The sequence below is a fragment of the Amycolatopsis sp. NPDC051061 genome (assembly GCF_040682935.1).
In the GTDB taxonomy this organism is placed as follows: Bacteria; Actinomycetota; Actinomycetes; order Mycobacteriales; family Pseudonocardiaceae; genus Amycolatopsis.
Genome location: NZ_JBFBBZ010000008.1, coordinates 114,396 through 168,619 on the forward strand (window position 1 = coordinate 114,396; position 54,224 = coordinate 168,619).

General features: G+C 69.1%; 58 protein-coding genes, 1 tRNA gene and 7 pseudogenes (2 of these 66 cut by a window edge). 28 read left to right on the plus strand and 38 right to left on the minus strand.

All coding sequences use genetic code 11. The features are described 5' to 3' along the window. Positions 1-81: pseudogene (locus tag AB0N03_RS13140) on the plus strand (IS256 family transposase) (its annotated part extends 689 nt beyond the left edge of the window); the annotation flags it as partial. Positions 82-88: 7 nt separating this feature from the next. Here the strand turns inward: AB0N03_RS13140 and AB0N03_RS13145 are convergent. Further along, positions 89-1,864, minus strand: coding sequence for a non-ribosomal peptide synthetase (locus AB0N03_RS13145; RefSeq protein ID WP_364369918.1), 1,776 nt, complete (start codon positions 1,862-1,864; stop codon positions 89-91). A 256-nt stretch (positions 1,865-2,120) separates the two neighbouring features. Between AB0N03_RS13145 and AB0N03_RS13150 the strand changes: the two genes are divergently transcribed. Further along, entirely contained in the window at positions 2,121-3,722 is a 1,602-nt protein-coding gene (locus AB0N03_RS13150; RefSeq protein WP_364369921.1) for an AMP-binding protein, read from the plus strand. 614 nt (positions 3,723-4,336) lie between these two features. Beyond that, the gene (locus AB0N03_RS13155; protein ID WP_364369924.1) at positions 4,337-4,771 is read left to right on the plus strand and encodes a VOC family protein; all 435 of its coding nucleotides are present in this window, start codon (positions 4,337-4,339) and stop codon (positions 4,769-4,771) included. Positions 4,772-5,103: 332 nt separating this feature from the next. Here the strand turns inward: AB0N03_RS13155 and AB0N03_RS13160 are convergent, their stop codons facing one another. The 3 genes and pseudogenes from AB0N03_RS13160 to AB0N03_RS13170 all read right to left on the minus strand — a co-directional run bounded on the left by AB0N03_RS13160 (position 5,104) and on the right by AB0N03_RS13170 (position 7,644). Continuing rightward, positions 5,104-5,325: a transposase gene (locus tag AB0N03_RS13160; protein ID WP_364369927.1), complete on the minus strand. Its 222-nt coding sequence runs from the start codon at positions 5,323-5,325 to the stop codon at positions 5,104-5,106. Positions 5,326-5,637: 312 nt separating this feature from the next. Next, complete coding sequence (locus AB0N03_RS13165) at positions 5,638-6,393, minus strand: SDR family oxidoreductase (RefSeq protein ID WP_364369930.1); 756 nt, start codon at positions 6,391-6,393, stop codon at positions 5,638-5,640. Between the two features lie 160 nt (positions 6,394-6,553). Further along, a pseudogene (locus tag AB0N03_RS13170) lies at positions 6,554-7,644 on the minus strand (IS256 family transposase). A 136-nt stretch (positions 7,645-7,780) separates the two neighbouring features. Here AB0N03_RS13170 and AB0N03_RS13175 point away from each other — a divergent pair. Together AB0N03_RS13175 and AB0N03_RS13180 are read left to right on the plus strand one after the other, a co-directional pair. Next, positions 7,781-8,310 (plus strand): annotated as a pseudogene (locus tag AB0N03_RS13175) (transposase). Between the two features lie 101 nt (positions 8,311-8,411). Further along, positions 8,412-9,257 carry an alpha/beta hydrolase gene (locus AB0N03_RS13180; protein ID WP_364369933.1) on the plus strand — a complete coding sequence of 282 codons (846 nt, stop codon included), beginning with the start codon at positions 8,412-8,414 and terminating at the stop codon, positions 9,255-9,257. 163 nt (positions 9,258-9,420) lie between these two features. On the opposite strand, the gene AB0N03_RS13185 is transcribed toward AB0N03_RS13180, so the two are convergent. The 6 genes from AB0N03_RS13185 to AB0N03_RS13210 form a co-directional block, all read right to left on the minus strand. Beyond that, on the minus strand, positions 9,421-9,927 hold the full coding sequence (locus AB0N03_RS13185) for a winged helix-turn-helix domain-containing protein (RefSeq protein WP_364369936.1): 507 nt from the start codon (positions 9,925-9,927) through the stop codon (positions 9,421-9,423). Between the two features lie 406 nt (positions 9,928-10,333). Continuing rightward, positions 10,334-10,462 (minus strand): 3-hydroxyacyl-CoA dehydrogenase NAD-binding domain-containing protein, encoded by a 129-nt coding sequence (locus AB0N03_RS13190; RefSeq protein WP_360677026.1) that lies wholly within the window; start codon positions 10,460-10,462, stop codon positions 10,334-10,336. A gap of 341 nt (positions 10,463-10,803) precedes the next feature. After that, complete coding sequence (locus AB0N03_RS13195; RefSeq protein WP_360677024.1) at positions 10,804-11,340, minus strand: NUDIX hydrolase; 537 nt, start codon at positions 11,338-11,340, stop codon at positions 10,804-10,806. Beyond that, positions 11,337-11,600: a hypothetical protein gene (locus tag AB0N03_RS13200; RefSeq protein WP_364369940.1), complete on the minus strand. Its 264-nt coding sequence runs from the start codon at positions 11,598-11,600 to the stop codon at positions 11,337-11,339. The genes AB0N03_RS13195 and AB0N03_RS13200 overlap by 4 nt, the downstream gene beginning before the upstream one ends. A 457-nt stretch (positions 11,601-12,057) precedes the next feature. Continuing rightward, positions 12,058-12,834 carry a helix-turn-helix transcriptional regulator gene (locus tag AB0N03_RS13205; RefSeq protein ID WP_364369943.1) on the minus strand — a complete coding sequence of 259 codons (777 nt, stop codon included), beginning with the start codon at positions 12,832-12,834 and terminating at the stop codon, positions 12,058-12,060. Between the two features lie 393 nt (positions 12,835-13,227). Then, positions 13,228-13,710, minus strand: a complete 483-nt coding sequence (locus tag AB0N03_RS13210) for a hypothetical protein (RefSeq protein ID WP_364369946.1) — start codon at positions 13,708-13,710, stop codon at positions 13,228-13,230. A gap of 579 nt (positions 13,711-14,289) precedes the next feature. Between AB0N03_RS13210 and AB0N03_RS13215 the strand changes: the two genes are divergently transcribed. Together AB0N03_RS13215 and AB0N03_RS13220 are read left to right on the plus strand one after the other, a co-directional pair. Beyond that, complete coding sequence (locus AB0N03_RS13215; RefSeq protein ID WP_364369949.1) at positions 14,290-15,129, plus strand: AfsR/SARP family transcriptional regulator; 840 nt, start codon at positions 14,290-14,292, stop codon at positions 15,127-15,129. Positions 15,130-15,211: 82 nt separating this feature from the next. Then, positions 15,212-15,892, plus strand: a complete 681-nt coding sequence (locus tag AB0N03_RS13220; protein ID WP_364369952.1) for a winged helix-turn-helix transcriptional regulator — start codon at positions 15,212-15,214, stop codon at positions 15,890-15,892. Between the two features lie 12 nt (positions 15,893-15,904). Here AB0N03_RS13220 and AB0N03_RS13225 read toward each other — a convergent pair. After that, positions 15,905-16,211 (minus strand): annotated as a pseudogene (locus tag AB0N03_RS13225) (acyl-CoA dehydrogenase); the annotation flags it as partial. A 44-nt stretch (positions 16,212-16,255) separates the two neighbouring features. Between AB0N03_RS13225 and AB0N03_RS13230 the strand changes: the two are divergent. The 4 genes and pseudogenes from AB0N03_RS13230 to AB0N03_RS13245 form a co-directional block, all read left to right on the plus strand. Then, the gene (locus AB0N03_RS13230) at positions 16,256-16,663 is read left to right on the plus strand and encodes a hypothetical protein (protein WP_364369954.1); all 408 of its coding nucleotides are present in this window, start codon (positions 16,256-16,258) and stop codon (positions 16,661-16,663) included. After that, the gene (locus AB0N03_RS13235; RefSeq protein WP_364369957.1) at positions 16,660-17,178 is read left to right on the plus strand and encodes a hypothetical protein; all 519 of its coding nucleotides are present in this window, start codon (positions 16,660-16,662) and stop codon (positions 17,176-17,178) included. Before AB0N03_RS13230 ends, AB0N03_RS13235 begins: the two co-directional genes overlap by 4 nt. Next, positions 17,145-17,516 (plus strand): ATPase, T2SS/T4P/T4SS family, encoded by a 372-nt coding sequence (locus AB0N03_RS13240; protein WP_364369960.1) that lies wholly within the window; start codon positions 17,145-17,147, stop codon positions 17,514-17,516. The genes AB0N03_RS13235 and AB0N03_RS13240 overlap by 34 nt, the downstream gene beginning before the upstream one ends. 5 nt (positions 17,517-17,521) lie before the next feature. Then, a pseudogene (locus tag AB0N03_RS13245) lies at positions 17,522-17,758 on the plus strand (ATPase, T2SS/T4P/T4SS family); the annotation flags it as partial. 28 nt (positions 17,759-17,786) lie between these two features. Here the strand turns inward: AB0N03_RS13245 and AB0N03_RS13250 are convergent. Together AB0N03_RS13250 and AB0N03_RS13255 are read right to left on the minus strand one after the other, a co-directional pair. Continuing rightward, positions 17,787-18,524 carry an IS3 family transposase gene (locus tag AB0N03_RS13250; protein WP_364369963.1) on the minus strand — a complete coding sequence of 246 codons (738 nt, stop codon included), beginning with the start codon at positions 18,522-18,524 and terminating at the stop codon, positions 17,787-17,789. A 41-nt stretch (positions 18,525-18,565) separates the two neighbouring features. Next, positions 18,566-18,799, minus strand: a complete 234-nt coding sequence (locus AB0N03_RS13255; RefSeq protein ID WP_364369966.1) for a transposase — start codon at positions 18,797-18,799, stop codon at positions 18,566-18,568. Between the two features lie 421 nt (positions 18,800-19,220). Here AB0N03_RS13255 and AB0N03_RS13260 point away from each other — a divergent pair, with 421 nt between their 5' ends. Both AB0N03_RS13260 and AB0N03_RS13265 read left to right on the plus strand, forming a co-directional pair. After that, on the plus strand, positions 19,221-20,681 hold the full coding sequence (locus AB0N03_RS13260; protein WP_364369969.1) for a multicopper oxidase family protein: 1,461 nt from the start codon (positions 19,221-19,223) through the stop codon (positions 20,679-20,681). 118 nt (positions 20,682-20,799) lie between these two features. Further along, positions 20,800-21,234, plus strand: a complete 435-nt coding sequence (locus AB0N03_RS13265; protein ID WP_364369972.1) for a hypothetical protein — start codon at positions 20,800-20,802, stop codon at positions 21,232-21,234. An 89-nt stretch (positions 21,235-21,323) separates the two neighbouring features. Here AB0N03_RS13265 and AB0N03_RS13270 read toward each other — a convergent pair whose 3' ends face one another. Beyond that, positions 21,324-22,061, minus strand: a complete 738-nt coding sequence (locus tag AB0N03_RS13270; RefSeq protein ID WP_364369975.1) for a DUF4238 domain-containing protein — start codon at positions 22,059-22,061, stop codon at positions 21,324-21,326. 148 nt (positions 22,062-22,209) lie between these two features. On the opposite strand from AB0N03_RS13270, the pseudogene AB0N03_RS13275 reads away from it, so the two are divergent. Together AB0N03_RS13275 and AB0N03_RS13280 are read left to right on the plus strand one after the other, a co-directional pair. After that, positions 22,210-22,296, plus strand: a pseudogene (locus AB0N03_RS13275) (PadR family transcriptional regulator); the annotation flags it as partial. 127 nt (positions 22,297-22,423) lie between these two features. Then, the gene (locus AB0N03_RS13280; protein ID WP_364369978.1) at positions 22,424-23,257 is read left to right on the plus strand and encodes an alpha/beta fold hydrolase; all 834 of its coding nucleotides are present in this window, start codon (positions 22,424-22,426) and stop codon (positions 23,255-23,257) included. Here the strand turns inward: AB0N03_RS13280 and AB0N03_RS13285 are convergent. The 3 genes from AB0N03_RS13285 to AB0N03_RS13295 all read right to left on the minus strand — a co-directional run bounded on the left by AB0N03_RS13285 (position 23,194) and on the right by AB0N03_RS13295 (position 25,301). Next, complete coding sequence (locus AB0N03_RS13285) at positions 23,194-23,991, minus strand: hypothetical protein (RefSeq protein ID WP_364369980.1); 798 nt, start codon at positions 23,989-23,991, stop codon at positions 23,194-23,196. The genes AB0N03_RS13280 and AB0N03_RS13285 overlap by 64 nt on opposite strands. A 94-nt stretch (positions 23,992-24,085) precedes the next feature. After that, positions 24,086-24,460, minus strand: a complete 375-nt coding sequence (locus AB0N03_RS13290; RefSeq protein WP_364370336.1) for a hypothetical protein — start codon at positions 24,458-24,460, stop codon at positions 24,086-24,088. Next, positions 24,348-25,301 carry a HAMP domain-containing protein gene (locus AB0N03_RS13295; RefSeq protein WP_364369981.1) on the minus strand — a complete coding sequence of 318 codons (954 nt, stop codon included), beginning with the start codon at positions 25,299-25,301 and terminating at the stop codon, positions 24,348-24,350. Before AB0N03_RS13295 ends, AB0N03_RS13290 begins: the two co-directional genes overlap by 113 nt. A gap of 73 nt (positions 25,302-25,374) precedes the next feature. On the opposite strand from AB0N03_RS13295, the gene AB0N03_RS13300 reads away from it, so the two are divergent. Then, complete coding sequence (locus AB0N03_RS13300; protein ID WP_360676994.1) at positions 25,375-26,217, plus strand: maleylpyruvate isomerase N-terminal domain-containing protein; 843 nt, start codon at positions 25,375-25,377, stop codon at positions 26,215-26,217. A gap of 342 nt (positions 26,218-26,559) precedes the next feature. Here the strand turns inward: AB0N03_RS13300 and AB0N03_RS13305 are convergent, their stop codons facing one another. Continuing rightward, positions 26,560-27,477, minus strand: coding sequence for a DUF932 domain-containing protein (locus AB0N03_RS13305; protein WP_364370339.1), 918 nt, complete (start codon positions 27,475-27,477; stop codon positions 26,560-26,562). Between AB0N03_RS13305 and AB0N03_RS13310 the strand changes: the two are divergent. Beyond that, a pseudogene (locus tag AB0N03_RS13310) lies at positions 27,377-28,207 on the plus strand (recombinase family protein); the annotation flags it as partial. The gene AB0N03_RS13305 and the pseudogene AB0N03_RS13310 sit on opposite strands and share 101 nt — an antisense overlap. Here AB0N03_RS13310 and AB0N03_RS13315 read toward each other — a convergent pair. The 6 genes from AB0N03_RS13315 to AB0N03_RS13340 form a co-directional block, all read right to left on the minus strand. Then, positions 28,118-28,435, minus strand: a complete 318-nt coding sequence (locus AB0N03_RS13315; RefSeq protein WP_364369984.1) for a hypothetical protein — start codon at positions 28,433-28,435, stop codon at positions 28,118-28,120. The pseudogene AB0N03_RS13310 and the gene AB0N03_RS13315 overlap by 90 nt on opposite strands. 439 nt (positions 28,436-28,874) lie before the next feature. Then, positions 28,875-28,950: transfer RNA gene (locus AB0N03_RS13320), tRNA-Ala, on the minus strand. Between the two features lie 54 nt (positions 28,951-29,004). Continuing rightward, positions 29,005-29,838, minus strand: a complete 834-nt coding sequence (gene glpR / locus AB0N03_RS13325) for a gephyrin-like molybdotransferase receptor GlpR (RefSeq protein ID WP_364369987.1) — start codon at positions 29,836-29,838, stop codon at positions 29,005-29,007. 163 nt (positions 29,839-30,001) lie between these two features. After that, a complete protein-coding gene (locus tag AB0N03_RS13330; RefSeq protein ID WP_329055024.1) occupies positions 30,002-30,670 on the minus strand; it encodes a GNAT family protein in 669 nt (222 codons plus the stop codon). Continuing rightward, complete coding sequence (glp, locus tag AB0N03_RS13335; protein WP_364369991.1) at positions 30,670-31,947, minus strand: gephyrin-like molybdotransferase Glp; 1,278 nt, start codon at positions 31,945-31,947, stop codon at positions 30,670-30,672. The genes AB0N03_RS13330 and glp overlap by 1 nt, the downstream gene beginning before the upstream one ends. Next, entirely contained in the window at positions 31,944-32,849 is a 906-nt protein-coding gene (locus tag AB0N03_RS13340) for a UTP--glucose-1-phosphate uridylyltransferase (RefSeq protein WP_364369994.1), read from the minus strand. The genes glp and AB0N03_RS13340 overlap by 4 nt, the downstream gene beginning before the upstream one ends. Positions 32,850-32,873: 24 nt before the next feature. Between AB0N03_RS13340 and AB0N03_RS13345 the strand changes: the two genes are divergently transcribed. The 4 genes from AB0N03_RS13345 (at position 32,874) to mscL (ending at position 35,063) form a co-directional block, all read left to right on the plus strand. Further along, complete coding sequence (locus tag AB0N03_RS13345; RefSeq protein WP_364369997.1) at positions 32,874-33,464, plus strand: 5-formyltetrahydrofolate cyclo-ligase; 591 nt, start codon at positions 32,874-32,876, stop codon at positions 33,462-33,464. 86 nt (positions 33,465-33,550) lie between these two features. After that, complete coding sequence (locus AB0N03_RS13350; RefSeq protein WP_364370000.1) at positions 33,551-33,856, plus strand: FmdB family zinc ribbon protein; 306 nt, start codon at positions 33,551-33,553, stop codon at positions 33,854-33,856. Positions 33,857-33,987: 131 nt separating this feature from the next. Further along, the gene (locus tag AB0N03_RS13355; protein ID WP_364370003.1) at positions 33,988-34,617 is read left to right on the plus strand and encodes an SAF domain-containing protein; all 630 of its coding nucleotides are present in this window, start codon (positions 33,988-33,990) and stop codon (positions 34,615-34,617) included. Between the two features lie 32 nt (positions 34,618-34,649). Then, complete coding sequence (gene mscL, locus AB0N03_RS13360) at positions 34,650-35,063, plus strand: large-conductance mechanosensitive channel protein MscL (RefSeq protein ID WP_364370006.1); 414 nt, start codon at positions 34,650-34,652, stop codon at positions 35,061-35,063. Between the two features lie 5 nt (positions 35,064-35,068). On the opposite strand, the gene AB0N03_RS13365 is transcribed toward mscL, so the two are convergent. Beyond that, positions 35,069-35,242 carry a hypothetical protein gene (locus AB0N03_RS13365; protein ID WP_364370008.1) on the minus strand — a complete coding sequence of 58 codons (174 nt, stop codon included), beginning with the start codon at positions 35,240-35,242 and terminating at the stop codon, positions 35,069-35,071. Positions 35,243-35,365: 123 nt separating this feature from the next. Next, the gene (locus AB0N03_RS13370) at positions 35,366-35,866 is read right to left on the minus strand and encodes a molybdenum cofactor biosynthesis protein B (RefSeq protein WP_013230045.1); all 501 of its coding nucleotides are present in this window, start codon (positions 35,864-35,866) and stop codon (positions 35,366-35,368) included. Between the two features lie 122 nt (positions 35,867-35,988). On the opposite strand from AB0N03_RS13370, the gene AB0N03_RS13375 reads away from it, so the two are divergent. Then, entirely contained in the window at positions 35,989-37,044 is a 1,056-nt protein-coding gene (locus tag AB0N03_RS13375) for an NAD-dependent epimerase/dehydratase family protein (RefSeq protein WP_364370011.1), read from the plus strand. A gap of 2 nt (positions 37,045-37,046) precedes the next feature. Here AB0N03_RS13375 and AB0N03_RS13380 read toward each other — a convergent pair whose 3' ends face one another. Continuing rightward, the gene (locus AB0N03_RS13380; protein WP_364370014.1) at positions 37,047-37,832 is read right to left on the minus strand and encodes a nuclear transport factor 2 family protein; all 786 of its coding nucleotides are present in this window, start codon (positions 37,830-37,832) and stop codon (positions 37,047-37,049) included. Positions 37,833-37,895: 63 nt separating this feature from the next. Between AB0N03_RS13380 and AB0N03_RS13385 the strand changes: the two genes are divergently transcribed. Continuing rightward, positions 37,896-38,867: a YafY family protein gene (locus AB0N03_RS13385; protein WP_364370017.1), complete on the plus strand. Its 972-nt coding sequence runs from the start codon at positions 37,896-37,898 to the stop codon at positions 38,865-38,867. Here AB0N03_RS13385 and AB0N03_RS13390 read toward each other — a convergent pair. From AB0N03_RS13390 to AB0N03_RS13400, 3 genes are read right to left on the minus strand one after another with little or no spacing between them, the layout of a single operon-like run. Continuing rightward, the gene (locus AB0N03_RS13390) at positions 38,864-39,913 is read right to left on the minus strand and encodes a HAMP domain-containing sensor histidine kinase (protein WP_364370020.1); all 1,050 of its coding nucleotides are present in this window, start codon (positions 39,911-39,913) and stop codon (positions 38,864-38,866) included. The genes AB0N03_RS13385 and AB0N03_RS13390 overlap by 4 nt on opposite strands. Beyond that, complete coding sequence (locus AB0N03_RS13395) at positions 39,910-40,611, minus strand: response regulator transcription factor (RefSeq protein WP_364370023.1); 702 nt, start codon at positions 40,609-40,611, stop codon at positions 39,910-39,912. The genes AB0N03_RS13390 and AB0N03_RS13395 overlap by 4 nt, the downstream gene beginning before the upstream one ends. A 10-nt stretch (positions 40,612-40,621) precedes the next feature. Then, the gene (locus AB0N03_RS13400) at positions 40,622-42,034 is read right to left on the minus strand and encodes a hypothetical protein (RefSeq protein ID WP_364370025.1); all 1,413 of its coding nucleotides are present in this window, start codon (positions 42,032-42,034) and stop codon (positions 40,622-40,624) included. Between the two features lie 160 nt (positions 42,035-42,194). On the opposite strand from AB0N03_RS13400, the gene AB0N03_RS13405 reads away from it, so the two are divergent. Genes AB0N03_RS13405 through AB0N03_RS13425 form a run of 5 tightly spaced genes read left to right on the plus strand, consistent with a single transcriptional unit; the run spans position 42,195 to position 45,832 of the window. Further along, entirely contained in the window at positions 42,195-42,839 is a 645-nt protein-coding gene (locus AB0N03_RS13405; protein ID WP_364370342.1) for a glycosyltransferase family 2 protein, read from the plus strand. Next, entirely contained in the window at positions 42,836-43,519 is a 684-nt protein-coding gene (locus AB0N03_RS13410; RefSeq protein WP_364370028.1) for a DUF2064 domain-containing protein, read from the plus strand. Before AB0N03_RS13405 ends, AB0N03_RS13410 begins: the two co-directional genes overlap by 4 nt. Beyond that, entirely contained in the window at positions 43,516-44,145 is a 630-nt protein-coding gene (locus AB0N03_RS13415) for a class I SAM-dependent methyltransferase (RefSeq protein ID WP_364370031.1), read from the plus strand. Before AB0N03_RS13410 ends, AB0N03_RS13415 begins: the two co-directional genes overlap by 4 nt. Continuing rightward, positions 44,142-45,269: a molybdopterin-dependent oxidoreductase gene (locus tag AB0N03_RS13420; RefSeq protein WP_364370034.1), complete on the plus strand. Its 1,128-nt coding sequence runs from the start codon at positions 44,142-44,144 to the stop codon at positions 45,267-45,269. The genes AB0N03_RS13415 and AB0N03_RS13420 overlap by 4 nt, the downstream gene beginning before the upstream one ends. Next, positions 45,266-45,832, plus strand: a complete 567-nt coding sequence (locus AB0N03_RS13425) for a hypothetical protein (protein WP_364370036.1) — start codon at positions 45,266-45,268, stop codon at positions 45,830-45,832. Before AB0N03_RS13420 ends, AB0N03_RS13425 begins: the two co-directional genes overlap by 4 nt. A 138-nt stretch (positions 45,833-45,970) precedes the next feature. Here the strand turns inward: AB0N03_RS13425 and AB0N03_RS13430 are convergent, their stop codons facing one another. The 8 genes from AB0N03_RS13430 to AB0N03_RS13465 form a co-directional block, all read right to left on the minus strand. Next, a complete protein-coding gene (locus AB0N03_RS13430) occupies positions 45,971-47,407 on the minus strand; it encodes a trypsin-like peptidase domain-containing protein (protein WP_364370039.1) in 1,437 nt (478 codons plus the stop codon). A 72-nt stretch (positions 47,408-47,479) separates the two neighbouring features. Continuing rightward, positions 47,480-48,562, minus strand: coding sequence for a galactose-1-phosphate uridylyltransferase (galT, locus tag AB0N03_RS13435; protein WP_364370042.1), 1,083 nt, complete (start codon positions 48,560-48,562; stop codon positions 47,480-47,482). Then, entirely contained in the window at positions 48,559-49,359 is an 801-nt protein-coding gene (locus AB0N03_RS13440; RefSeq protein ID WP_364370045.1) for a DeoR/GlpR family DNA-binding transcription regulator, read from the minus strand. The genes galT and AB0N03_RS13440 overlap by 4 nt, the downstream gene beginning before the upstream one ends. A 194-nt stretch (positions 49,360-49,553) precedes the next feature. Further along, positions 49,554-50,963, minus strand: a complete 1,410-nt coding sequence (locus AB0N03_RS13445) for a HAMP domain-containing sensor histidine kinase (protein ID WP_364370048.1) — start codon at positions 50,961-50,963, stop codon at positions 49,554-49,556. Then, on the minus strand, positions 50,960-51,652 hold the full coding sequence (locus AB0N03_RS13450; RefSeq protein ID WP_364370051.1) for a response regulator transcription factor: 693 nt from the start codon (positions 51,650-51,652) through the stop codon (positions 50,960-50,962). The genes AB0N03_RS13445 and AB0N03_RS13450 overlap by 4 nt, the downstream gene beginning before the upstream one ends. Positions 51,653-51,720: 68 nt before the next feature. Beyond that, positions 51,721-52,329, minus strand: coding sequence for a TRIC cation channel family protein (locus AB0N03_RS13455; RefSeq protein WP_364370053.1), 609 nt, complete (start codon positions 52,327-52,329; stop codon positions 51,721-51,723). Positions 52,330-52,332: 3 nt separating this feature from the next. Next, complete coding sequence (locus AB0N03_RS13460) at positions 52,333-52,986, minus strand: response regulator transcription factor (RefSeq protein ID WP_013230063.1); 654 nt, start codon at positions 52,984-52,986, stop codon at positions 52,333-52,335. Between the two features lie 224 nt (positions 52,987-53,210). Continuing rightward, positions 53,211-54,224 carry the 3' portion of a hypothetical protein gene (locus AB0N03_RS13465; RefSeq protein WP_364370056.1) on the minus strand. Its footprint extends 1,005 nt past the window's final position, so the window shows 1,014 of its 2,019 coding nt (coding positions 1,006-2,019); its start codon lies off the right edge, out of view; its stop codon occupies positions 53,211-53,213.

Here is a 54,224-nt window from a genome sequence, read left to right on the forward strand (position 1 = left end):
TGCGCTGGAAACCTGCCCTCAACGCCTTCGAGATCGCCTTCGACGGCCGCCTGGCCGCCGGACGCAAGTAGACCTCTTTAACGCCGAGTTACACCGCTCGTTTGAGAGACCCCGGTGAGACGGCCCTCTCCAACACTAGCGCCAACTCCGAGATACTGTCGGCCTCGAAGAGTGAGCGTAGCGGGATCTTGATGCCGAGGTCCTGTCGGATCCGGGCGGCCAGCTTCGTCGCCAGCACAGAGTGCCCACCGATCTCGAAGAAGTTCTGATCTGGGGTGACCACCGACAGGCCCAGGAGCTCGGCGACGATCGCGCACAGCACATCGGCGTACGGCATACCCTCCTGCCAGCTGAGCTGTTCGGTAGGGGGCTTGGCGGGGCGCGGTCGCAACGCCTTCCGGTCGATCTTTCCGTTGTGCGTCGTCGGAAGTTGGTCGAGCAGGGTGACTGTCGACGGCACCATGTGATCCGGCAACTTATGGCGGACATGGTGGCGCAGCTCCGACTCGGTCACTTCCTCCCCCGGCGACGTCGTCACGTACGCAACCACACGGGCGTCTGCCAGTTCTCCTTCCACCGCAGCGACGGCGAGTTTGACCGCGGCGTGACCGGCTAAGACTGCCTCGACCTCAGCAAGCTCGACCCGGAAGCCACGAACCTTTACCTGTGCATCGGCGCGACCCGAGAAAAGGATCTCTCCATCAGTCCGACGCGAGCCGCGGTCGCCGGAGCGGTACATCCGGCTGCCGGGTGCTCCCTGTGGATCGGCAACAAAACGGGTGGCAGTGATGCTCGGACGGTTGAGATAACCGCGGGCTAGCCCGGGCCCGGCCAGGTACAGCTCCCCTTCGGCGCCGTCGGCAACTTCTTGCATACGCTCGTCGAGCACTTGGACGGTCTCGCCGAGCCAGGGCGTCCCGATGGTGATCTCGTCGACAGCCGGATCGACCGGTCCGCTGAGGGTGGAGCCGACAGTCACCTCGGTCGGACCGTAACCGTTGAAGAGCCGTCGACCGGGTGCCCACTTGCGGACCAAGGTCGGCGTACATGTATCGCCCGTCGACATCACCGTACCGCCTAGCAGAACGCCATCGGCGTCAGTGGCACTCAAGGCCACCGGCGGCAAGGTCGCGTGGGTGATCCGGTGCCTTAACAGGGTGTCCCGCAACGGATCTCCCGGCAGGACGTCGTCTGAGGACACCATGACCAGCGCGGCTCCGGACAGAAGTGCGAGGGTGATGTCCCAAAATGCGGCGTCGAAGCTGATCGACGCCCACTGCAGCACCCGGTCACCAGGGCCCGGACCGATTCGGTGCGCGTGAGTTGCGAGCATATCGCCCGTACCTGCATGAGTCACCGCCACGCCCTTCGGCGTACCAGTGGAGCCTGACGTGTATATCACGTACATTAAATGGGATATGTACAACGGAGACAGCCGCTCAGCGTCAGTCAGGTCGCCGGTCGCCTCACCTCGGATGTCCGCCTGCAGGTCAGGGTCGTCTATCACGTAGTCGCCCACCTCGTCACTTAGGCATGGAACCTGGCTCGACCGGATCACCAGGACGGGGCCCGCGTCGTCGATAATGTGCGCCAGCCGCTCATCAGGGTAGGTCGGGTCCAGCGGAAGATACGCGCCGCCAGCCTTCAGCACGGCCAGCAGCACGATGATCAGATCTTCCGAACGCGGTACAGCAACCGCCACCAAGGAATCCGGCCCGACTCCTAGGGCCACCAATCGCCTGGCCAGCTGGTTCGCGTGGGTGTTCAGCTCGGCGTAACTCAAACAAGTGTCACCGAAGATGACCGCGGGCTGGTCGGGGAAGCGGGCAACAGTCGACTCGAACAACTCCGGAACCGTGGACAAGGTTCAACTCCTTGGATCAGCCGACTCATGGAAGGGACACCTCACCTGCTGCGGATCCTAGAAGCCCAGGCCGATGACGACCATCGAACTGACAGAGACAGGACAGCGCCGGGCCGATTCGTCAAACCCACACGGGACTCCTGTCGCGTCTCTGTCAGCACGATTGCCTGACGGCGGCGGATGCCAGATGGTGAAGACCGTTGGCCTGTCGTACCGCTGATCCTCAGTTCGATATCTAGTCTGATCGGGAGCCGAGATGCTCGAAGGCTGCGTTTCCTGGCCCGACGAACTCGCCGAGCAGTATCGCCGCCAGGGTTATTGGCAAGGGCGATCGCTGGGCGAGCTCCTGGAGGCGGCCTGCGCCGAACATGCCACCAAGGTGGCTGTCGTGTACGGCGAGCAGCGGCTCACGTACGCGGACCTCGCAGCCCGCTCCGACCTCGTAGCCCGGCAGTTCGTAGCTCGTGGGATTGGCCCGCTCGATCGGGTCGTCGTGCAGTTGCCAAACGTGCCGGAGTTCGCGACCGTGGTTTTCGCGTTGTTCCGGCTGGGTGCCATTCCGGTACTGGCTCTGCCGGGGCATCGCAAGCACGAGCTCGTTCACCTGGCCTCGCAGTCCGGCGCCGTCGCACTGATCGTGATGAGCGAGTTCCGAGGCTTCGACTACCGGCAACTCGCCCATGAAGTGCAGCAAGACGTCCCAGGGGTCGAGCATGTGCTGATTGCGAACGAGCTCGCCGACAGCGCGCCGGAGACGCGGTATTCGCAGGTCGATCCGTCCGAGCCGGCTTTCTTTCTGCTCTCCGGCGGGACGACTGGTCGGCCGAAACTGATCCCCCGCACGCACAACGACTACGCGTACAACATGCTGGCTACCGCGGACGCGCTCCGGGTCGACAGCACGTCGACGTACCTAGCCGTGAACCCGGTCGCCCACAACGCCGCGCTCGGTTGCCCTGGGCTGTTCGGAACGCTGCTCGTCGGTGGCAAGGTCGTACTCGCCCCGACTTCTCGGCTGGCGGAGCTAATCGGGCTCATCCGTGCGGAGCAGGTCACGTTCACGACGTTGGTACCGGGAACCGTGCGGCTTTGGATCGACTACGCGCAGCGGACGCCTGTCGACCTTTCCGGCGTCCACTTGCAGATCGGCAGTTCCAAGCTGACACCAGTGCAGGCCGAGGAAGCGCGCAAGGTCCTGAACTGCGACCTGAGTCAGTGGTTCGGTGTCGGCGAAGGGCTCCTCACCTACACTCGGCTTGACGACCCGGATGAGGTGAGGTTCAACACCGAGGGCCGTCCAATGGCTCCCGACGACGAAATCCGGGTTGTAGACGACGCCGGCCACGACGTACCGGACAACGTCGAAGGTGAGCTACTGACGCGAGGTCCGTACACCATACGCGGCTACTACCGTGCCGAACAGGAGAACACCGACTCCTTCACGTCGGATGGGTTCTTCCGGACCGGGGACCTGGTGCGACGTAGGTCGGACGGCAACATCGTCGTCGTCGGCCGGCTCAAGGACGTGATCAACCGGGCTGGCGACAAGATTCCCGTCGAGGACGTGGAGGAACAGCTCGTGGCGCATCCCGGCGTCCGGGACGCGGCGGTCGTGGGGGTCGAGGACGCAGTGCTGGGTGAGCGCACCTACGCATTCGTCGTATTGCGAGACGAGAGCGTCGAGCTCCAAGCCCTGAAGGTATTCCTGCGAGATCGAGGTCTCGCGACCTACAAGATCCCGGACAAGCTCGTGTCCGTCTCCGAACTGCCCCGCACGCCGGTAGGTAAGGCAGACAAGGTCGCACTGCGCGCCCTGGCCGCCCTCACCCCGCCCGGCGCCAGCAGACAGGCGGCATGAAACACCCCCGCGCCGGGCTCCGAGTTCGGCTCGCCCCTCGCCGCGCAAGCATGGGCGTCGTCCTCGCCGGGGTCAAGGCCAAGCCCTCCGGGTGGCCTCCGGCCAGCCTTGACCCCTCCTGCGGGCGTGCGCCCAACAGCAAGCGGACCGAGAGCGAACCCAAAGGAAAGATCCACAAAGTTCACGTCTCTACGGTTCCAGGGGATTGCCGGCAAGACCGAGCTCCCGGTCAGCCTGTTGCGACGAGCGCTGGTCTGCGTGGATCACCGCGAACAGGCCCGCAACGAAGGCGAATGCCAGCAACTGGCCGAGGACGAAATCGGCCTATCACTGGCCCCCTGTGCGCCCACCCCGACAAGTGGGCTCAATATCGCGAAAACCTCACCGTTTTCGACTCCAACGACGTCGCCTTCGAAGATCACCTCGCCCTGGATGTCATCCTACAAGCCGCCGAACAACTCGGCCTTGGCACCAAGGTCTCCATCGAGAGTCACCCCCGACGACGTACTCGACCCCTACTCCATCCGCGGCCACGTGCCTGCGACTCCCAGTGACTTGCTGGGCCCAAGGTGTCGGCCAGGGGCCGTCACCCCTTCCTAGCCCCGGAGGTGCCGGTGTACAACCCCGACGCTGGATTCCCCGGAGTAGTGGTCGAACTTGGCTACACCGACGTACCGGCCGCCGCAGCCTGGCTCGCCCGGGTCTTCGGCTTCCGCGAACTACTCCGCCAAACCGTCGACGGCACTGTCTGCCACGCCGACCTACACACCGGTGCTGGCGTCGTCATGCTCGCCAAGGTCGGCGAGCGGCTCACCATCCCGCCCACCGGTGTGCCAGCCGTTGCTCAGCTGATCGTCTGGGTCGATGACGTCGACAAGCACTACGCCCACTCGCGCGCCGAGGGCGCCCGAACCCTCCACGAACCCCGCGACAAACCCTGGGGCCTACGGCAGTACCTCACCCTCGACCACGAGAACCACCTGTGGGAGTTCACCGAGCACGTCCGTAACGTCCCCGCCACCGAGTGGGGAGCGACGACCTTCGCATGATCGACACCGCCTCGCTACAACGGCAGCCGAAGGGATCACCTCGGCCTCGTCTTCGGTCCGACGAGAAGCTGATGAGTAGCCGGGGCGGGATCGCACCGCCCGGCTCTCACAGAACCGGACCTGAACCTCTCGACTCATCCGACTCGGGAGTGTCAGACCAACTGACACACCATCGGGGAGCACGCCACGCGACATCGGTGTCCCGGCGACCGCGACCTTGCTGCCGATCGTCTCGGTGAAGCAGGGCAACCAGGAATAAACTTGACAGATCAGATTCCACAGAATGGTACGGGTGTTGACGCCTTCGGTCCTGCCGTTGTGATGCGGTGTGCTTAAGAGGCCGTCTCAGTGGCCAGGTGCAGACTCACCGCGACCTGGCAGTTGGTCACCTTGCCCGCGGTGCCGGTGTACTGGCGTGCCACACACGGCGACGACCTCCCCGACGTCAGATACCCGGCGTCATCAAAGATCACCGCCTCCGGCGCCAACTCGGCAGCCATCCGCCGCGCCAACCGCTCCCGCACCGGCACCGGATCCCACGGCGAGGTCGACATGAACTATTGCAACGCCTTCCCTCTCTTGCTTCTGATAGAAGACGCGAGACCATCCACCACCGTCGGGAGTCGCGAACATGACGATCTCGCGGGCTCTTTCCCAGGCGATTCCGCGAACTTCGACTCTGGCGTCGTCGTTGAGTGTGATGTGCGCCGGATTGCGGAGGATGCGCACGCGGTGACGGCCGTACCAGTAAGCGGAGACTGCGGCGGTAGCGCTGGCCGCGTTCGCTGATGGAGTGGCAGTCCACCGTGCGCTAGAGCCAGGCCTGATCACGAAAGAACGTGCCCGTCACCTGGCATGCAGCCGGATCAACTGGTCCGGCCGCCGTCGACCGGGAAGAGCACACCGGTGACCCACCCCGACGTGTCGTCATCGAGGAGCAGGGTGACCCACCGGGCGATCTCATCGGGTTCGCCGAACCTCTCCAACGGGGTCGACGCCAGCAAGTCCGCACGGAGAGTCTGGGTCTGTGGACCGGTAAGCCCCAGGTCGTCGTACATCGGCGTGTCGACCGGGCCGGGCAGGACCGCGTTCACCCGGACCTGTGGCGCCAGCTCCCGTGCCCACGACCGGGTCAGGCTGTTCACAGCGGCCTTCGTCGCGCCGTATAGGGATCGGTTCGGCATCGCCAGAAGGCCACCGACCGACGACACGTTCACCACCGCGCCACGATGCTTACGCAGGTCCGGTAAGCAGGCCCGCAGCACGTTCACCGGTCCACGGAGGTGCACCGCGAACATGGCGTCCAGATCGGACGGCGAGGAAAACTCGATCGGCGCGAAGCGCGCCAGGCCGGCATTGTTGACGACTCCGCTCACCGGACCGCACCGATCCGTCAGAGTCCGTACCGCGTGCTCGACCTCGGCTGCCGAACCGACGTCGGCGGGCAGCGTTACCACGTCACCGGGCTCGTCGCTGAGGTCATCGCGCAGAGCCAGCAGTGGTTCCTTGCGCCGACCGATCGCGCCTACCCGCGCGCCTGCCCGGCACAACCTTGCACACGTCGCACGGCCGATCCCCGAACCGGCGCCGGTCACGACTACAGTTCTGCCGGACAAGCTCATCCGCGTACGCTCCTCACTTGCAGTTTCCACGACGCTTCGCCGACAGCTGGCCGCATGCTGACGGCACCAGACGCTACACGTGCCCCACGACACCGACCACACCTACGAAATTTCTTTGAAAGAGGGGCTATCCCGTGATCGGTGTTTCCGGCGTTGTTGATCAGTAGGTTTCGGCTCCCGGCCAGCGGTCACCGAAGGTGATGGCGAAGGCGTTGATCACGGGTTTCCAGCGCATCGTCCATCGGGCGCGGCCTGTGCCGGTGGGGTCCAGGCTGCGGGTCACAAGGTACAGGCACTTCATCGCGGCCTGCTCGGTCGGGAAATGCCCGCGTGCGCGGATCGCCCGACGGTAGCGGGCGTTCAGGGATTCGATCGCGTTCGTGGAGCAGATCATCGTCCGGATCTCGACGTCGTAGTCGAGGAACGGTGTGAACTCATTCCACGCGTTGCGCCACTTCGCCACGACCTCAGGCAGGCCCTTGAGGCCGTCAGACGAGAAAGAACACGTCCCGGACGCCGCGGTTCTTCAGGTCGATCAGCACGCTCATCCAGAACTTCGCGCCCTCGCCGCCGGTGCCCATCCACAGGCCCAGGACGTCCTTGTGACCGTCCACGGTGACGCCGATGGCGGCATAGACGGGCCGTTGGCGACCTGGCCGTCACGGGCCTTGACGTGGATTGCATCGATGAACACCGCTGCGTACACGGCGTCGAGCGGGCGGTTGGCCCAGTCATTCATTTCGGCGACGACCTTGTCAGTGATCCGTGAGATCGTCTACTTGCTGACCGATGCTCCGTAGATTTCGGCGAAATGCGCGGAAATCTCACCGGTGGTTATCCCATTCGCATACAGCGACAGCACGACCTCGTCCACATCCGCCAGCCGCCGTTGCCGTTTCTTCACGATCTGCGGCTCGAACGTGCTCTCCCGGTCCCGCGGAACCTCAATCTGAACTTCGCCGGCGGCGTCCGAGATCACCGTTTGGGCCGGGTGCCGTTGCGCACGTTCGTCGACCCCCGGCCCGGGTCGGCCTGGTTCTTCTCATGGCCGAGGTGCTCGGTCATCTCCTCGTTGAGCGCGGTTTCCAGCACGGTCTTGGTGAACAGCTTCAGCAACCCGTCCGGGCCGGTCAACGCCAGCCCCCGGGCCTTCGCCTCGGCCACCATCGCCGCCGCGGCGGCCTGCTCCGGCGACAGCTCCCGCGCCGGCTCGGACTCACTCTTACGTGGACTCACAAGGTCCGATGTCATCACTCACAGTGCCCATCCCGCCGGACCTCAGCCCGGCGTGTCGGGCCAGAAACACCGATCTTGGAACAGTCCCTTGAAAGATGCTTAGACCGTGTCCCACGTGGATTTTATGATCTTGTGTCCGTGAGCTTGGGTCGTGGTTGATCGGTTGTCGATGCGGTTGGTGCCGGACGAGTTGTGGGTGCTGGTGGAGCCGTTGGTTCCGGAGTGCCGGGCTCGTCGGCAGGGTGGCGGGACGGCGCCGTTGCCGGCTCGTGCGGTGTTCACCGCGATCGTGTACGTGTTGATCAGTGGGTGTTCGTGGCGGGATCTGCCGCCGTCGTTCGGGGTACCGTTTCAGACCGCGCACCGACGTTTCGACCAGTGGACCAAGGCTGGGTTGTCGCGTCAACTTCACCATGCGGTACTGGAGGAGTTGGGCAGCCGTGGGTTGATCGACTGGTCCCGCGTCATCGTTGATGCGGCATCGGTACGTGCGAAAAGGGCATCGAGACCAGCGAGAAGCTCGGCCGCCACCGCTGGGTGATCGAGCGGACGATCTCGTGGCTCACCGGATACCGACGACTCACCATCCGCTACGAACGCAAAGCCGGCCACTTCCTGGCATTCCTCACCCTCGCCGCCGCCCTCACCTGCTACAAGAAACTCCGCAAAGCGGCCACATGAGACACGCTCTTAGATCGGTCTTTCAGAATTCTGTTAAGCAGTCGAAACGTTGCCAAGACAAATGTTAGCGTGTGACACCGTACTAGTTGGGGGTTATGATAATGACGACCATCTGGGGCGACTTGGACCAACAGTACTCGCCCAGCTCGTGCATTACCGACATCGAGTACTACCTACACGAGTACGCCACACGTAGCGCAGGCGCCCGAGCCACATACCGGCATCATACCGTGCACTATGGGCATTCCGATGTCGAGCAGCTTGACCTCTTTCCGCATTACGACAGCAACACACTGCTGGTCTACGTGCACGGCGGCAACTGGCAGCAGCTCAGCAAGAACGAGTCCAGCTTCGCCGCGCCTGCCGCCTTGCACGCTGGCGCGGCCTTCGCTGCCCTGGGCTACGGTCTCGCACCGAACTACGACCTCGACGTGATTGTGGCAATGGTGCGCCGTGGCCTGCTGTGGCTGGTGGACAACGCGGACACCTATGGCATCGCGCCGGGCCGGATCCACCTCAGCGGCAGCTCAGCGGGTGCGCACCTGGTCGCCATGGCCCTAACCGACGGCTGGCTGCCCGACGGGCGTACACCAGCCGAAGTGTTCGGCTCAGCCACACTGCTCAGCGGCATCTACGACCTCGACCCAGTCCGGCACAGTTACGTCAACGATGCACTGAGCCTCACGGAGGAATCGGCTCGCCGCAACAGCCCCATCCAGCACGCCCCAGTCACGGCGCCACCGATCACCGTCGCCCGTGGCGGACTCGAGACACCGGAGTACGCCCGTCAGCACGACAACTACGTCGCTGCCCTACGTGCGAACGGAATCGCCGTCGAGGAAATGGTCCTCGCGCACCGAAATCACTTCGACCTGCCGTTCGACCTCGCCAACCCGGACACACCTGTCGGCAGCACCTTGGTTCGACTGCTAACCAGCAACAGCTGAGCATTGCGAGCGGTCGGCAGCCAGCCGACAGCGCTCCCCGGCGTGCTTCGGGTGATGAGCGGGCACAGTGCCGCGTGGTCGAAGCTGGCCGTATCGGCGATGCGCACGTGGCAGCGATCGCGATCACGTGATCCAACGAGAAGTCCGCACCAGAGGCTTTGCTTCAGGAGCGCATAGCCTCCAGGATGTATCCTCGGCCCCACGCGGTGCGGATCGACAGATCGATCGACTGAAGTCTTCGGCGGAGCCGCATAATATGGAGGTCGAGCGAGTTCCTTGTAAGGGTCGTTACCTGCGTTGCCAAATAGTTCGTCAATTCGTTGCGGTACACTACCTCGCCGAAGCGTTCGACGAGCAGGGCCATGAGGTGGGCCTGAGTGGTCGAGATCGTGATCGAGTGACTTCCGAAACTTAGAGTTCCCGCTGAGTCGATCCTCGGCGCCCGGCGGCTGTCGAACCGGTTCTGCAAGGCATTGACCCTCGCATCCAGGTCGACCCGAGATATCGGTTGGCGAGCCCAATCTTCAATCGGATCGTTGCTGATCGGCGGTACCGCGCCTCCTTCTATGACAAGTAATCGAGGTATCCCCTCAAGCTGATAGCGGTTCCGCAGGTCCGCCTGCGCGGGCCACCTGACGAAGACTACGTCGGAGTTCCGACTCCCCATCATTAGTCCTCCAGTCCCAATCAATAATCGCTTGTAGAAATATTCATCCCCGAGCTCTGCGGCGCCGACGTCGATTGGAGGGACTGAAGACCCCCGCGATCCACCAGTTCGTAGACCGTTCCGACCCCATGTCGAACCGGTTGGTGCTTGCCCGGGAACCTCGCCGATGATCTTGCGGGTGATGCCTCAGTGCGTCCGCTTCATGGCCCGCCAGTCCCGCATCGACAGTCGCCGGATCACCAAGGTCCCCGGCGACCACGGGATGCCCTGGAACGTAGGCACTTCAGGTCACAGCCTACGGCCGAGACAGCGGCCACGATGTCGCTCTTGACCGCGGCGACGTCCGTGTACGCGGTGCCAAGGCCCCGGGCTCCCGCCCCCGGGGTGAGCGGAACGCCCGCGCCGCGACTCACCGCGGCGGCGAGCGCGTCGGCGTCGGGTCGGCCAGCCGGACGCGCACACCGCTGCGGGTCAGCGCGAGTCCGATCGACGTGCCGATCGTGCCTGCGCCGAGCACGATCACAGTGCGGAGGTCCACGAGAACGACGGTACGGCCGCCTATCGGAGGTCGTCCTCTCTTCGAGTGCACACTCCCCCGTTTCATCCTGGGGTGAACTCGTGGTTCTGCAAGCACCTGGATGGCCTTTGCGGGGTTGTCCGGCGCGTCCGGCGCGTCCGGGGTCGGCCGGGCTGCGTCGTCTCGTCGATCGTGGTGCCGAAGGGCGCGGACCCGTACTCGTGGATGGAGCCGACCTCGTTCCGAGCAGCACAGCTCGCACAGGGGTGGGGCGCCTCTGCTGATCGTCGGCACCTGCCGAGGTCGCCGGTCGCTCCGATGACCGCACGCAAGTCCGAAAGCAACGGTGGCATCACCCGCAGCTATGCTCGGCTGGCGAGCAGGAGCCGCTGCACTCCCGCCACCGAGGCTGCCGCGACGATCCGCCTTCGTTCGAGCAGCTCTTCCGCCTCGGCCAACGGAACCCAGGCGATGTGCTGGGACTCGTGGCAGTCGACTGGCGGACCGACATAGCTGGCCCCGTGGCCACGGAGCACGAAATGCTCCGCATTGGCGATACCGGCCATCGGCTGGACATACGACAGCTCGGAGAGCCGGTGCGGTCGCCAACCCGTCTCCTCCACCACCTCACGCACGGCGGCTTCCACCGGTGTCTCACCTGCCTCGATGGCTCCACCCGGGAGTTCCCAGCTCCACGTGTCGGTTATAAATCGGTGCCGCCACAGCATCAACACCCGGTCCGCCTCGGTCACCGCGACGGCAACCGAGGGCGGCACCCTGACCAGATGGTGCTCGAACGTGACCCCGGTGGGAAGCTCCACCTCGGACAGTGCGAGATCGACCCACGGGCTGCGGTAGATCGCCCGTTCGTTGCACACGGTCCACGTACGCGCGTTCATAACGTCGCTTCCAGTGCGATGCTCGTCTCGTAGTCGGGAAGCAGGCCCCGGTCCAGCGCCTCGGCGAGGGAAGGCGCCGCCTGATCGCGTTCGGACACGGTGGGCGGATTCTCGATCGGCAGGCCCAGTCCCGGGTCCAGCGGCGACACGGCGAGCTCCTCCTCGATGACGTCGTCGCGACGCGAGCGGCTGTGCCCGGTCTGCACGACCGGGAACCGGTGCCCGGTCGTGTGCATCATCACCGGCTCCTGGTAGGTCACGACGAGCACTCCCTGAAGTCCCGGAACGTGGCGGGGCTGAACACGTGGGCATCCCCGACCAGCAGCTCCCTCGTCTCCGTGTCGGCAGGCACGCTGCTCGCCCCGTTCGTGGTAGATGACCGGCGGCTCACGGCAGGGCCGCTGCCGCAACGCGGCCTGCTGCTCGCCGAGGAACTCCCGGTAGGCAATGGTCTTCCCCGTTTCCGCAGTCCGGGATATTCATGTTCGGCTCCTTTCTTCGCCTCTCGCCGACGGATGCTGCTCCACTTCCGGATGCGGACGTCGGCAAACCGCCCACGCGTCCGGAGCCGGGCCGCCCAGCGAGACCGAAGCCGCCCTCGATCGGCAACTCATCCTCAGGTCAGGACGCGGCCGGCGAAGCTCACATCGGCCAGCGAGGGGGCCAAGAACCTGCGGCGCAGGGCGCCGAACGTCGTCGCCATCATCGCTCCCCTGGTCAGGCCGCAACCCGCAGCTCGGGACGGGCCAGATCGCGGCTCGTACCGTGTGGGAAGGTGTCGGAGGCCAGCGTGATCGCGATGGGCGGATCGGTCGGTTGCAGGTCGCGCAACCGCAGGTGCACCCTGGTGGCGCCGCCAGGGTGCACGGCGACCGGCTGCCGAACCGTGCCGAGGTAGATGCTCTCCGCGCCCCCGCCGTGCGCGCCCTCGGCGACCGCGAGCACGGTCCACCGCCCTGGCGGCACGTCCGAGATGGTCAGCCTGGTCGAGCCGACACCGGCCTGCGCGGCGTACGCCACGGGCCCGCACTGCGGGATGCGCTCGGCGAACAGGCCGACCAGCACGTTGGCCGGTGCGGCCTCGGCGGGCAGGTCGACCGTGGCGGACATCGACGCTGCGCCCTGCACGGGCAGCCCGTTCGCGCCGGGCAGCGCCTCGGCCGGGGGCACCCGGTGGAAGTCGGGGCTTACGGCGAGCAGCAACTCGCGTACCTCCGGGCTGCGGTACTGGGTGGGGGTCATGCCGACCGCCTTGGTGAACCGGCTGGTGAACGTGCCGACGCTGTTGTAGCCGACGCTGCACACGACGTCGGCCACGGTGAGATCGGTGGTCAGCAGCAGCCGCTTGGCCTCGAACAACCGGACGGCGGTCAGGTAACGGCCCGGCGTCACGCCCGTCAGCTCCGCGAACACCCTGGAGAGATGAAAGGGGCTGACGAACACCTCAGCCGCTATCTGGCCGAGGGTGAGGGGGTCGAAGTAACGATCGCGCATCGCCGAAATTGCTTGCTGGACGGCAAGTTGCATAGGTCTCTCCTCCGGTCCTCGAGAACGATCCGCAACCGCCGGATCCACTCGACTCCCCAATGGACTCCAGCATTTCCGGCACAGTCCGGAACCCTGGAGATAAAAATGTCCTACCTGCTGTGGTCCCTGCTCACTCGCGGCCTCTCACTCGCTTCCGAGTCACCGCACGTCCCTGACCGGGCGGCTCGGCCCCAGTTCGCGTCGTGGTCTGCCCCGGCCACGACCTACCGGAGCGCCGCGCGAGGTGCGGCGACGTTCCGGCTCGTCATTGTTTCCGACGTCTGTGTCGACGAATCGCGCCGTCAACCTCGTCTGGTAGCCAGCATGACCCCACCTGTTCTCACGCACGTCAAAGAGGGGTCAAGGACCAGACAAGTCAGTGGTACCCAGCCGGTGGCACGGGCAGTGCGCACGCGGTTGACCGCTGGGGGGCAGCCGCATCACCTGATTGTCGTAACGACAAGTCACCCACCTCCCGCCGGCGGGGCGGGGGCCGGTGCCGGTGATCACCGGCAATCCGGCCGCCCGCAGCGCCTCCGCCGCCGCGGTGGTCTCGACCGCCTCGCTCACGGCGAGCAGGCCGACGGCGCTGGCGGCAGGCCGGGCCGCGGAACCGCCGGGGTCGACGTCGCAGGCGTCCCAGAACGTGAGCGCGGGCTCGCTGGTGCTGGTCGCACCCGGCGTGCGAAGCACGACGAGGCCTGCCTGCACCAGCCGCTCCAGCACCCTGCTGGTCTGCTCGGCCTCCATCTTCCCCGGCCTGGCCCGCAGCACGGCCGCGATGTCGTTGGTGCCGTCGAGCAGGGCGACCACGGCGCCTACCTGTGCTCCGCGCAGCGCCATTACGCCTCGTTCGGAGAACAGGAACGCGCCACCCTCGGGGCTGATCTCGGCTCGTAGTTGCGCTTGAACCCGATCAACTGCGCTCTATCGGCACCGTGGTCCATCAGGCAGCTTCCTCACACGCCTCGGCCTTGGTCCAACCGGTCGGACCCAGCCGCAACCGGCGAGGGTTGCTCCACTGGTCGAATTCGTCTATTTGGAGATCGATGGAGGAGACATTGCTGGACTGTTCGGATTAGTGTTTGCTGCCATCTTGCGTACTTTGGTGGACCCGATTAGCCATCATTACCCCTCAGTATTGTGCAGCACGTGACTAACCAACAGACTCCCGTGGTCCGGGAAAGTCAGTGCTGTGCTAGAAATTCTGGTTTCGTGTCGCCGATATCACCAGTGCACAATCCATGAACCGCATATGCGTTGACCATAGGCGCGGCGGGCCGGATTCAATCGGTATTCGTGGCCGGTGCACTGCCGCGGCCACGATCGATCTGCCAGTGTTCAGGAATCGACCGTCGCTTGGATCGACATCGAACTGGGTGGACGTCAACCAGCGACGGAAGTCACCGATGGGAGCCACGTATGTTGGATTCCGACCTGGCGTTATGGGACCGATCTGACGACGTCTCGGCCGGGTTCGCCGGCCAGCCCAACGGTGGGCCGCACTTCACCCTGCTCGGCCCCTTGGAGGTCCGCAAGGACGGCGAGGACCACGCGCCGACGGCACCGAAGGTGCTCCAGGTGCTGGCGATGCTGCTCATGCGTCCCGGCAAGGTCGTGCAGGGTGACCTGATCATCAAGGAGCTGTGGGCGGGCGACCCGCCCCGCGGCGGCCGGACCACCATGCAGACACACGTCTGGCAACTGCGCAGGTACATCGAAGCCAACGGATTCGCCAGCGACGGCGACCAGATCATCGTGACCAGGGCACCCGGCTATCTGCTGCGCGTCGACCCTGGCCAGGTCGACGTCGCCGTGTTCCAGCGGCTGGCCAGGGAGGGCAGGGCGCTGTTCGACCGGCAGCACTACGCCGAAGCCGCCACCGTCCTGCGCAAGGCACTGGACCTGTGGGGCGGGCCGCCGCTGGCCAACGTGACATGCGGCCCTGTGCTCTCGGTGTATGCGACCGACCTGGAGGAACAGCGACGAAACACGCAGCGCCTGCGCATCCATGCCGAGATCGAGGCGGGCATGTACCACGACCTGATTGGCGAGTTGCGGTCGCTGATCACCGCCAGCCCCCTTGACGAGGGCCTCAACGGCCAACTGATGCGGGTGCTCAACCTCAGCGGCAGGCGGATCGAGGCGCTGGAGCTCTACCGGCAGTTCCGGGCAAGGCTGAGCGGCGAGCTCGGCCTCGAGCCGTGTAACGAGCTCCAGGAGCTGCACCACGTCCTGCTCTCGGACCAGTCGCACCGCTGAAGGGGCCACGCGAACAGACCAGCTTTCGAACGCAAACCACAACACCTACTCCGCCCACACCGGCGTAGAAGGGACGCACATCATGACCGGTCGAACCTACGGGCAATTCTGTGGCCTCGCCCGCGCCCTCGAGCTCGTCGGCGAGCGATGGTCGCTGCTCGTCGTGCGAGACCTGTTGCTCGGCCCGAAGCGATACTCGGACCTGCGGCAGACCCTGCCGAAGCTGCCACCGAGCGTGCTTTCCGGCAGGCTCAACGAACTGGAAAAGGCAGGCGTGCTCCGGCGGCGCGTGCTGCCAAAACTGGACGCGGCCGTGGTCTACGAACTCACCGAGTACGGCCGCGAGCTGGAACCGGTGCTGTTGCAGCTGGGGCTGTGGGGCGCGAGGGCACTGCTCGACCCCGCGCCGGACGACCTGTTCACCATGGACTCCGCGATCCTTTCGCTGTACACGACGTTCCGGCCGGAGCACGCGGCGGGCGTCAACGTCAGCTTCGAGATCCGCTATGGCGACCTGATCGTGCACGCCTTCGTGGACGACGGCGCGCTCAAGGTCGCCGAGGGCGCCCTTCCCGGGGCCGACCTCGTCATCGAGTCGGTCGGCTCGATTCAGCAGCTGCTGAGCGGCAGGCTGAGCCCGCTGGCGGCGATCGAGGCCGGGATCCTGCGGGCGAGCGGCGACCTCACCCTGCTGGACCGGTTCGTCGACCTCTTCCACATCCCGGCGCCCCCAGCCCCGGTGGAGGGCCTCGCCGTCCGCTGACCCTGGCCGCCTTCACTGTTCGGTCACCATCGGCGCGGCCAGGAACTGCTCCGGGATGGCGAACGCGTCAACCAGCGTGCGGGCGTGCGGGGCGGAGTTGCTTGCACAGTTGGTTGACGGCGGCGACCACGGCCTTGCCGCTGCTCGCGCTCAGCCGCCCGTGTTCGAGCAACCACGCCCGGTCCGCCTCGACGCCCGCCAGCACGTGCAGATCGCAGACGCGGCCGAGCAGGGTGCGGGCGGCCGGATCGCCGCAGCGGTCGATGGCCGCGACGAAGGCCTCCAGCACCACCCTTTCGATATGCGCGCGGCCGAGTCGATCCGGACTCACCCGCGTTCCCGATCATCCGCAGCGCAGACGCGATGCTGCTGGTCGCCCGCCCGCATGACGACGAGCTCGCCCACGTCGCGCTCAAACTGCAGGCCGCCCAGCAGTGGTCGCGCCGCCCGTGCTTCGTCCTGGTCGGCGACGGCTACCCGACCGCGGAGGTCTCCCAGGCGCTGCGCATCCCGGTGATGGGTCGCGTGCCGCGCGACGACAAGGGCGCCGCGGTGCTGTGCGGTCAGGGCACCGGCCGACGTGGGCCCGACAAGTCCCCGCTGGGGCGGGCCGCCGCCAGGATCGCGCTCAACCTCTACTCACACGGCCACCAGCCGGCCACCAACGGCGCCCGTGCACCGCACCTGCGGCTGGCAGTTCCGGGTGAACCGGCCTCTGGCGCCGCTCTGCAACCGCTCGGGCCGCAGACCCGTAACGGGGCGACGTCATGACCCGGCCTGAGCTCGGCGATCCGCGCCTGACGGCGTCGACCAACGGCGCTGGTCCGAACCTGGTTGCTGCCCAGCACATGCCTGGACCGTCGGAGCTTCCCCACCGGCCCGCGGGAGAGGCAGCGGCGATGGAACGGCTGCGGCAGCACTTGCGCGACGAATTGTCGACCCATCTCAGCAGGCGCATTCGGGCCGACGAGACCGCCGGCCGCCCGCCGATGGACGCCCCAGCACGCCGCCGGTTGGCCGAGGCGATCCTGACCGACGCGGCCGAGGCACACGCCCAGGCCGAGCTGCGCAATTCCGCCACCGGCGGGATGCTGGTGGCACTCGAGGTCGAGCAGCGGCTGATCCGCCAGGTCCTCGACGAGGTCTTCGGCCTGGCCGGCCTGGAACCACTGCTGGCCGACACCGACATCGAGAACATCAACATCAACGGCGACCGCGTCTTCGTCAAGTACGCCGACGGCCGCCGCAACCTTTGCCGCCGGTCGTCGGCTCGGATACCGAGCTGATCGAGCTCATCCGCGACCTGGCCACCCGCTCCGGGGTGGAGGAGCGCCGCTTCGACCGCGGTTCGCCCATCGTGAACTTTCAGGTGCCCGGTGGCGAGCGCGTCTCGGCGGTCATGGCGGTCACCACGCGGCCGACGGTGTCGATCCGCCGACACCGGTTCGCCAAGGTCACCCTCGCCGAGCTGCGCGAAAACGGCACCATCGACCTCGCCCTGGAGAGCTTCCTGAAAGCCCTGGTGCGGGCCAAACGCAACGTCCTGGTCACCGGCGGCACGGCGATCGGCAAGACCACACTGCTCCGCGGCCTGGCCTCGGCCATCCCCCGTGGGAGCGACTGATCACCATCAGGGACGTCTTCGAGCTCGGCCTCGGCGAGGACGCTGACGCCCACCCGGACGTGGTCGCACTGCAGGCCCGCGAACCGAACATCGAGGGCCAGGGCGAGATCTCCCTGTCGGACCTGCTCTGGCAGTCCCTGCGGATGTCGCCGGACCGGGTCATCGTCGGCGAGGTTCGCGGCCCGGAGGTCATCCCGCTGACCAACGCGATGTCCATGGGCAACGACGGCAGCATGGGCACCCTGCACAGCAGATCCAGCCAGGGCGCGTTCACCAAGCTGGCCGTCTACGCCGTGCGTAGGAATCTCCGCGCGAACCGACCGAGGCGACCACTGCCGCTTCCACCAAACGCTCGGTATAACGAATGGCTCGATATTGAACTCCGCGGTCGGAATGATGGACAAGTCCGGTCACGTCTTGTCCGGCTCGTTGCCGGGCCCAGATCCCCATCTCCAGCGCGTCGAGGGCGAGATTCGTGTGCAACGAGGTCGACACCTGCCAGCCCACGACCATTCTCGAGAACACATCGATGACGAACGCGGCATACACCCATCCCGAAAACGTCCGGATATAGGTGATGTCCGCTATCCAGAGCTGGTTCGGCTGGTCGGCAGTGAAGCGGCGGTCGACCAGGTCCGCCGGCGAAGGCGAGGCGGCAGCGATGGTGGTCCTGGCCTGCCTGCCTCGCCGTAGTCCCTGCAGGCCCTTCTGGCGCATCAGCCGCTCGACCGTGCAGCGAGCCACGCGGATTCCCGCACGGTTGAGTTGCGCATGCACTTTCCGCGCTCCGTAAACACCGTAATTCTCGCGGAACACACGCTCGATCTCAGCGAGCAGTTCGGCGTCCCGCACGGCACGTTTCGACGGCGTGCGCTTCTTGGCCGCCCAGAAGGTTCTCGGGGCGATCCGCACATCCGCATCGTTCAAGACTGCGCAGATCGACTCGACCCCGAGCTTCTTCCCCTCGACAACCCGCTCGCGGCGGCCGTCGATATAGTCGACGACCACCGCGAGCGGAACCTCCCGCCTAGGCGTGGAATCGTCAGACGCTACTTGATTTTGCGGTCGAGCTCCGCGGCGGCGAAAAACGCCGAGGCCGTCTTCAGGATCTCCTTTGCCCGCCGCAACTCACGCACCTCGCGTTCCAGCTCGGCGATCCGTGCCGCATCATCGCTGGTGCGGCCGGGTGCCGTGCCGGCGTCGATCTCGGCCCGCTTGACCCACGTCCACAACGCCTCCGGGTGCACGCCCAACTGGCCCGCGACCCGGCGGATCGCCGCCATCCGCTGACCCCTCGACCGCGATCGCGTCCAACGCCATCCGGGTCGCCCGCTCACGCGGCTCGTCGCTGCACTTCTTCGGTGCCGGCATGCTCTGCATCCTCCCTGAGATCAGAGCCTGCACAGAACCCGGGGCGCATCAACATTCAGTGGTTGTCCCTTTTGACTGAATGATCGAGTTGGCAAGCGGGTCGCGCCGGTGGGAAAATTACCCGCGACCAAAAGGTGGATCGGCCGTTCGGCGCAGTGACCGAAACATCACGCCCGGTCGGCGAGCCGATCTATTCCTTCTGGACTCTCACCCTTGCGGTGAAGACTTCGCATTTACGGAGATGCCCGCTCGCTCCTCACGACAGAGTATCGCTGGAGGGAGAAGCGCCGGAATCCGGTGCCGAAAACAAACAATGAGCTCCGAGGAGCGGTGATGTTGAACCGAAGAAAACTACTGGGGTGGGCGACGGCCGGAGGCGTGGTCGGTGGGGCGGCGCTGCTGCCCTCGGCCCTGACCCGGGAACCGATCGCCGCAGAACACGCCGGGCATGCCCCGGCCGCGGGCTCTGCGGCGGGCGGGGGCCGTCCGGCGGCGGGGCTGGGGGTTTTGTTCTCCCAGCGGCTGCCGATACCGCAGCAGCTGACGCCGATGCGGCGCGGCGACGGCGTCGACGTGTACAAGATCCCGATCAAGGCGGCGCAGCACGCCTTCCTGCCCGGCAAGCCGGCGCCGGTGCGCTCGTTCGGCGGCCAGTTCGTCGGGCCCACGATCCGCGCCAGGACCGGCACGCCGGTGGAGGTGACGTTCACCAACCAGCTGGACGTCCCGTCCAACGTGCACCTGCACGGCGGGCACAACGCCCAGGCCGACGACGGCTACCCGATGGACCTGCTCGACCCGGGGCAGAGCCGGACCTACCACTACCCGAACCGCCAGCAGGGCGCGACCCTCTGGTACCACGACCACGCCCACCACCTCGAGGCCGAGAACGTCTACCGGGGACTCCACGGCTTCTACATCCTCGACGACGAGGCGGAGCGCGGCCTGAACCTGCCTTCGGGGCAGTACGACGTGCCGATCATGCTCCGCGACATCCAGCTCGACGCCAACGGGGCCATGGTCTACCCGAACTTCCCCCCGGACCGCACCACCATCCTCGCCAACGGTGTGGTGAACCCGTACTTCCAGGTCGCGGCCCGCAAGTACCGGTTCCGGCTGCTCAACACCTCCAACGAGCGGCAGTTCCGCCTCACCCTGGGCGGCGTCCAGATGACGCAGATCGCCTCCGACGGCGGGCTCCTGCCGGCGCCGGTGCCGCGGTCGGAAGTCCTGCTCGGATCCGCGGAGCGGGTCGACATCGTGGTCGACTTCTCGCAGGTGCCCCTGGGTTCGCACCTGGTGCTCAAGGACATCTCGGGACCGCTGCTCCGGTTCGACGTGACGCGCCTCGCGCTCGACAGCAGCCGCGTGCCCGCCACGTTGCGGCCGTTGCCTGCGCCGGGGACGGCGACCGTCCAGCGGGAAATCACCATGCGGTTCGACGAGACGAACTTCACCGGCCTGGTCAACGAGCAGGTCTACGACCCCAACCGGGTGGACATCAAGGTCAAGCGCGGCGCCACCGAGATCTGGACCGTCCGCAACACCGACACCGTCTTCGGTGCGCCCCACTCGTTCCACCTGCACCTCGAGCAATTCCGCGTGCTCGACCGCAACGGCGGCCCGCCGGGACCGGACGACGTGGGCCGCAAGGACACGGTCTTCCTCGGTCCGGGTGAGTGGGTCCGGCTGCAGACCACCTTCACCGACTACGTCGGCCGGTACGTGTACCACTGTCACTTCCTCGACCACTCGACCCTCGGCATGATGGCGCAGATGGAGATCGTTCCCTGACGGGTGGGCACGCGGGGCAGGCGGGCGCGTCCGCCTGCCCCGGCTCCCGGCGGTTCGGCACTCGTTGACCGCCACGCTCGGCACTCCGTAGGTTCGTCCCTGAACGAAGGAGGTCCGGATGAGCCATCTGGTGCGGTTCGCCGACGGAACCGGCGCGGTCCGCGTCGGCCTGCTCACCGGTGAGCAGCTGCGACCGCTCGCGGTGGCGTCGATGAGTGACCTGCTGCGGCGCCCCGTAGCCGAGATCCGCGAGCTGGCCGAGGCCGCCGGCGAGCCCGTGTCCACGGCCGGAACGCGGCTGCTACCGCCGCTGGACGGGCGGACGCATCTAGAAGAACGCAGCCGCCCGAGACTCATCGAGATCATCGCCAACCTGCGTGACCGCGTCGAAGAGGCGCGGATGAACGGCTGGCTAGGAGAAGTTCAAGGACTTCAGGTCAGCCTCGACGCGGCCACCCGCAAGCTCGTAAGCATGGACCGCACCCGTGACCGCCACACAAAGAGTTCGGTCGATCTGCCGATGCCAACAGTTACCGTCCGCGCCAATTCGTGAGCACCGTGCGCAGTGATCCCGGCGGCGAACTGGTCCATCGCGGTGCTGACGCCATTGCCTCAGCTGGGAGTGGAGCTGTGATTCTGCTGCTACTGCTCCAGGAGAGCGTCGAGGTCGTCAGGACCGAACCCGGCGTCGAGGAGCACTTGGCGGTCGTCTTCGTCAAGCCAGCCCCACAACTGCGCGTTGACCGCAACCTCGCGCTCACGCGGCTGCGGTAGATCGAAGCCGGCAAGCGGCGTGTCCTTGGGGTGATGGAACAGGAACCGGCGGGCACTGTTCACGGTGCAGGAGTTGCTATAGAGCGCGGTGGCAGCTACACCCGGCCAGCGAACGTCGCGCCCCCGAGCGGCGAGTGGCGGCGGCCAGGCAGATGGGAGATACATGGCCAGCGAGTGTCGGCGAGTCAAGGGAACGTAGATGACCGGCGCGTTCTCGATTCCCGTCCCCCTACCCGTCTGCGTCAGGTCCTCGTTCGGGACGACGTGGACTGGGTGGTCGCATGTCGCAAGCGTCTTGCGCTCGAACACCGTCAGCAACCACGAACGATCGAGGAGAGATTGTGTGACTCGAGGCAGCATGTTGGCGAGGTGCTGCATGTGATGGTTTGCTCTGACCTCCGCCCGAATTGGATTCTTGAAGAAGCCAATCCACTCGCGGTTCACCGCTTCTTCGCCAACGGGCTCTCCCGCTGCGCTGAGCACTTCGCGCAGCCTTGTCCGCCCGCCGAGGATCACCTCCAGCAGCAGGGCATGTGACGCCATCTCATTCATCCTGTTACGTACGCTGGTTCCGCGCAGGAGTTGCAGCGCGATCCACGCAGCCATTGGCTTTGGAGGTCTCCACCAGCACCCTTTGTAGGTCAGTGCTGACACCACCCGGACCAGGAGGGCACCCTAGTATTGGTGGGAGTTGACACCACCCTGGCGGGCGCGCAAGCGGAGCGAGTCCGAGCAGATTGAGCGGAGGGGGCGCATGTCGGCGACGAAGCTCCTGGTGCTCGGTATCGTGCACCTCTCCGGCGGCGCGCATGGCTACCAGGTGCGGTCCGAACTGCAGAGCCCTTGGCTACCGCTCGCCTGTCTCGTCGTGGCGGCCGTGATCGCAAGGGCGCGGGGGTCGCGCACCGAGGCCGTCGTCGGCACGCTGCTCAGGCGCTGAGACAAACCTCTCGAACGGAGAATGTGAGATGAACGAGATGGACCTTCGCGTGACATCAAACGATGGCACCACCATCGCCTACGACCGGAAGGGAAGCGGCCCGGCTGTCGTCCTGGTAGGCGGCGCGCTGGACGACGGAGCCGAGAACGCTCCCTTGGTACCTGCTCTCGCCGAGCACTTCACGGTCTACAACTATGCCCGTCGGGGACGCGGCGCGAGCGGCTTCACCGAGCCCTACGCCGTGGAAAGAGAGATCGAGGACCTGGATGCGTTGATCGCGGAGGCGGGTGGCTCGGCACACCTGTTCGGGGCGTCCTCTGGTGGCGCGCTGGCGCTGGAAGCCGCCGCGGCCGGGTCAGCCATCGACACGATCGCCGTGTGGGAGGTGCCCTACGCGGTCGGGGACGACATACGCCCGCGATTCGAGGAGTACATCGCGGACACCCGACGCGCCTTCGACGCCGGGCGAGACGAGGAGGTTCTCGAACTGTTCATGCGCCTGTCCGGCGCTTCCGACGACAACATCGCGGCCAGGAAAGCGGCAGGCAAGCAGACGTCGCATTGGGCGGATTCGGTCGCCCTCGCGCCCACGCTGGTCCACGACAGCGTCTTCCACAACCGCTACCAATTGCCGACCGATCGACTGGCAACGGTCACCCAACCGGTCCTGGTCACCACCGGAGGACCGATCACGGTCCCCTACATGGCAGGCCTGCCCTCGGACTTCTTCGACCGCGCAGCCGACGAGCTTGCAGACCTACTACCCCACGCTCAACGGGAGACCCTCGACGGGCCGGATCACGTCGTCGACCCACAGACCATCGGCCCACTGTTGCTACGGTTCTTCAGCAGCGAACACTGAGAGGCCCGCGAGGCGGTGCGGGAAGACCGATTAGGCACCGCGCAAGCAGATCTTCGTCGCGCCAGGGACACGGGGCGGACAGGTGGTGCCGAGGTTGATGTCGTCGGCGGCATCACAGGCCTGATCCTGGGCGTGCTCGTCACCAACGTCTTCGTCGCCACGCAAGGCCGGGCCGTCGTACTGACCTGGGCTTCAGTCCTGCGTGAGTTAGTCCAGAAAAAATTGTTGTGACTGGAGCCGAAGCGGTACAGCCGCGGCGGCTCCAGCCCGGCGTTGCGACACCAGCCCAGCAGATCGTCTTTGGTCAGAAGGGGATGCTGCATCAGCGGGTACTCGACCCGCCACGGCCGCCACCCGGCAGTGATCGCCGGAGCCCGGCGCTGCTCGCCGGGCTCAAGCCCGACGTAGAGGACGGTGTCGGCGGGCTCGGTATGCTCGGTCAGCCACCGCCGACAGGGCTTCTGCTTGAGCAGCTGCGAGCACGGAGCAATCCGGGCGTTGCCGAGATAGCTGCGCTGCACGAACAGCTCGAATGGTGTCCGGCCGTCGCAGACCCGGGTGATCGGGATCCCCAGCCGTATGGAGGCATCGGCGTTGAACCGGCAGAGATCGCTGTCCTCGATTTTCGTGTCGGCGAACAGCAGAGTGATCGGGTCGTCGGGGTGATCCCGGCGGACGAGTTCGGTGGCGGCCCAGGAGCCGATGCCGCCAGACCACTGGACCACGTGGCGCATGACAGGACCTCCTGCAGAGGAAGGGTCGCGGCGCCCCGGAGCGGTGCAACGACGCCCGGGACACCGCGGACCAGCTGAATGCCAGGGACGTCGGCTACCAGCGCGTCGCGCCGACCCGGCCGGCGATCTCGTCCAACTCGTGCTCAACGACGTCGGCGCTGGCGTGCTGCTGGAACAGCAGCCCGACGGTGGATGCGCCCGGCGCGCCGTGGGCGTGCACCGGAGCACAGGCGGTGAGGTGGTGGTCGCCGCGGCGCACGGCGCTGGCGGCGATCAACGTCGCCAGCCGAGCCCGAGCGTTGTGATCGGTGCTGCCGCGGAAGAGGGCCATCCACAGTTGCTCCATTCGCTGCGGGTCAAGATCGGCCGGCGGCAGCAACAAGGGTCCGTAAACGGCGTTGTCGGCCAGCGCAGTCGTGACCGCCAACGCTGCGACGTCGTCGATGAACTCGCCGCTGCCGGCCTGGATGGTGGCGTGGGCGACGATGCGGCTGGCCTCGTCGCTGCGACGCACCAGAAACGGCACAACCCTGCGGGCGAATCGGCTGAGGCTGGCTCCTCCGGGCATCGAGCCGGCTGATGTAGTGAAGTGGCTTCGGCGCGTCCGCGGTGAACTGGCTCTGCCGCCGCACGGACTGGTCGAGCCGGGCCAGCATCGCGTTCATCGTGACGGCCAGTTCGGTGATTTCGTCGCCGGAGTCGGGCACCGGGACGCGGCGGCCGAGGTCGCCCGCGCGCACGCCGTCGACTTCGGCGCGGATGGCGCCCACCGCGCGCAGCGACCGCCGGACCGCGAGCCAAGCGACGCCGCCGACGAGCAGCGCGGCGCGGGCACCCCGCCCCACAGCAGGCCGCTGCGCGGTGTCGACGGTGTCGAGCCCGACCGGGTCGAGCTGCTCGGCCGCGGCGACGTAGTGGCGGCCGTCGGCCGTCGGCGCGCCGCTGTACTGCTGCCCGGCGAGGCCGAACGGCAGGACGATGACGCAGTCCGGCCCGTACACCTGCACCGGTTCGCTCTCGGGGAACTGCTTCTCAAGCCCGGTCGAGCAGCGGTTCGCCACTTCCGCGCTGATCATGTACCCGCCGCCCTTGGCGTACCGCTGCGGCACGTCGGCGGGCGCGACGCCGGCGTTCAGGAGCGCGAGCAGCGCGTCGACCTTGTCGCTCGCGCGTGCCCTGGCGCTGTTTTCGAGGCCGTCGCGCAGGGCGTTCACGAACCAGTACGACCCGAGGCCGAGCACGAGCGCCGCGGCGAGCGCGGCGAAGAGGGCGACCCGCACCCGGGTCGACCGGGGCAGGAGCCGGACCATGCGGCGAACATACCGGCGAAGAAGGCAGCCGAAGAGATCCGGGACGGGCCACCGGCGCCTTACCATCGAAGCCATGACGATCCAGCCTGCGCAGTGGGATGCGGTGCGAGCGGCCTTCGCGGAGGCCGGTGACCGGTTCGCGGACGCCGTGGAGAACGCGCCGGACCCGCACGCGAAGGCCGTCGGGGACTGGTCGGTGGTCGAAACCGCCGCGCACGTCGGCTGGATCGCGCTCGTCTACACGGCCATGGTGAAGGGCGACGGCGGCCCGCTGCCGCTGCCGGAGCTGGAAGAGCCGATGGCGTCGGCGAACATCGAGACCGTGTCGGCGATGAACGCCGTCGCGATGACCGCCTACCCCGAACGCGACCCGCACCGCCTGGCCGAACGGCTGCGCGCGGACATCGCGGAAGTGCTGCAGGTGAGCCGCGACTACGACCCGGAGAAGCCGATCTGGTGGCTCGGCGGCAGCCGCATCCCGGTCGCGGGCATGCTCGCGCACCTGGTCAACGAGCTCGAAATCCACGGCAGCGACATCGCCCGCGCGAGCGGGCAGCCGTGGCGGATCGACCCGGCGAACGAGGGCCGGTTCCTGGAGCTGTTCTTCGTCGGCATGGTCCGCAACGACGTCGGCAAGCTGCTCGACTACGCGACGCCGTCGCCGCGCCGGATCGCGGTGGAGTTCCGCTCGGACTACACCGCCCCGGTGGTGATGGTCCTGCAGCACGGCGGCGTGCGGGTGGAGGAACCCGACGGCACGGCCGACGCCCGGCTGACGTTCGACCCGGCCGTGCTGGTGCCGATGATGTTCGGCCGGATCTCCCCGCTGAAGGCGGTGGCGAGCGGCAAGGTCCGCGTCGGCGGCCGCCGGCCGTGGCGGCTGGCGGCGTTCCTGCGCACGGTGCACATGCCCTAAGACAGCACCCGGAAGGTCAGGTGCGTCGCGTTCGGCGTCTCCTCGACGCCGGTGCGCTCCAGCCGCACGTGTTCGCCGACGGCCCCGTCGAACAGCCGCACCCCGGCGCCGAACAGCAGTGCGGACGACCGCGGTCACCCAGGTCCCGCCGTGGCGCCGGTCAAGGCCCCGTGCCTGCGGCCGGACGTCGATGTGTCGAGGTGTGGCCTTGACCGGTGTCGCGGGACCTGGTCGCGTGATTGAGGCCGCACGACACCGCGAGGTCACGCGTGGCCGGGAGCCACGGCATCGGGTGCGGGTTCGCGATCGGCGGTCCATGCGAGGGCGGGGACCGGAGCGCGCTCAGACGGCGGCGAGGACCTTGTGCAGGGTCGCGGCGGCGGTGCGGTCGTGCTTGCCCAGCTCACCGGTCATCACCCGGGTCATGTTCCGTTCGGCGCGGCTGGCACCGCGGATGACGGCCTCGTGGTTGAGGTGGGTGTTGACGGCCTGCATCACACCCCACCCGGTGTTCTTCCACGGGCCGACCCGGCTGTCGCTGGTCCACAGCCGGGTCAGCGCCGAGCGCTTATTGACGGCGTTGGTCCGCCCCCGGCCCGGCTGCTCGGGGATGGGCGTGTGGGCGTCGAGGAAGGCATTCCAGGCCCGGTCGATGACCGTGGTCTGGCACAGTTTCTTGACTTCGGCGGCGAAGTCGTCGGCGACGGTGTGCACGATCTGCAGGGCTTCGCGGGCGTTGAGGAGTTGCAGGTTGCTGTTGCGCTTGTGGACGACGGCGACTTCTTGGCCGTCTTCGCGCAGGCCCAGGTTCATGGTGTTGTCGCAGACGACGTTGGTGACGACCCGCTTGTAGCGGGACTTGAGGCTGCCGTCGTGGCTGGAGCAGGCGAGCAGGTTGGGCCGGAACTCCACCCCTTCGGGGGTGGTGATGTTGTCGGGGACTTCGACGCTGACCCAGGCTTGCTTGCGGTCGCGCAGCAGCCCGGCGGAGCCGATGGCGAGGCCGTCGTCGAACAGGGCGGCGACGTTGTCCAGCAGCCAGGTGCCGTACTGGTGGATGCCGTACTCGTCGGTGTGGATGGCGAGGATGTCGCCGGTGTCGGAGGTGGTGACACCCAGGTGGGCCCAGCAGCTCGGCGTCAGCGTGCACGACGAATACGTGGACGCGGGCGAGTCGGCCCGGTCCGCGGATCGCGAGCAGCTCCAGAAGCTCCTCAAAGAAATCAAGACCGTTCGGCCGGAGTGCGTGATCGTGCACAAGATCGACCGGCTGGCGCGCAACCGCGAAGACGACATCGCGATCAACCTCATGCTCCGCAAGCACGGTGTCAAGCTGATCTCCTGTACCGAGAACATCGACGACACGCCGAGCGGCCGGCTGTTGTATGGCCTCATGGCCGAGATCGCCCAGTTCTACTCGGGCAACCTCGCCCAGGAAGTCATGAAGGGCCTCGTACGCAAGGCTCAGGAGGGCGGCACACCGTTCCGTGCACCGCTCGGCTACCTGAACCGGCGCGAGACGCAGGGAAGCGTGGAGTTCTCGTGGGTACAGCTAGATCCCGAACGTGCCGAGATCATCCGTTGGTGCCTTGAGGAGTACTCAACGGCCCAGTGGAGCGCCATCGACTTGACGCTCGCTGCCCAGGGCAAGGGGCTGACAAGTCGGCCGACGCCGAGTCGTCCGGCAAAGGCCATCTCCCTCACCACGATGTACAAGATTCTGGCTAACCCGTACTACATGGGCGTGGTCAGCTACCAGGGCATTCACTACATGGGCAAGCACAAGCCGCTCATCGAACCTGACACCTGGCTCGCCAACCAAGCGATCTTGGCTGCCCACAACCACACTGGAGACAAGGAACGCGTGCACAACCACTACCCACGGTCCACTATCTACTGTTCAGCCTGCGGTGGACGGCTCATCTTCTCCCGCAACCGAGGCAAGAGCGGTGAAGCATACGACTACTTCATGTGCGTCAAGAAGAAGACCAAGTCCAACAATTGCGTTCGCCGGGCCATCCGAGCCGAACGCGTGGAAGATGCCGTGTCCCGCTTCTACGGCACGTTCCACATCGCGCCGCAGCACGCCGAGCAGATTCGCGCAGCGGTTCACGAGGAGCTGGCGGCGCAGCAAGCTGAGGCATCCCGCAGCCTGGAGCACGCGACCTCCCGCAAGCGCCGAGTTCAAGACGAGCGAGAGAAGCTTCTCCAGGCTCACTACGCCGGAGCAATCCCGCAAGACCTTCTTGCCACCGAGATGAGGCGCCTTACCCGCGAGCTTGCTGAGGCAGAGTCTGCAATCCAAGCTGCGCGAGTCAGTACGGCAGACATCGCCGAGACACTGCGTCGGGCCCTCGTGGCCGCCAGCCACTGCGAGCGGGCTTATCTCATTGCACCTGACCACGTGAAGCGGCAGATCAACCAAGGGTTCTTCGAGAAGCTGTACATCAACGAGGACGGCTCCGTTGAACACTCCGAACTGACGGAACCGTTCGCCGCCCTCGCCGACGTTGCTGCCACGACCATCACCACCCGGCTGGTCGACTTTGGCGATGCCGCCCAGACCGGGCGCGCCACTACGTCGGTGACACCACGTACACAAAACAACACGCCCGGCACGCGTATCGCGTCCGGGCGGTGTTTGAATAAAGACCTTCTGGTGGAGCTGAGGGGAATCGAACCCCTGACCTTCTCGATGCGAACGAGACGCGCTACCAACTGCGCTACAGCCCCTTGGTTGTGCTCGTAAAGCTTAGCAGTGCCCTACGAGCACACCGTGCAGGGGGGTCACTCTCCGACAGCCCGCCGATAAGGCCCGGTCCCGGGCTCGTCGAGCTCCTCGAAAGCCGGGTCTTCGTCGTCCAGATCCACGACCACCGCGCTCCGGCGAACCCGCGAAGTCGGCGACGGACGGCGCTCGACCACCTCGCGGCGGGCCGGCTCGACGACGTCCACGTCCTCGGCGTCTTCGACCGGCTCCTCTTCCTCGAAGGAGTCGATCTCCTCGCGCGGCGGCGCCGGGCGGCGAGGCGCCCGGGTGCTGTTGAAGCGGGCGAGCCGGCGCTGGCGGATCTCCTCCTCGATCCGCACCTGGCGGCGCAGGTAGACGAGGTACCCGACCAGCACGATGTCGGCGACCGCGTGGCCCCACCAGACCAGCGGCATGACAAAGCCGGCGACGGCCGCGGTGGCCACCGCGATCACGAGCAGGATCACGACGATGCGCTGCCTGAAGCCGTACTTCGCGCGCGCCGCGATCTCCGCCGCTTCGGGGTCGAAGCCGCCGCGACCAGGGCGGTAACCGGCGCGCTCGGCCCGCTGGGCACGCTCGGCGCGGGACGGTTGCGGGAGCGGCTCGGGCTCCGGCTCCTCGTAGTCGTCTTCGAGTTCGAGGTCTGCTTCCAGCTCCGCGAGGTCGTCCTCGACCGAAGGCCGGGACTTGACAGTCTCCTCGGACATGGCGAATTCCTCCCGGTCTTCGTTGCGTCCACTGCGTACGACCCTGGCCGCCAGCGCGGAGTCGGCCGTACGGGCCACCTGCTGCCGCCGACGCGCGACCATGGGCACGAGAACGACGAGCCATGCCGCGGCGAGCGCGACGATGATCACGGAGCTGGGCATCTCCCGTCACCTCCCCCGATCCTTCCACCTGAAATCACGCTAGTCACAGGAGTAACAGATCGGACGGAGGCTCGCCGGGTTGGATCACGGAAATGCCTCACCGGATTAGGTGAATCTCACAGCATGTGGTAACGCGCTCACGGACCCGGGTGGGTAATGACCGTCAGGCGTAGTCGGCGCGCCCCGCCGCGACCAGCCGCGACACCAGCCCGGCCCCGGTCTCCTCGCGCGTGACGGCGAAGCAGTAGTGGTCCCGCCAAGCGCCCGCCACGTCGAGGTAGCGCTCGAACAGGCCCTCCTGCCGGTAGCCCGCCTTGGTGAGAACCCGCAGGCTGGCACCGTTTTCCGGGCGCACGGTGGCCTCCAGCCGGTGCAGCCCGGCCGGACCGAAGGCGTGGTCGGTGACCAGCGCGACGGCGGCCGTCGCGACCCCGCCGCGGACCACGTCGGACGACACCCAGTAGCCGATCCAAGCGGACCGCAACGACGCCCGGATGACGTTACCCACAGTGATCTGCCCCGCGAGCCGTCCGTCGAGGGTGATCGTGAACGGCAGGCACTGACCGCGCCGCGCGAGCGAGCGCAACGCCGCCCACTGCGACGGCCACGACCAGAAAGCGTTGCGTTCGGGCCACGGGCCGACCCCGGTCGGCTCCCACATCTCGAGGTGTGCCCGGTCCCGGAGCCGGATCCGGCTCCATTCGCCGGCGTCGCGCAGCCGTACCGGCCGGATCGCGACCTCCCCGGCGGGCACCCGCAGCGGGCCGAGCCGGGCCGGCCAGCCCGGGTGCCGGCTCTCGACCGGGTAGGACACCCCCGACACGGAGTTCATCAGGCCCGTTGGGCCAGGAAAGTGACCTGGACCTGCTCGCCCGCGGGGACGTCGGTCAGCTCCTCCGGGACGTTGATCAGGCAGTTCGCCTCGGCCAGCGACGCGAGCAGGTGCGCCCCCGACTGGCCGAGCGGCTGGACCAGGTACTCGCCGTTGGACTCGTCGCGCAGGAGCTGGCCGCGGAGGAAGCCGCGCCTGCCCTCGGTCGACGTGATCGGCGACAGCAGCCGCGCCCCGACGATCCGCCGGTGCGGGTTGCGCGTCCCGCGCGCCGCCCGGATCAGCGGCCGGACCAGCACCTCGAACACGACCAGCGCGCTCATCGGGTTGCCGGGGATGAGGAACGTCGGCACCGAGTCGGGGCCGAGCCTGCCGAACCCCTGCACCGACCCCGGGTGCATCGCGACCCGCGTCACGTCGATCCGGCCGAGGTCGGACAGCGCGGCGTGGACCTCGTCGCCGGTGGTGCCCCCGGCACCGCCCGCGACCACGACGATCTCCGACATCAGCAGCCGGCCCTCGACGATCTCCCGCAGCCGCTTCGGCTCGCTCGGCACGATGCCGACCCGGCTGACCTCGGCGCCGGCGTCCCGGGCGGCCGCGGCGAGCGCGTAGGAGTTGACGTCGTAGACCTGCCCGACCGACGGCGTCCGGTCGATGTCGACCAGCTCGTCGCCGACCGACACGATCGACACGCGCGGCCGCGGGAAGACGAGGACCTTCGCCCGGCCGACCGCGGCCAGCAGGCCGACCTGCGCCGAGCCGATCGTGTCGCCGCGGCGCACCGCGACGTCGCCGATCTGGACGTCCTCACCGGCCCGGCGCACGTACCCCGCCGACGGCACCGAGCGGTGCACGGTGACGCGGGCCTGGTGCCCGTCGGTGTAGGCGAGCGGCACGACCGCGTCGGCCAGCGTCGGCAGCGGCGCGCCGGTGTCGACCCGCACGGCCTGGCCGGGCTGCAGGCGCCGCGGCTGGCGCGAACCCGCCGCGATCTCCCCGACGACCGGCAGCTGCACCGGCTCCTGCCCGGCGGTGCGCACGTCTACGCTGCGCACGGCGTAACCGTCGATCGCGGCCTGGTCGAACCCGGGCAGCGCGTGCTCGGCGACCACTTCCTCGGCGCAGAGCAGCCCCTGGGCCTCGGAGATCGCCACGCGCACCGGCTGGGGCCGGACGGCGGCGTCCAAGGTCATCGAGATCTGCGCGTCGACCGAGCGCAGCTCGGTCTCGTCCCCGGCCACTTCGGGCGGTGCCGCGTCGAGGGATTCCGTCATGGGCGTTCTGTCCCGATCCGTTCCGTCAGCCACGCCCGTAAAGATGGACCGTACTCGGGCGTTTCAAGCGCAAAATCGACCGCGGCGCGCAGGAAACCACCCGGATTCCCCAGGTCGTGGCGTCCGCCGCGGTGCACGACGACGTGCACCGGGTGTCCCTCGGAGATCAGCAGCGCGACCGCGTCGGTCAGCTGCAGCTCGCCGCCGCTACCCGGAGTGATCCGCTTCAGCGCGTCGAAGATCGCCCGATCGAGCAGGTAGCGCCCCGCCGCGGCGTACGTCGACGGCGCGTCCTCCGGCTTCGGCTTCTCGACCATCCCGTGCACGCGCTTGACGTCTTCGTCGTCGGTGTCGGTGACGTCGAAGACACCGTACGGCGAGATTTCGGCCTTCGGGATGTCGAACGCGCAGAGCACGCTGCCGCCGTACTGCGCCCGCACCGCGCTCATCCGCTCGAGCACGCCGGTGGGCAGCACGAGGTCGTCCGGGAGCAGCACCGCGACGGCTTCGTCATCCGGGTTCAGGTTCGGCTCGGCCTGCGCGACGGCGTGGCCGAGGCCGAGCGCCTGCTCCTGGATCGCGGTCTCGACGGCGAGCAGGCTCGACCCGCGGCGCACCTTGGCGAGCAGCTCGGTCTTGCCCTTGGCCTCGAGGTTCTTCTCCAGCTCGGGCTGCTCTTCGAAATAGCGGACGACGGCGTCCTTGCCCGGCGAGGTCACGATGATCAGGCGTTCCGCGCCGGCGGCGGCGGCCTCGGCCGCGACCAGCTCGATCCCCGGCGTGTCCACCACCGGCAGCAGTTCCTTGGGCACGGCCTTCGTCGCCGGCAGGAAGCGCGTCCCGAGGCCGGCGGCCGGCACGATGGCGGTTCTGAACGTCTGGGTGGTTGCGGCGCCCGTCATGGGCGCAGAGCCTAACGTGAGGTCATGCACGCGCTGGGCAATGAACACCCGAGCAAGGCGGAGTGGCGCACCCGCCTCACGCGCGCGCGAGCGGATCAAACCGCCGATTCGCACGCCGATGAGGCGTCGGCACTGGTCAGCGCGGTGTCGAAGGTCACATCCGGCACGGTGTGCGCGTACCTGCCGTTCGGCACCGAGCCGGGCACGACGGCGCTCGTCGACGCGCTCGCGGCCGGCGGCGCGCGGGTGTTGCTGCCGGTCATCGTCTCGCGGGCGGATCCGCTCGACTGGGCCGAGTACACCGGCGAGGCCGATCTCGTGCCCAGCCGGTTCCGCGGGATCCGCGAACCCGGCGGGAAACGCCTGGGTACCGAGGCCGTGGGAGCGGCGGAGCTGATCTTGGTTCCCGCGCTGGCCGTGGACCACCGGGGCGTCCGGCTCGGCCGGGGCGCCGGCCACTACGACCGCTCGCTGGTCTTCGCCGCGGCCGGGGTGCCGCTGCTGGCCGTCGTCCGGGACGAAGAGCTGGTCGAACGGCTGCCCGGGGAGCCCCACGACGTGCGCATGAGCGGGGCCTTGACGCCGGGTCGAGGCGTGGTCGAGCTGCCGATGTGAGCAACGAGGAATTGCGTTCGGGGAATGCTTTCAAGCACAATTGGGTTGGCACTCTGGTCGGATGAGTGCCAGCAAAGGAGCCCTCAGTGCCTACGTACCAGTACGCCTGCAAAGAATGCGACCACCGGTTCGAAGCCGTGCAGTCGTTCTCGGACCCCAGCCTGACCGTGTGCCCGCAGTGCTCCGGCACGCTGCGCAAGGTCTTCAGCTCGGTCGGCGTGGTCTTCAAGGGCAGCGGTTTCTACCGCACCGACTCGCGCGACGCCGCCAAGTCGAGCACCACCGCGACCCCGGCGAAGACCGAGACCAAGACGGAGTCCACGCCGAAATCGGACACGAGCTCGGCATCCTCCTCCTCGGGTACGACGAAAACCACCGCCGCGGCCTCCTGAGCGGCCGAGTTATCCACAACACCCCGGTTGTCCACAGATGCCGGATCCGGCCCTTCCGGCGGCCGGTCCGGTTTCCCTAACGTCGATCCGGTGCGGCACGCCGTCGCACCCGATCCGACCGAGGGGGCACCGTGGACGTGCTGGCGAGGTTCCGCACTCCTGATCTGACCCGGCTGCAGGGCCGGCGGACACGGCTCGTCCGCCGTTGGCTCGCCGCAGGCCTGCTGCTGGCCGGTGCGCTGCTGTTCGCGCACCCCGGTTCCGCGAGGGGCGCGCCGACGACTCCGACCGTCGTCGCGGCGCACGACCTCCCGTCCGGCGCCGCTCTGCGCGCGCTCGACGTCCGGCTGGCCGATCTGCCCGATTCCGCACGTCCGGCGGGTGCGTTGAGCACTCTGGACGGCGTCGACGGCCGTTTGCTGGCGGGCGCCGTCCGCGCCGGCGAACCCCTGACCGACGTCCGGCTCGCCACGAGCCTTCCCGGCTCGGGTGATCCCGGGACGGCGACGGTGCCGGTGCGCCTGGCCGACGCCGGTGTCGCCGCATTGCTGGAGCCCGGCCGGCGCGTCGACGTCGTCGCGGCGCCGGAACCAGGCGTACCCGCGTCGGTGCTGGCCGACGGCGCGATGGTGGTGGCGGTCGGCCAGCGGGAGGCGTCCGCGGCGAAGGGTCCCTTGGTGTTGCTCCGGCTCCCGGAGGCGATCGCGACGAGGGTGGCGGCGATTTCACTGGAGCGTCCGGTAACGGTTACTCTCCGCTAGCCCGCCCCCGTCCCCGTTCGTGAGGAGCGCAAGTGTTCAAGGGTTTCAAAGACTTCCTGATGCGCGGCAACGTCGTCGACCTCGCCGTCGCGGTCGTCATCGGCTCGGCGTTCACGGCCATCGTCACGGCGTTCACCAACGGCCTGATCAAGCCCCTGATCAGCACGATCGGCGGCACGGACGCCGCGAAGGGCCTCGGGTACCAGATCTTCGACAACAACGAGGCCACGTTCCTGGACTTCGGCAACGTGATCAACGCGGTGATCAACTTCGTGCTGGTCGCGGCGGTCGTCTACTTCGTGATCGTGCTGCCGGTGAAGCACGTCCAGGAACGGCGCAAGCGCGGCCAGGAGCCGGGCCCGGCCGAGCCCACCGACGTCGAGCTGCTGATCGAGATCCGCGACCTGCTGCGAGCCCAGGCCCAGCGCGACAACGGCCGCGGCTGAGCGGGTCAGCGATCGTGGTGCGGCGGCCGGTTCTCCCGGTACCAGTCGTCCGGGAGCCCGGTGCGCCGATCGGGATCGCGCTCGTCGGAAGTCGTCTCGGGCAGGACGTCCCCGAAGATCTCATCGACCCGCCGGCGGTGCTCGCTGCTGGTCTTGGGGTCGCGCTTCTGCCCGGACATGCCCCAAGTCTCCCACGACCTGTTGATTGACAACTCCAGAGCGAAGTTCAAGGCGGCGGCGCGCCCGACCACGCTTCGGGCCGGGAGCGACAGCTCGTCACCCCCGGCCCGGCCAAGCGAAGGTCAGACCTCTTCGAGGCCCGAAAGCTCGTCGATCACGTGCGGCACGAGCGAGGTCAGCGTCGCCATCCCGTCGCGCACCGCGGACCGCGAGCCGGCGAGGTTGACCACCAGCGTGCTTCCCGACACCCCGGCGAGCCCCCGCGAAATCCCGGCGTCCACCGCCCCGGCCGCCAGCCCGGACGCCCGGATGGCCTCGCTGATGCCCGGGATCGGCCGGTCGAGCACGCCGGCGGTGGCGTCTGGCGTGCGGTCACGCGGCAGCACACCGGTGCCGCCGACCGTGATCACCAGGTCGGCGCCGCCGATCACGGCGGTGTTGAGCGCGTTGCGGATACCCGCGGTCTCGGCCTCGACGACCACGACACCGTCGACGATGAAACCCGCTTCTTCGAGCAGTTCCGTGACCAGCGGGCCAGTGGTGTCCTCGTGCTCGCCGTGCGCCACGCGATCGTCCACGATGACCACGAGGGCCCGGCCCAGCCGTTGTGCACTCCGTTCCATGCGCCCACCGTAGTCGGTTTCGACCTCCCGGCGCCGGGAGGTGCCGGGTGAGTTCTGACGATTCCGTGACGTGCCGCCCCGAGCTCCGGCGGACCCCGGAGAAGACCCCTAACGTGGCCGGTGTGCGCGTACTGGTCACCGGCGGAGCCGGGTTCATCGGGTCTCACATCGCCGATCTGCTGGCGGACGGCGGCGCTGAGGTCGTCGTGCTCGACAACCTCCTTCCGACCGCCCACGGCTCCCGCACGCCACCGGCGTACACCGGCAGGCACCGGTTCCTGCGCGGCGATGTCACCGACGCCGAGATCGTCGCCGAACTGCTGGACGGCGTCGACGCGGTCTGCCACCAGGCCGCGGTGGTCGGGCACGGCATCGACCCGTCGGACGCGCCGTCCTACGCCCTGCACAACGACTACGGCACGGCGGTCCTGCTGGCGGGAATGCACGCGGCCGGAGTGCGGAAGCTGGTGCTGGCGTCGTCGATGGTCGTCTACGGCGAAGGCCGGTACGCGTGCCCGGACCACGGCGTCGTCCCGCCGTCGCCACGACGCGCGTCCGATGTGGACGCCGGCCGGTTCGAGCCGCGGTGCCCGGCCTGCGGCGCCGAGCTGAGCTGGCGGCTGGTGCCCGAGGACGCGCCGCTGAACCCCCGCAGCACGTACGCGGCGACGAAGCTCGCGCAGGAACACCTGGCCGGCGCGTGGGCCCGCCAGACGGGCGGCAGCGTGTGGGCGATGCGCTACCACAACGTCTACGGTCCGCGGATGCCGCAGAACACCCCGTACGCCGGGGTGGCGTCGTTGTTCCGCTCGGCATTGGAGCGCGGCGAAGCACCACTGGTGCTGGAGGACGGCCGCCAGCAGCGCGACTTCGTCCACGTCCACGACGTGGCCAGGGCGAACGTCCTGGCTCTTCGGACAGCCGGCCCGGCCGGCGACATCACGCCGGTCAACGTCTGCTCCGGCACCCCGCACACGGTCGGCGAACTGGCCGCGGAGCTGGCGCGCGCCTGTGCCGGCCCGGCGCCCGAGGTGGCCGGCGGCGCGCGCCCGGCCGACGTCCGCCACGTCGTCGCCGATCCGGCCCGCGCCCGCGAACTGCTGGGCTTCACCGCGGAGATCGGCTTCGAAAAGGGCATCGCCGACTTCGCGACGGCGGAACTGCGCGCCCCGGTCTGACCTCAGCCCGCGAACGCCTGCGCGACGGCCAGGCTGTCTTCGTAGACGTGGTAACGGGTGATCACCCCATCGTCGACGGTCAGGTGGAGTGCGCAACGGGCGGTGTACGGCCGCCCGGTGGCCTGCACCGTCTGACGGATGTCCCCCAGCACCACCGCGTCCCGGCCGTCGACCAGGACCCTGGGCGTCATCCCGCCCCGCTCCCCCGGGACGTGGAAGTCGTTCAGCGCACGGAAGTGGTCGGCGACGTCGGCGCGCGTCGACCGCGGCCGGATCCACGGCACCGCGGGGTGTCCGGCCGCGGGCCAGTCGAGCTGCCAGTCGACAGCGTCGGCGAACAGTGCGGCGATCCGGGCCGGGTCGCCTTCGGCCAGCCGGCCGAGGAACTCGGTCACCACTGCCCGGGTGCCCGCCTCGGCACCGGTGAACTGGTAGTCGTGCCGGATCCGGCCGTCCGGGCCGAGAACGACGAAGATGGTGCCGCTCCACACCGGCACGCCGCCCACCGCGGGAACCATGAGGGTGGTGAACGTGACCGCGTCGTGGTGGGCCACGACGTCGTCCGCCGCGACGAAGACGAACGCTCCCGTCGCCACGAACTGGTGGTGAGCGCCGGTGATCCGGGCGTGCAGGGCGGCGTGTCCTCGGTGTTCGGCGGTTTCGGTGTACTCCACACCGTCCTCGGCCCACAGCTCGGTGACGGCCTGGCGCCGGGCCGCCGGGTCCGGCTCGTTCCACACAGCCACATAGCGGCTGATCAGGGTGCCGGTGTCGATAGCGATCGTCATGACCGGACGCTAACGCGGGTCCCCTGACACCTTCTGTCAGTGGATCCCGGCAGACTCGCGGGCATGCGCGCGACCCGGCTCGTGTCCCTGCTGTTGCTGCTGCAGTCGAGGGACCGGATGACCGCCCGGGAACTGGCGGACGCCCTGGAGGTGTCGGTCCGGACGATCTACCGGGACGTCGACTCGCTCGGCGCCGCGGGCGTGCCGGTGTACGGAGAGCCCGGTCACGACGGTGGCTACCGGCTGCTCGACGGCTACCGGACCCGGCTGACCGGGCTCACCGCGAGCGAAGCCGAGGTGCTGTTCCTGACCGGGCTCCCGGCGGCGGCCGCCCAGCTGGGCCTGACCGCCGCGACGACCACCGCGCAGCTCAAGCTCATGGCCGCGCTGCCCGCCGAACTGCGCGACCGCGCCGGCCGCGTCGCCGGCCGGTTCCACCTCGACCTGCCGCCGTGGTACCTCGGCACCGAGCGGACCCCGCACCTGGCGGCGATCGCGGACGCCACCTGGAACCAGCACGCCGTGAAGATCCGCTACCTGCGTTGGGCGGAGCCGCACGAGATCACGCGCACCGTGCAGCCGCACGGGCTGGTACTGAAGGCGGGCAACTGGTACCTCGTGGCTCGCGGCGACGGACGGTTCCGCACCTACCGGATCTCGCGGATCCTCGACGTGGACGTCCTTGCCCAGCCGTTCGACCGCGCCGAAGGGTTCGACCTGGCCGGCCACTGGGAGACCTACCTCGAGCACTTCGATCGGCGGCGGCACCGGGACACCGCGGTCCTCCGGCTCTCCCGCCGCGGTCTCGACCGGCTGCCCGAGCTGCTGGACCCGGCGGCCGTCGCCGCCCGGAAGATCACCGCCGGTCCGGACGCGGCGGGCCGGACCGAGATCGAGATCCCCATCGAGTCGATCGGGGCAGCCGTGCCCGAGCTCCTCAAGTTCGGCGCCGATGTCGAAGTCGTCGCACCGGAGGCGCTCCGGACGGAGGTCGTCCGGACCCTGCGCGCGATGAACCGCGCCTACGGCGTCTAGGACATCGCGAGCGGCAGCCGGACCTCGAACCGGCACCCGGGCCCGTGGTTGTGGACGCCGATCTTCCCGCGGTGGGCCTCCACGAGCCCCTTGGTGATGGCCAGCCCGAGCCCACCACCACTGGTCGTCCCGCCCCGCTCCGGCGTCCGGGCCTGCGTCCCGCGGAAGGCGACGTCGAAGACCCGGCTGATCTCGTCGTCGGGGATGCCGCCACAGGAGTCGTCGACGGCGAGAAGGGCCTCGTCGCCGTCGACGCCGATCTGCACCGCGACCGTGCCGTCGGGCGGGGTGTGCCGGATCGCGTTGGACACCAGGTTCCGCACGATCCGGGCCAGTTCGGGGTCGCTCCCGGTCACGACCGGCCAGGTCGACGCGTTGGCGAGCACCCGCACGCGTTTGCGCTCGGCCACCGGCGACTGGGCGGCCACGGCGTCGCTGACCACGTCCCGCAGCGGCACCGCGGACATGGTGAGCTCGAGCGCGCCGGCGGTGATGCGGGAGAGCTCGAACAGGTCGCCGACCATCGCGGACAGCCGCCTGGTTTCGCCGCCGATCCGCTGGGCGTAGTCGGCGACCTCGTCGCGCTCGGACACCACTCCGTCGGCGAGGGCCTCGGCCATCGCCTGGATGCCGGCCAAGGGGCTGCGCAGGTCGTGGCTGATCCACGCGACCAGCTCGCGCCGCGACGCCTCGGCCGCGCGCTCGCGGTTGCGCGCCTCCCGCTCCCACACGCTGCGGCGCGCGATGGCCCGGCCGAGGATGATCGCCGCCGGCACCGTGACCACCGCGACGAGCAGGCAGACCAGCAGCATCGTGGTCAGCGCCGGGGTGAACATGAACCCGCTGACACCCAGGACGCCGACCAGGGTGGAGAGCACCGGGATCAGCACCAGCACCGTGAGCGTGGTGGCCAGCGAGCCGCGGCGCAGGAAGTAGAGCACGACCCCGCCGAGCGCGGCGATCGGCAAGGAGAAGAGCAACGCCAGCGGCAGGATGTGCCAGAGGTGCGTCAGCGTCTCCGCGAAGGACTCGCCGGGTTCGATCACGGCTGCTCCCGGTCGTAGCGGTAGCCGACACCCCACACCGTCGCCACCCGGGTCGGCTTGGCCGGGTCGCGCTCGATCTTCTCGCGCAACCGTCGCACGTGGACGGTCACCGTCGACTGGTCGCCGAAGTCCCAGCCCCACACCTTCTCGAGCAGGTCCGCGCGCGAGTAGGCGACACCGGGGCGGGCGAGGAAGAAGGCCAGCAGGTCGAACTCCCGCGACGTCAGCGGCAGTTCGCGGCCGGCCAGCGTCGCGGTGCGCGCGGTCATCTGCAGGCGCAGGTCGCCGTCCGCCAGTCCGGCGGCAGCCGGTTGCGGACGCGGCATCCGGGCGCGGCGCAGCACCGAGGCGACGCGCAAGGCGAGTTCCTTGGGACTGAAGGGTTTCGTGACGTAGTCGTCGGCGCCGAGCTGGAGCCCGGCGATCCGGTTCTCCTCCTCGCCGAGGGCGGTGAGCATGACGATCGGCACCTGGCTGACCTGGCGCAGGCGCTTGCACACCTCCAGCCCGTTGATGCCCGGCATCATGACGTCGAGGACGACCAGGTCGGGCTCGTGGGCGGCGAACTGGGCCAGTCCCTCGGCGCCGTCGCCGGCTTGATCGACGGTGAACCCGGCCACCTCGAGGTAGCGGCGCACGACATCGCGGACCGTCTCGTCGTCGTCGACCACGAGCACGCGCCCGGCCTGATCGTTCATCACGTCTCCCTCACCAGCCGGTCAGCAGCAGGTGGTTGACCGCCAGCGCCGTAACGGCCTGAGCGGCGAGCCACCACCGGCGCCCGGGCCGCGGCAGCAGGGCCGTCATCGGCAGCAACCACACCCCGAACGGTAGCCAGATCCGTTCGGTCTCGGCCTTCGACAGGCCCGAGACGTCGGCGAACACGATGGTGAGCAGGGCGGCGACGCCGAGGAGCAGCACCGGGTCGGAAAGCAGACCACGACCCGCTCCGGCGAGGCCCCGCCGGACGGCGGCCACCACGGCCGGGCCGAGCGCGACGACCACCGCCGCCAGATCGGCCCACACCCAGTACGAGTAGGGCCGGACGAGCGCGACGCCCTGGTAGTAGCGCTCGACGACCAGGTGGTAGCCGTCGAGCCACCAGAAGCCCGCCCACGCGAAGACGCCGACGACGGCCAACGCCGCCACGACAGCAAGGACGACCGCGCGCCACTGCCGGCCGAGAATGGCCACGGCCAGCGCGAGGAGACCGAGCAGCACCAGGCCGTAAGAAAGGAAGATCCCGAAGCCGAGCAGCACGCCGGCCGCCAGCCCGGCCGGCACAGCGTAACGGCGACCGGCGCTGAACCCCTTGGCGGACAACGCGAGCAGCGCCAGCCCGGTGGCGGTCGACCCGGCGAACAAGCCGTCCGCCGAGACGCCGATCCACACCGCGCCGGGCGTCAGGACGGCGAAGGGCAGCACCGTGCGAGCGGCCTCGGCCCGGCCGAGCAGGGCGACTGTGGCGGGCACAGCCACGGCGACCAGGCTGCCGACGAGCACGACGGCCGTCGCGGCCCACGCGCCGCCGTGCAGGCCGAGCCGGTCCAGCCAGACGAAAACGAGCGTCGCGCCCGGCGGGTGCCCGGACACGTGCGTCGTCCACGAGTCCGGCCGGAAGTCGAGGATGCGGGAGGAGAACTCGCGCAGCATCCGCGGGATGTCGGTGATGCCGGGCACCTCGTGGAGGTACTCCTGCGGAATGGTCAGCCGGCCGGCGAACCCGCGCGACCAGCCGTCGACCATGGCCAGCGAGAAGATCCAGGCGAGCGAGGCCAGGTAGCCGGCGGCGAGCGCCCGGCGCCACGACAGACGGGCGGCCAGTGCGGGGCCGTGGAGCACCACCGCGACGGCGATGAGCACGGCGAACACCGAGCCGGGGCCGACGTGCGGCAGCCAGTCGGCGAACAACGGCGGCGACGACACGAAGATGACCACGCCGGAGTGCGGCCGGTTGTAGTGAATGCCGACCGCGGCGGCCGCGGCCACGAGCACCGCGGCCGCCGCGACGGCGAGGAGATCGGCCCGGTGGGCGCGGCGCCCGGGTCGATCGGGTGCCGGGAGTTCGGGTTCGCGGGCAGGCGGCTCGGCGAGCCGGGCTGCCGGGTTCGGCTCGCTCATCGCCGTCCACCATAAGCCCGCGGCCCCGGCTCCGCGGGCCGGTCGAGGCAGCCGTAACTACCCGGTAAGAACCTCGTCACCCGTCATGATTCAGTAAGGTGCACAAGGGTTCTCCACAGTCCACCCCGGACTTACGGTCGGCGCCGTGACTGATTCGGAAGTGGACGTCGTCCTCCCCTGCCTCGATGAAGCGGGCGCCCTGCCCGGAGTGCTGGCCGGGCTGCCCCCGGGCTACCGCGCGATCGTGGTCGACAACGGTTCGGCCGACGGCTCGCCCGAGGTGGCGGCCTCGCTCGGCGCGAAGGTGGTCCACGAACCGCGCCGCGGCTACGGCGCGGCCGTGCACACGGGCCTGGAGGCCGCCACCGCGGACATCGTGTGCTTCGCCGATGCCGACGGGTCCCTGGACCTCGGCGACCTGCCGCGGCTGGTGATCGCGGTCGAGGACGGCGCCGACCTGGCCGTCGGACGGCGGGTGCCGACCGGACCCGGCGTGTGGCCGTGGCACGCGCGAGCCGGCAACGTCGTGCTGGCGCGACTGCTGCGTGGCCGGGGGTTACCGGTGCGGGACATCGCGCCGCTGCGCGCTGCCGACCGGCGGGCCTTGCTCGGCCTCGGCGTCACGGACCGGGCCTTCGGCTACCCACTCGAGCTGCTGATCAAGGCCCAGCGGGCCGGGTGGCGGGTGCGCGAGTTCGACGTCCGCTACGGCGAACGCGCCAAGGGGACGAAGTCGAAGGTGTCCGGCTCGGTGCGGGGCACGCTGCGCGCGGTCCGCGACTTCGGGCGGGTGCTGGCGCGATGACGGCTCGGTTCGTGCTGCTGGTCGTGGCCAAGGCGCCGGTGCCGGGGCTGGCCAAGACCCGCCTCTGCCCGCCGGCGACACCGGCACAGGCCGCGCAGATCGCCGCGGCCGCGTTGCTCGACACGCTCGACGCCGTGTGCGCGGTGCCCGGCGCCGCGCCCGTCGTCGCGATGACCGGTGACCTGGGCGCCGCCGCGCTGGCCACCGAAATCGGGCTGGCGCTGCGCCTCGTCACCATGATCCCGCAGCGGGGCTGGGACTTCGGCGCCCGCCTGGCGAACGCCCACGCCGACGCCGCCGCGGTGCACGCGGGCCTGCCGATCCTGCAGATCGGCATGGACACCCCGCAGGTCACGCCGGAGTCCCTCGCTGCGGCGGCGGCCCCGGTCGTGGGCGGCGGACACGATTCGGTGGTCGGCCCGGCCGAGGACGGCGGCTGGTGGGCGCTGGGCCTCGCCGACCCGCGGCACGCGCAGGTCCTTGCCGGCGTCCCGATGTCCCGCGATGACACCGGCGAACGCACGGTGCGCGCGCTCGCCGCGTGCGGGCTGCGGCCGCGGCAGGCCGCCCGGCTGTCCGATGTGGACACCATGACGGACGCCCGCGCGGTGGCGGCGATGTGCCCGGACGGCCGGTTCGCCCGCGCCGTCGCGGCGGTCCGGGGGCGGGCGGTCGCATGAAGACGGCACTCATCGGCAACGAGTTCGACCGCGGCCTGCTCGGCCACCGGTGCTGGCTCGAACTGGCCGACGGCGAACGGGTCGAGCTCCCGGTCGAGCGCTGGGGCGCGCCGTCCGACGGCGACGAGGTCCTGCTCGACGCCTGCGCCGGCCCGACCCTCGACATCGGCTGCGGTCCGGGCCGGCTCACCGCGGCGCTGGCCGCACGCGGGATCGTCGCGCTGGGCGTGGACAGCTCGCGCACGGCCGTCCGGCTGACGCGCCGCCGCGGCGGGAGTGCGTTGCACCGCAACGTCTTCGGCCACGTGCCCGGCGAAGGACGGTGGCGGCACACCCTGCTCGCCGACGGCAACATCGGTATCGGCGGCGACCCGGTGGTCCTGCTCCGGCGTGCGGCTCAGCTGATCGCCGCCGGCGGTGACGTCCTCGTCGAGCTGGAACCGCCCGGCCGCGGCCTGCGGCACGAGCGCGTCCGGCTGCGGCCCGGGCACGCCGACAGCGCCTGGTTCACCTGGGCGTGGGTCGGCGTGGACGCGATCGCCGAAGTCGCCATGCGTGCCGGGTTGCGCGTCGGCTGGACCACGCGGCACGGTCACCGCTGGTTCGCGCGGCTGGAGCGGTCATGAAACTGCCGATCCCGAAGGAAGAACACTTCACGGCAGCGGCGCACGACGAGCGCGTGACGTCGAAGATCGGCCTCGCGCTGGCGGTCACGTTCACGACCTGCTTCCTCACCGGCCTGATCAGCCACCTGATCCAGCACCCGCCGGCGTGGTTCTTCTGGCCCAGCCGCCCGGTCGGGCTCTACCGCGTGACGCAGGGGCTGCACGTGATCTCCGGCGTGGCGTCGATCCCGCTGCTGCTGGCGAAGCTGTGGAGCGTCTACCCGAAGCTGTTCGGCCGGCCGCTCGTCCGCTCGCTGCCGCACGCCCTGGAGCGCCTCTCGATCCTGGTGCTCTCGGGTGCGGCGTTCTTCGAGCTGACGACCGGGTTGCTGAACGTCGCGCAGAACTACCCGTGGGGCTTCTACTTCCCGCAGGTGCACTACGCGGTCGCGTGGCTGGCGATCGGGTCGATCCTGGTGCACGTCGCGGTGAAGCTGCCGGTCATCCGCCGGGCGCTGAGCCGCGGGACACCCGAGGAGGAGCCGCCGGCCGCCGGGCTGTCCCGGCGCGGGTTCCTGCGCACCACCGGGCTCGCGACCGGTGTCGCCGTCGTCGCCACGGCCGGCGCGACGGTCCCGTTCCTGCGCGGGGTTTCCGGCCTCGCCTGGAAGACGGGCAAGGGCACGCAGAACCTCCCGGTGAACCGCACCGCGGTGGCGGCGGGCGTCACCCGGACCGCGCAGGCCGCGGACTGGCGACTCTCGGTGGTGACCCGGCGCGGCACGACGAAGTTCTCGCTCGACGAACTGCGCGCGCTGCCGCAGACGACGGCCGAGCTGCCGATCGCGTGCGTGGAGGGGTGGAGCCAGTCGGCGACCTGGCGCGGGATTTCCCTGCCCGCGCTGCTGAAAGCCGTCGGCGCGTCGCCGGGCACGGCCGTTCGAGTGTCCTCTTTGGAGCGATCCGGGCTGTACGGCGTCAGCGTCCTGCCCGGCGAGCACACGGCCGACGACCTGACGCTGCTCGCGCTGGAGCTGAACGGGGAGGTGCTGGACCTCGACCACGGCTTCCCGTGCCGGATCATCGCCCCGAACCGGCCCGGGGTGCTGCAGACGAAGTGGGTCACGAAGCTGGAGGCGCTGTGAAGACCGCTCGCGCGCTGCTCGCCCTGCCGGGCCTCGCGGCACTGGCCTGGGGTGTGGTGCTGTTCGTCGAATACGCGTTCCCGCTGCGCCCGGACGTGTTCGGCACGGTGGGCTGGATCATCGGCGGGCCGCTGCTCAACGACGGCGTCGTCGCCCCGCTGACGGCGGTGCTCGGCATCATCCTGGCCCGCGTCCTCCGTCCCCCGTGGCGGGTGCCGGTGGTCACGGGAACGGTCATCACCGGAGTCCTGCTGATCCTGGCCTTCCCGCTCCTCTGGCGCCCGTACGGAACCCCGCCGATGCCCGGCCTCCACGACGGCAACCCGGCCCTGGGCCTGGCCCTGACCCTGGCGGCGGTCTGGCTCCTGGTGGTACTGACACCCCTCGCCCGCCGTGTCGTCCTCCCAATCACGCGTGTCGTCCCTCCAGACGCACGCGATGCCCCTCCAATCACGCGAGATGCCCCCTCGATCACGCGAGATGCCCCTCCGGACACGCGAACCGACCCTCCAGGTACGCCGGCCGACCCTCCAGGTACGCGAACCGACCGTTCCGGCACCTGAACCCGGCACAAACGCGGCCACGCGCGACCGGCATCGAGTGCCTGGTCGCGCGTGGCCTTGTGGGTCCGGCCCCGATATGCGGGGGTCGAGCCGGTGCTGGTCTCGGCCGCACCGAGGCGGCCGAGCGTCTGGAAGGGATCAGTTGGCCGGGACGGGCTGTCCGCCGAGCGTCACCTCGACCGTGCGGCCGTCGGAGAGGGTGAACGTCGCCTTCTCCTCCGGGGCGCGGGTGCGGATCGCGGCGACCAGCGTGTCGGACGCGTCGATGTTGCGGTCGTCGATCTTCGTCACGATGTCGCCGGACTTGAGGCCGGCCTTCTCCGCCGGGCTGCCCGGGGTGATGGCTCCGAGCTTCGCGCCGCCCTGCGGGGCGTCCGTGACCTGCGCGCCGATGTAGGTCTGCACCGCCTGGCCGGTCTTGATGATCGTGTCGGCGGTGCGGCGGGCCTGGTCGATCGGGATGGCGAACCCGATGCCGACGTTGCCGCTCTCGGAACCGCCCTGGCCCTGGCCGCCGGACGCCGACTGCGGGCTGTAGATGGCCGAGTTGATGCCGATGACCTGGCCGGACATGTTGGCCAGCGGACCGCCCGAGTTGCCCGGGTTGATCGCCGCGTCGGTCTGGACGGCGTCCATCACCGTCTCCTGGCTGCCCTGCCCGCCGCCCGCGCGCACCGGCCGGTGCAGCGAGCTGACGATGCCCGAGGTGACCGTGCCGGCCAGCTCGAACGGCGAACCGATGGCGACCACCGACTGGCCGACCCGCAGGTCGTCGGACCGGCCGATCTCCACCGGGGTCAGGTTGCCGACGCCGTCGACCTTGACGACCGCGATGTCGGTCGTCGGGTCGCGGCCGATGACCTTGGCGGCGGCCTTCTTGCCGTCCTGGAACACCGCCTGGATCTGCCCGCCGTTCGCGGCGACCTCGACGACGTGGTTGTTGGTCAGGATGTAGCCGTCGGTGCTGATGACGAACCCGGAGCCTTCGCCGGCCCCTTGCTGCCCGCTCACCTGCAGCTCGACGACGCTCGGCGACAGCTTCTGCGCGACCGCTTCGACCGAGCCGGCGGGCGCGTTGCCGGTCTGCTGGGCCGGCTTCGGCGCGTCGAGCGCGTTGCCGGCCGGACCGCCGGACGTGCCCCCGGTGAGGTACCCGACCGTCCCGCCCGCGATGCCGCCGACGAGCAGCGCCACCAGCGCGACGCCGGCGAGCAGCTTCCCGCCGGAGCGCTTCGGCGGCGTGGGCGGCGCCGGCGTCGCGCCGTAGGCGGACGTTCCCGGCTGCGCGTACGGGTTGGGGTTCGGCGGCGGGTAGACGCTCTGCTGGGTCTGGCCCGACGCGGTCCCCTGTGCGGACCAGGGGTTCGGGTTCGGCGTCGCGTAGGACGGATCGGCCCCGGTCACCGCGTGGTAGGTCGGCTCCGGCACCGAGTACTGCGGCGTGCCGCCGGACTCGGGTGTGGCAGCCTGGTCACCGTACGGGCTCCCTGCCCAACCGCCCTGAGCGGCCTGCTGGCCGGTCTCGGGGTGGCGCGGCGCCGCGGGGTCCTGCGCGCTGGGGTCGTTCTCGGTCATGTCATCACCTTGCGGGACGGTCCTGAGAGGTTCCTGAGCCGAACCTGTGCATCGGAGATGAGTATGGCCGGATCAGCCCGCCGCGCGGAGCCGTTCCGCGATTTGCTCCGGCGTCGCGTCGTTGACCCACACCGCCATGCCCGATTCGGACCCCGCCAGGTACTTCAGCTTGTCCTTGGCGCGCAACACGGAGAACAGTTCCAGGTGAAGCCAGCCGAGCTCGCGGTCGCGGCGCACCGGCGCCTGGTGCCACGCCGCGATGTACGGCAGCGGCCGATCGTACAGCGCGTCACACCGGCGCAGGACGTCCAGGTAGACGTCGGCGAAGTCATCGCGCTCGGCGTCGGTCAGGGCGGGGATGTCCGGAACCTGCCGGTGCGGCACGACGTGCACCTCGATCGGCCACCGGGCCGCCGGCGGCACGTACGCCGTCCAGTGCTCGCCGGACGCCACCACGCGCGCGCCGGACTTCCGCTCGGCGGCCAGCACGTCGCCGAGCACCGGGCGGCCGTGTTCGGCCTGGTAGGCGCGAGCGACGTCGAGCATCCGCTCGGTCTTCGGCGTGACGAACGGGTAGCCGTAGATCTGCCCGTGCGGGTGCGACAGCGTGACGCCGATTTCCTCGCCGCGGTTCTCGAACGGGAAGACCTGCGCCACACCGGGCACTTCGGACAGCGCGGCGGTGCGGTCGGACCACGCGTCGACGACCGCGCGCACCTGCTTCGCACTCAGCCGCGAGAAGGCGCCGTCGTGGTCGCTGGTGAAGCAGACGACCTCACAGCGGCCGCGGCCGGGCCGCACCGGCACCAGCCCGAGGCCATCCACAGTGGACGGCTCGCCGATGACGTCCTCGGCGAAGGACGGAAAGCGGTTCTCGAAGACGACGACGTCGTAGTCGCTTTCGGGAATCTCGCTCGGCTTGCCGGGCTTGCTCGGGCACAGCGGACACAGGTCCGCCGGCGGCTTGTAGGTCCGCGTCTGCCGGTGGGCGGCCATCGCGACCCACTCGTTGGTCAGCGGGTCCAGCCGGATCTCCGACGCGGCCGAAACCGGCGGCAGGTCGCGGGTGTCCTCGGCGACGCGGTCGGGCGCGCCGGGCTGGTCGAAGTAGATGATCTCCCGGCCGTCGGCCAGGTGTCGTACGGTGCGCTTCACGCTTCTTCGGCCTCGACTGTCTCCGCCGTTTCGGCGATCATGAGTTCCGTTGCCCTTTCGGCGAGTATTTCCTTGGCCTCGTCGGAAATCCCGTCATCGGTGACGACGACGTCGGCCTCGTCCAGGTCGGCGATCGTGGAGATCCCGACGGTGCCCCACTTGGTGTGGTCGGCGAGCACGACGAGCTTGCGCCCGGCCTCGACCAGCGCGCGGTCGGTCTCGCTCTCGGTGAGGTTCGGCGTCGTGAACCCCGGCCCGTCGGCCATCCCGTGCACGCCGAGGAAGACGACGTCGAGGTGCAGCGACCGCAGGCTGTGCACGGCGACCGGCCCGACGAGCGCGTCCGACGGCGTCCGCACCCCGCCGGTGAGCACGACGGTGCGGTCCGGCTGCGTCGACCCGCGGAGCACGTCGGCGACCTGGATCGAGTTGGTCACGATGGTGAGCCCCGAGATGGCGTCGAGCGCGCGGGCGAGCGTCCAGGTCGTGGTGCCGGCGGAGATGCCGATCGCGGTGCCGGGCCGCACGAGCGTCGCGGCGAGGTCGGCGATGGCCTCCTTCTGCGCGCGCTGGCGCACGGACTTCGCCTCGAAGCCGGGTTCGTCGGTGCTCTTGCCGACGATCGAAGTGGCGCCGCCGTAGACCTTTTCGACGAGCCCGCGCCCGGCGAGGACGTCGAGATCGCGGCGGACCGTCATGTCGGAGACACCCAGCCTGGTCACGAGGTCACTGACCCGGACCGCCCCGGTCCGGCGTGCCTCTTCCAGGATCACCGCCTGTCGCTGACGCGCAAGCACCGCTCAACTCCGTCCCCGTCACACCTCAACCACACAAAATCCTACACGATTCAACACGGTATCCGCAGGGGCGACGTGGGTGAACTTCGAAACAACAGGTCACGGCGCCGGCGAAGGGAAGGGGGCGATGCCTCAGCCGAACAACATCACCACGTACGCCGCGGCTCGTGCCGATCCTGGCCGACGCCGTCGGCTCAGCCCGGCGCTCCGGGCAGCCGGATCGTCATCAACGCGCCGCCCTCGGGCGCCCGGGCCGCGTACACCGCGCCGCCGTGCCGCTCCGCCGCGTGCTTCACGATCGCCAGGCCGAGACCGGAGCCGGGCAGCGTCCGCGCCTCCGACGAGCGGTAGAAGCGGTCGAACACCTTGGGCAGGTCTTCCTCGGCGATGCCCGGGCCGGCGTCGGCGACCTCGACCACGGCGGTGCCGTCGCCGAGCGGGTACAGCCGCACCCAGACCGTCGCGTCCGGCGGCGAGAACTTCACCGCGTTGTCCAGCAGGTTCAGGATGGCGCGTTCGATCGAGCTGTTGTCCCCGGTGAGCACCCACGGCTGCAGCGAGACGTCGAAGTTGATCTCGCCCGCGCGTCGCCGGGCCCGGTCGAGCGCCCGTTCCACGACGTCCAGCAGCTCGACGCGCTCGAAGCGCTCGCGCGGCTCGTCCTGGCGCGCGAGCTCGACGAGGTCGCCGATGAGCTGCGTCAGCTCGTCGAGCTGGCCGCTGATGTCGGCGACGATGTCGATCCGGTCGTCGTTCGGCAGCGGTGGCGCGCCCGGCTTGCTCGCCGCGAGCAGCAGCTCGAGGTTGGTGCGCAGCGACGTCAACGGCGTCCGCAGCTCGTGTCCGGCGTCCGCGACCAGCTGGCGCTGGCGTTCCTGCGAGTCCGCGACCGTGCCGAGCATGGTGTTGAAGCTCTGGGTGAGGCGCGCCAGCTCGTCGTCGCCGCTGACCGGGATCGGCCGCAGGTCACCGGTCTTGGCGACGCGCTCGGCGGCCGACGTCAGCCGGTCGACGGGCCGCAGCCCGGTGCGCGCGACGGCGGTGCCCGCGGCCGCGGCGACCAGGATGCCGGCGCCGCCGATGAGGAACAGCACCAGCGCGAGCTCGTTCAGCGTGCGCTTCGTCGGGCTCATCGACTGGGCGAGCACGATGGCCTCGCCGTGTCCGGACGGCAGGGCGACCACGCGGCTGTCGGTGCGGAGGTCGGTCCGCATCGACTCCTGCGAATCGCCGTTGGCGACGTTCAGCTCACGCTGGTCGAACGGCGGCGGCGAGCTCGACAGCGGGTAGGTCATCACGGCGTGCTGGACGTCGGGCGCGGCGTTGAGCTGCCCGATCTGCAGGTCGGCGCTGGCCAGGAACGCGCCGGGGACCTGCCGCAGCTCGGTGCCCACCTGCGGGGAGTCGACCGCGGCCTGGGCGCGCGCCATGAGGCCGTCGTCGAGCTGCTGGTAGAGGTTGCTGCGCACGACCATGTACGCGCCGATCGAGACCAGCGCGACGGCGCCGGCGACACAGGCGGCGGCGAGCAGCGTCACCCGGCCGCGCAGCGAGAACCGGCGGGTTCCCCAGCGCGTGCCGCGGGGGTCGCCGGGCTCGGTCACGGCGGGGTTTCCCTCAGGACGTACCCCACTCCCCGCACCGTGTGGATCAGCCTCGGCTCCCCCTCCGCCTCCGTCTTGCGGCGCAAGTAGCCGACGTAGACCTCCAGCGCGTTGCCCGACGTCGGGAAGTCGTAACCCCATACTTCCTCCAGTATCCGGCCCCGCGTGAGGACGTGCTTCGGGTAGGAAAGGAACAGTTCCAGCAGGGAGAATTCGGTCCGGGTCAGGCTGATCTCGCGGCCGCCGCGGCGAACCTCGCGCGTACCCGGGTCGAGCGTCAGGTCCGCGAAGGACAGCATCTCCGAGGCCTGGCCGTTCTGGGCCTCCGGGCTGGCGCGGCGCAGCAGCGCCCGCAGCCGGGCGAGCAGCTCCTCCAGCGCGAACGGCTTCGGCAGGTAGTCGTCGGCGCCGGCGTCCAGCCCGGACACCCGGTCGGAGACGGTGTCGCGGGCGGTGAGCACGAGGATCGGCAGGTCGTCGCCGGTGCTGCGCAGGCGGCGGGCGACCTCGAGGCCGTCGAGCCGGGGCATCATGACGTCGAGGACCATCGCGTCCGGACGGTCGGCGATGATCGCTTCCAGGGCTTGCGCACCGTCGCTGGCCAGCTGGACCTGGTAGCCGTTGAACTCCAGGGACCGCCGGAGCGACTCACGGACGGCGCGGTCGTCGTCCACCACAAGGATGCGCATGGCGACAGTTTTACTCAGCGTGCTGAGACTCGCCTAAGAACACACGCAGAACTAACAAAGAGAATTCCTTACTCCGGCGCTCGAGCGACCGGCGCGTTCCAGTGCCGCCAGAGCGCGATCATCCTGATGGTGACCACTCCCGCAGCCGCGACCACGGTGACCGGGCCTTCCGGCAGTCGCACAGCGTGACCGACGGCGACGAGCACCGACCCGGCCAGCGCGGCCACGGCGTAGATCTCCTTCCGCAGGACCATGGGGATTTCCCGGAGCAGGAGATCGCGCACCGCCCCGCCGCCGATGCCGGTCGTCATGCCGATCAGACACGCGGCGTAGACGGTCGCGCCGGCGTTCAGCGCGATGGTCGTCCCGGCGGTGGCGAAGACGCCGAGCCCGAGCGCGTCGGCGAGCAGCACGCCCCGCCGCAGCCGCGCGACCTGCGGGTGGAAGGCGAAGACGACCAGGGCGGTCACGGCGCAGACGGCGAGGTAGGACCAGTTCCGCAAGGTCGTGGGCGGGTGGATGCCGAGCAGGACGTCCCGGATGACCCCGCCCCCGAGCGCGGTGGTGAGCCCGACGACGACCACGCCGAAGACGTCGAGCCGAGCCCGCACGGCGGCGAGCGCCCCGGACGCCGCGAAGGCGACGAGCCCGAGGAACTCCAGCGCCGTGAGCAGCATGTTCTACTGGTCGAGGAGGCCGCCGCGATAGGCCAGCAGCGCGGCCTGCACCCGGTTGGCCGCCCCGATCTTCGAGAGCACCGCGGAGACGTACCCCTTGACGGTGGCCTCGGAGAGGTGCAGGCGGCCGCCGATCTCGGCGTTGGAAAGCCCTTGCCCGATGAGCGCGACGACCTCGCGTTCGCGTTCGGACAGTGAGGCGAGCAGCTTCCGGGCGGGCTGAGCAGCGCGTTGTTCGTCCCGGTGGGACTGAACCATCCGCGCGGCCACCCCCGGATCGAGGACGGCCCCACCCCGGCTCAGGTCCCGCACGGCCCGCAGCAGCGCGGCGGGGTCGATGTCCTTGAGCAGGAAGCCGTTGGCCCCGAGCCGCAGGGCGAGGCTGACGTACTCGTCGATGTCGAAGGTGGTCAGCATGGCCACGGTCGGCGGATCCGGGAGGGCGAGGATGGCCCTCAAGGCCCTGATCCCATCGTCCGGAGCCCGCATCTTGATGTCGAGCAGGGCGACGTCGGGGTGGTAGCGCCGGGCAACTTCCACTGCGGATCTGCCGTCGGAGGCCTCGCCCACGATCTCGATGTCCTGAGCCCCGGACATCATCGCGCGCAACCCCGAGCGCACCAGTTCCTCGTCGTCGGCGAACATGAGCTTGATCAACGAAGCCCTCCGCAACAGCCAGTAGGAGGCGGCTGCCCGCGTCCCGTTAACGAAGGTTACCTACTGTTGTTCAGCAGTTCGAAACCAGACACGACCAGGTGAGGCGCTGGTCCGTCCAGGTCAGGTGCGGTGGGCCGTCCCGCAGGGTGTATCCCGCCTGCCGGGCGCTGGTAAGAACCACTCACCTGGGTGACGACGAGAGTCGGGCCGCCCCGCGAACTAGCTCAGCGACGACGCTTCTTGCCTCTCCGCGTGGCACGCGAAGTTCGGGTCAGACCGCCCAGCGGATGAGCGGTGCGGACCGCCCGAACCTGCTCGAACACCTCGGCCAGCTCAGCGAGACCGACCAGGTCGGGATGGCCTGAAGCGAGGATCGCTTTCGCCAAGTGCCCGCGTTCGTCACCGGGCACCTCGGCCAGCGTCGCGGCCGTCGCGTCCGGCCCGGCCGTCTCCAGCAGGACGAGGAACTGCTCCGTCACCCCGAGCAGGCCTTCGCGTTCATCGACGCTCTCGAGAGCCAATTCGCCGCGATCCACCAGCAACTGCGTCGCGATCGGTCCCAAGGCCGGGTCGGTGCGCAGGTCGTGCAGCAGCACGTCGCCGCCCGGGAGAGAGCCGACGAGGATCTCGAGCATGACGGACGCCCGCGTGCGGAACGGGCACTCGCGGATGGCGTCCAGCAGCAAGGGCAGCCCCGCCTCCCGGCCACCGTGCGCGGCTAGCCAGCCGGTGATCTCCGCCGTGGCCGCCTCTTCGTCGAAGTGCTCCACGACGACACCCAGCACGGCGGCGGGAGCGGCATCGGCGAGGTCCCCCACCAGGGGCGCGAACCGGCCCTCCGCCAGCAGCCGAGCCCGGACCGCCCGGGTGGCCAGCGGGGTGAAGGCGACCAAGTCGAGCTCCGGCACGTCGAGTGCGGCCCGCAGCCGGGCCTGCACGTCCGGCGGGAGCTCGGAGTTCTCCGGCACCAGGTCCATGCTGTACATCGGATCGGGTGGTCCCACGGTCAGCTCGACCGCGCCGAATTCGGCCAGCCGGGTGAGCAGCCGGCGGAACTCGTGCGCGAACCCGGCACGCCAGATCGGCTCGAACGACGGTTCGAGATCGAGGTAGGTCCCTTCGACACAGGCCAGCCACACGCTTTCAGCGAGCCGGACCACGGGCATCGGCTCCGGCATGCCGTAGATCGTGTTGAACACATCCGGCAGCACGATGTCGAGGTTCTCGTCGAGCAACAA

What these genes read in the sequence shown, in the direction of transcription:
- AB0N03_RS13260 (WP_364369969.1), top strand. Translation starts at nt 19,221, where the DNA reads ATGTTGAACCGAAGAAAACTACTGGGGTGGGCGACGGCCGGAGGCGTG.
- AB0N03_RS13410 (WP_364370028.1), top strand. Translation starts at nt 42,836, where the DNA reads ATGACGGCTCGGTTCGTGCTGCTGGTCGTGGCCAAGGCGCCGGTGCCG.
- AB0N03_RS13270 (WP_364369975.1), bottom strand. Translation starts at nt 22,061, where the DNA reads ATGGCTGCGTGGATCGCGCTGCAACTCCTGCGCGGAACCAGCGTACGT.
- AB0N03_RS13395 (WP_364370023.1), bottom strand. Translation starts at nt 40,611, where the DNA reads ATGAACGATCAGGCCGGGCGCGTGCTCGTGGTCGACGACGACGAGACG.
- AB0N03_RS13215 (WP_364369949.1), top strand. Translation starts at nt 14,290, where the DNA reads ATGTTGGATTCCGACCTGGCGTTATGGGACCGATCTGACGACGTCTCG.
- glpR (WP_364369987.1), bottom strand. Translation starts at nt 29,838, where the DNA reads ATGCCCAGCTCCGTGATCATCGTCGCGCTCGCCGCGGCATGGCTCGTC.
- AB0N03_RS13210 (WP_364369946.1), bottom strand. Translation starts at nt 13,710, where the DNA reads ATGGCGCTGCGCGGAGCACAGGTAGGCGCCGTGGTCGCCCTGCTCGAC.
- AB0N03_RS13265 (WP_364369972.1), top strand. Translation starts at nt 20,800, where the DNA reads ATGAGCCATCTGGTGCGGTTCGCCGACGGAACCGGCGCGGTCCGCGTC.
- AB0N03_RS13415 (WP_364370031.1), top strand. Translation starts at nt 43,516, where the DNA reads ATGAAGACGGCACTCATCGGCAACGAGTTCGACCGCGGCCTGCTCGGC.
- AB0N03_RS13450 (WP_364370051.1), bottom strand. Translation starts at nt 51,652, where the DNA reads ATGCGCATCCTTGTGGTGGACGACGACCGCGCCGTCCGTGAGTCGCTC.
- AB0N03_RS13235 (WP_364369957.1), top strand. Translation starts at nt 16,660, where the DNA reads ATGACCCGGCCTGAGCTCGGCGATCCGCGCCTGACGGCGTCGACCAAC.
- AB0N03_RS13300 (WP_360676994.1), top strand. Translation starts at nt 25,375, where the DNA reads ATGACGATCCAGCCTGCGCAGTGGGATGCGGTGCGAGCGGCCTTCGCG.
- AB0N03_RS13220 (WP_364369952.1), top strand. Translation starts at nt 15,212, where the DNA reads ATGACCGGTCGAACCTACGGGCAATTCTGTGGCCTCGCCCGCGCCCTC.
- AB0N03_RS13295 (WP_364369981.1), bottom strand. Translation starts at nt 25,301, where the DNA reads ATGGTCCGGCTCCTGCCCCGGTCGACCCGGGTGCGGGTCGCCCTCTTC.
- AB0N03_RS13165 (WP_364369930.1), bottom strand. Translation starts at nt 6,393, where the DNA reads ATGAGCTTGTCCGGCAGAACTGTAGTCGTGACCGGCGCCGGTTCGGGG.
- AB0N03_RS13185 (WP_364369936.1), bottom strand. Translation starts at nt 9,927, where the DNA reads ATGATGGGGAGTCGGAACTCCGACGTAGTCTTCGTCAGGTGGCCCGCG.
- AB0N03_RS13420 (WP_364370034.1), top strand. Translation starts at nt 44,142, where the DNA reads ATGAAACTGCCGATCCCGAAGGAAGAACACTTCACGGCAGCGGCGCAC.
- AB0N03_RS13340 (WP_364369994.1), bottom strand. Translation starts at nt 32,849, where the DNA reads ATGACGGGCGCCGCAACCACCCAGACGTTCAGAACCGCCATCGTGCCG.
- AB0N03_RS13400 (WP_364370025.1), bottom strand. Translation starts at nt 42,034, where the DNA reads ATGAGCGAGCCGAACCCGGCAGCCCGGCTCGCCGAGCCGCCTGCCCGC.
- AB0N03_RS13230 (WP_364369954.1), top strand. Translation starts at nt 16,256, where the DNA reads ATGCTGCTGGTCGCCCGCCCGCATGACGACGAGCTCGCCCACGTCGCG.
- AB0N03_RS13195 (WP_360677024.1), bottom strand. Translation starts at nt 11,340, where the DNA reads ATGAACGCGCGTACGTGGACCGTGTGCAACGAACGGGCGATCTACCGC.
- AB0N03_RS13365 (WP_364370008.1), bottom strand. Translation starts at nt 35,242, where the DNA reads ATGTCCGGGCAGAAGCGCGACCCCAAGACCAGCAGCGAGCACCGCCGG.
- AB0N03_RS13255 (WP_364369966.1), bottom strand. Translation starts at nt 18,799, where the DNA reads ATGGCGGCGATCCGCCGGGTCGCGGGCCAGTTGGGCGTGCACCCGGAG.
- AB0N03_RS13370 (WP_013230045.1), bottom strand. Translation starts at nt 35,866, where the DNA reads ATGGAACGGAGTGCACAACGGCTGGGCCGGGCCCTCGTGGTCATCGTG.
- AB0N03_RS13455 (WP_364370053.1), bottom strand. Translation starts at nt 52,329, where the DNA reads ATGCTGCTCACGGCGCTGGAGTTCCTCGGGCTCGTCGCCTTCGCGGCG.
- AB0N03_RS13330 (WP_329055024.1), bottom strand. Translation starts at nt 30,670, where the DNA reads ATGAACTCCGTGTCGGGGGTGTCCTACCCGGTCGAGAGCCGGCACCCG.
- AB0N03_RS13180 (WP_364369933.1), top strand. Translation starts at nt 8,412, where the DNA reads ATGACGACCATCTGGGGCGACTTGGACCAACAGTACTCGCCCAGCTCG.
- AB0N03_RS13205 (WP_364369943.1), bottom strand. Translation starts at nt 12,834, where the DNA reads ATGCGCGATCGTTACTTCGACCCCCTCACCCTCGGCCAGATAGCGGCT.
- AB0N03_RS13285 (WP_364369980.1), bottom strand. Translation starts at nt 23,991, where the DNA reads ATGCGCCACGTGGTCCAGTGGTCTGGCGGCATCGGCTCCTGGGCCGCC.
- AB0N03_RS13385 (WP_364370017.1), top strand. Translation starts at nt 37,896, where the DNA reads ATGCGCGCGACCCGGCTCGTGTCCCTGCTGTTGCTGCTGCAGTCGAGG.
- AB0N03_RS13280 (WP_364369978.1), top strand. Translation starts at nt 22,424, where the DNA reads ATGAACGAGATGGACCTTCGCGTGACATCAAACGATGGCACCACCATC.
- AB0N03_RS13345 (WP_364369997.1), top strand. Translation starts at nt 32,874, where the DNA reads ATGCACGCGCTGGGCAATGAACACCCGAGCAAGGCGGAGTGGCGCACC.
- AB0N03_RS13380 (WP_364370014.1), bottom strand. Translation starts at nt 37,832, where the DNA reads ATGACGATCGCTATCGACACCGGCACCCTGATCAGCCGCTATGTGGCT.
- glp (WP_364369991.1), bottom strand. Translation starts at nt 31,947, where the DNA reads ATGACGGAATCCCTCGACGCGGCACCGCCCGAAGTGGCCGGGGACGAG.
- AB0N03_RS13160 (WP_364369927.1), bottom strand. Translation starts at nt 5,325, where the DNA reads ATGTCGACCTCGCCGTGGGATCCGGTGCCGGTGCGGGAGCGGTTGGCG.
- AB0N03_RS13150 (WP_364369921.1), top strand. Translation starts at nt 2,121, where the DNA reads ATGCTCGAAGGCTGCGTTTCCTGGCCCGACGAACTCGCCGAGCAGTAT.
- AB0N03_RS13430 (WP_364370039.1), bottom strand. Translation starts at nt 47,407, where the DNA reads ATGACCGAGAACGACCCCAGCGCGCAGGACCCCGCGGCGCCGCGCCAC.